This window comes from Sphingobacterium alkalisoli (genome assembly GCF_005049105.1).
In the GTDB taxonomy this organism is placed as follows: domain Bacteria; phylum Bacteroidota; class Bacteroidia; order Sphingobacteriales; family Sphingobacteriaceae; genus Sphingobacterium; species Sphingobacterium alkalisoli.
Window position 1 is genome coordinate 35,843 of record NZ_SUKA01000005.1, and the last position, 57,671, is coordinate 93,513.

Sequence of the window (57,671 nt, forward strand, 5' to 3'; positions counted from 1 at the left end):
GCGCCCCTCGATTCCCGCACGCTATTCCGCAACGAGCTTCGCTTAAGTTCGAACCCATCCCAACGCTTCGTTCTCATCCCATGGGATACAAAAAAGCCCAATCTTTCGATTGAGCTTTATTTAGTGATCCCGCTGGGATTAGTTGCGCCCCTCGATTCCCGCACGCTATTCCGCAACGAGCTTCGCTTAAGTTCGAACCCATCCCAACGCTTCGTTCTCATCCCATGGGATACAAAAAAGCCCAATCTTTCGATTGAGCTTTATTTAGTGAACCCTATGGGACTAACATCGAACCAATTGTTGGAAGATTTAATGAAGTTATTGAGTATGCGTAGGTAGGTATTACCAATACTATTCCTTAAAAATAAGTGAGACTCTTCGATCATCCATTTAATGCCCTGAAATAATTATTTTAAAATTTATACTATGCTATAAAAGTAACCAAAATATTTATATAAAATTAATTTTAATATTTCTCGATTTGCTTTTATGTTCTGTTTTCTCAATATCCTTCTGATGCTTCTCAACAATTGCAATCTGGATTTGGTTGAGGTTTCTATCATCCCCAATTAGAACGATAGAGGCAGTTATATCGTGTATTTCGAAATTGTGACCGCGCTGCGGTCGCAATTAAGTTGGATACAATAAATCCAGTGATACGGCATTTCAATTAATCTACAGCCCAACCGAAAGCTTGCCCTGATGGCAAGCTATTTTTTTGACCTGTAAAGTATCTTTAACTACCTCCAAAGCCTTAACCTTCGGAAAGCAGTAGGCTTTTTTATAAACTGATTTTCCTGGCAGAACAGGCTAAAAAGGGCAGCTAATGTAGTGTGGCGGCCGCCGCACAAGGCAGCCAAAAGACTACGGCATAAACCCAATGCCCATTTTTTAGTGATTTTATTTTCAGCGGAATTGGGCATTTCTCCCCACCGCACAGGCCCTTCTTTTATTCCGTTTCCTTTTGGCTCTCCGCTATCGCCACACTCTTTCATTGCTTTCTTTTTTGCCTTTTTCTTTTGGAAAATAGTTTTTGGCAGGGAAGGGAAACGAAACACATTACTCATAATAAGAAAATCAAGCTATGCAAATCATCGGCGTTTGATTACGAAAGATTACGGAGCGCTATTGAAGCAGTCCGAACAGCAGGACGATACACTGAGCTGTAGTCTAGCGGAGGCGTCGGAAAAACAGGATTTATTTATCAATTCATCCCTTACACAAATGAGCTGTTCGCTTTTATGGGGCTTCTTTCATAACCTGAAGAATTTCACCACCCACCCCATTAAAGTCGCCTGATAGCCAGGTGCGGGCGGCTCGCCAGCAACCCCTCATGGCTTCGGGGCCGCTGGCTCGCGGAAATGGTACAGCCACATTCGGCAACCCTTCCATTGCATTTCAGCATTGCCGAAAGAGGCTGCGGCATTGGTAAGGTTAGGAATTAGCTCAGGGTAAAACTTTAGCTTTTCGATAAGCCAAATGCAGGTGGCGATGCAGCAACCCCTCATGGCTTCGGGGCTGCTGCATCGCTAAAATGGTACAGCCACATTCGGCAACCCTTCCATTGCATTTCAGAACTGCCGAAAGAGGCTGCGAAATGGATAATGGTAAGAATTAGATTAGGGTAAACCTTTTTGTACATACCATAAATCAATAGCTATTTCTTAAGCTTTTTGCCTTAGCCCCAATCTCACTCAATCCCTTGCCGGTTTTGAATTTGGGAAGCCTCTTAGCTTTTATTTTTAAATGTTCTCCAATCTGCAGATCATTCTGAACAAATCAAGAGAAAAAGCAAGCAAATTTTAGATATTAAATTAATATTAATATATTTATAAGAAATTGTGACGGCCAAATAGCGTGACCCGAATGCCTCCATACAACGAGAAGGACTTGCTCATAAAATTGCGGGATGGCGACTATGTTGCGTTTGAAACCTTGTACCACACCTACAGTAAACGTATCTACTGGAAGTTCCGGCGAATGATTAAAATAGATGAAGAGGTGGAAGAACTCTTTCAGGAACTATTTGTCAGGATATGGGAGCGACGGGAAAAAGTGGATGTTAATCAACCTTTTTCTGCATACCTGTACCGTATTGCAGAAAATATGGTCTATGACTTTTACCGTAAAGCAGCCCGAGATCAAAAGCTTCATGATGCTATTCTATCTATAAGCAACGAGGCTTACGAACATATAGAAGAATCTATATTCAAGGACGAAACCAACGACCTTATAGACCGGGCTATTGCAACACTTCCTCCCCAACGCCGGCAGGCATTTATCCTGTGTAAGCTGGAAGAGAAAAGTTACGAGGAAGCCGCTACCATTATGGGAATATCGCCCAATACCATACACAACCATATAGTGAAAGCCACCCAATCACTAAAAGTGTACTTTGGCAGGCAGGGTAATCATGTACCTCCAATGCTACTTTTACTGGCATTGTCCCCGATGCCGTAATTTTTTTTACTTTTTTTCATATCCGGATAGTCCGTTTTCCTTTTACAAACGTACACGTAATAAAAAGGGATAAAAGTGGACAGTAATCAGCACATACTACAGCTCTATAAAAAGTTTCTTACCGGCAAGGCAACACGGGAAGAAACCGAAGATTTATTGTCCTATTTCGGGCAATCTTCCCCGGAAGCATTGCGCGGCCTTATACGTGCTGAACTGGAGCTTGAAGAAGATACACAGGATCACAACGATCCGGACGAAGTTACAGACAGGCTATTACTTAAGATCAAACATAAGATAACAGAGCGACAAGCTGTACCAATACTTACCGGTCGATTCAAGCGATGGCTTCCCTATGCGGCGGCAATGCTTTTCCTTTTGGGGGTATCGACAACCTATTTCTATTTTTACCTCAGGATACCGGAGCAACCGCAGCTTACCAGTAAATATGGTGATGATGTGCTGCCCGGTACCAACAAGGCTACACTTACCTTAGGGGACGGTATTAAATATGAACTCAATGATTCAAAAGAAGGCATCCTGATAGGCGAGGACGGTATCCGGTACGAAGATGGTACGATGTTGACCGGGGAAGCAGTTTTCCATGCCACGGTAATCACGCCAAACGGTGGACAGTACAGAGTAACCCTGCCGGACGGTACTAAGGTCATTCTGAATGCGGCCTCATCACTTTCCTATCCTTCCCGCTTTAGTGCCGCCGAACGTCTGGTAACATTAGATGGCGAAGGTTACTTTGAAGTCGCACATAACCCGTCACAGCCCTTTCGGGTGAAGAGTAATACGCAACAGATTGAGGTGTTGGGTACGGCCTTCAATGCCTCCACCTATAACGCTGACAAAGCCGTAACCACGCTGATAGAAGGTAGGGTAAATCTCCATGCAGCGAATACAAAAAATGTCGTACTAAATCCCGGTCAACAGTCTGTATTAGAGAACGGAAAATTTAAGGTGGAAGCTGTTTCTACTGATGATTACATATCCTGGGTACATAACCAGTTTGTGTTTAATGATACGCCACTGGAGGAAACATTTGCCCAATTGGAGCGCTGGTATGATGTAACCTTTGATTATCCTAAAGCGACTGTAAACGAGCGCATCTATGCCGAAATTGGACGAAACAGGAAGCTTTCTGAAGTGTTAAATACGCTGGAAGAAATTGTGGACCTTAAATTCACTATCGAAGGAAGGAGGGTAACTGTCAGAAAGTAATTGTTTCAATGTGTTTGCCGGACATCATTAAAAATGCCGGAGCTGTTAGAGCAGTTCCGGCGGGTGTCGGTCACAAAATAAATGTTTGACAACTATATAATCCATTAACCAACGATACAAACATAAGCATTATCGGATGTAATTCATAGCCGACATATGTTGTGGCAATTTAGTGCTTATGCCTTGTATCCCAAATCATGAATAAATGAAAGCCAGTTTTACCAATAGGCTTTATCCCGAACATCGGGGTAAAATACATCCTATAAAACTACTACTCCTTATGAAGCTCATTGTCCTTTTTATCTGTTTGTTCAGCTTCTCTTCGATAGCCAGCACCTTTTCCCAACAGATAGACCTTTCTGTTAGGAACGAGAAGCTTGTGAATGTAATCAAAGAACTGAGAAAACAAAGCAAAGGATATGATTTTGCATTTAATGCCGCCATTTTAGAGAAGGCAACTCCCGTCACTATCGAACTCCGGTCTATCGAACTGATCAGGGCATTGGAAATGATCTTTAAGGACCAACCCCTCGACTATGAAATCAAGAATAAAACCATCCTGATTAAGGAGAGGCCAGTTGCTAGAGGTATACAAAAGCAAACTGGTAATAGTACGGAACTGCAACAAGAGACTATTCGTGGACGCGTGGTAGACAGTTTGGGGAATCCGTTAGCAGGAGTTACCGTGAGGGTTCAAAACAAAAATATAGCGACCGCTACCGACAGCGAAGGGAAATTTGAGCTGAATGGCGTGTCCTCGGACGATGTCCTTTCATTGGAACTGATCGGTTATCAACCCCGAAGGATTGTTGCAGATAAAATAGATATGCCAATTGCGATGGCTATAGCTTTTGGCGAAATTAAAGAAGTAGATATTACGATAAGTACCGGTATTCAGTCAATCCCCAAGGAAAGAGCCACAGGTTCATTCTCCCAGATAAATAATGAATTGCTTAACCGAACGGTGAGCACAGGAGTTATGGATCGTATAGCCGATGTAGTGCCTGGACTAATCTTTAATAAAGGTATTGGTGCAGCACAAGGGTTAGTCATAAGGGGGCAAACATCCATATCAGAAAATACCAGTAGGCCATTGATAGTTATTGATAACTTCCCATATGAAGGGGACATCAATAACATCAATCCTAATGATGTGGAGAATATCACAATACTTAAAGATGCTGCTGCCTCCTCGATTTGGGGAGCCCTAGCAGGTAACGGTGTGATTGTTATTACCACCAAGCAAGGAAAGCTGAATCAAAAGCCACAAGTAAACTTTAATACGAATTATACCATAGGTGCAAAACCGGATATGTTTTACCAGCCAGTCATGAGTACTTCTGATTTCATAGATAATGAAATGCGCCTATTCGATTTAAATGTATATCGTCCCGGAGAGCTTAATCAATATGCGCTCAATTATCCATTGACACCATTGGTCGAGTTGCTTATTCGCAAGAGGGATAATCCAGAACTCGCATCGGAGATCGATGATAATATTGCTCAATTGAGGACGTATGATGTTCGCAATGATATTGAGAAATACCTTTACAGAAACCAACAAAACCAACAATATGCACTAAGCTTGCAGGGTGGTTCATCAAACCAAAGATATCTGTTGTCTGTCGGCTACGATAAAAATTTAAATAGTGAAGTTGGCAACGGACTTGATAGGATTACCATTAATGCAAACAATACTTATGGGTTCTTCAACAATAGCTTAGAACTGGGTACGTCTATTTTTTATACCGATAATAGTAGGGATAATAATGCGGTTGAATCACTGCGATATACCACCTTTTCGGGAGGTATATCCTCAACGATGTACCCTTATGCCAGGTTGGCGGACGAACACAGTAATCCGCTTGCGCTTACTAACAATATCCGCATTCCATTTGCCGAGATAGGGATGGAAAGAGGTCTGCTCGATTGGTACTATCGCCCCTTGGACGAACTTGACCATGCGGACAATACACGAAAAACAATTGATTATAGAATAAACACTTCACTGAAATACAACATCAACCAGATGTTCAATGCGCAAGTATTCTATCAGTATGGGAACACAACTAACGATCAAAGGCAACATTACAGTACAGACACCTATTTTACCCGCAATCTAATCAATTACTACACGAATATTGCGACTGGCACAAATTTAGCAACACGCAACATTCCTTTGGGCGGAATACTGGATACTGATATTTCCAGTATTTCATCACACAATTTTCGGGCGCAGCTAAACTTTGACCACAGTATCGCAAAATTACATGAAATGAATGCGATAGCTGGATATGAAATAAGGGATCAGCGTACGCAAGGCTCCGAAACAAGACTTTATGGATATGAGGATGAATATGCCACATCCAAACTTGTCAATTACGTAAACCTGTTTCCGACTTATGTACTGGCTGCCTATCAACTTCGTATACCAAATATGGATGTAAGTTCTGACCTAACTGATCGGTTTGTGTCTATCTATGGTAATGCGAGCTATCTGTACGATAAGCGATACCTTTTGTCTGGCTCTGTCCGGTTTGATCGAAGTAATATATTTGGTGTAGAAACCAATAAAAAAGGAGTACCGTTGTATTCATTAGGAGTGGCATGGAACCTCGAAAAAGAAGCTTTTCTTACACCTTTATGGATACAACAGCTAAAGCTTCGAGCTACCTATGGGACTTCAGGAAATGTGAACAGGGGCATATCTGCACTATCCACGATCGCATATAGTAGCTCGGTAGATCCTTTGACGGGACAACAATATGCAACCCTAAGAAATGCTCCGAATCCGAATTTGCGTTGGGAAAAAATAAACACCATGAATTTTGGTGTTGACTTTGGGGTTCTTGATAGCAGGATTAGTGGCTCTTTCGATATATATAAGAAATGGGGGTATGACATTATTTCCACGGTACCTTATGCAACGCAGTCGGGAGTACAACAGTTTACCGGAAACTACGCAAACACAGAGGCTAAAGGGATAGACATTAATCTTCAGACACGTAATATAGAAGGAAGATTTAACTGGACGACTGATTTGCAAATGTCGTTTACATCCGACAAGGTTACGAAATCAAAATTGCTGACGACAGCAAGTATAGTTAATGTTATTGTCAACTCGCCCGGTGAGGGTATATATCCATATGAGGGAAAGCCACTATTTGCTCTCTATGGATATAAATGGGCAGGTCTTAATTCGCAAACAGGCGACCCCCAAGGTTATCTGAATGGAGAAATCAGTATGGATTATACAGCAATGCAAAATGAGGTAAACAGTGATATAGATAAACTTACATACTTCGGTACTGCCCGTCCCAGGTACTTTGGCGCAATAAGGAACACATTTGCTTATCGCAATTTTTCGCTGTCTGCAAATATTTCTTACAGATTTGATTATTTCTTTAGAAAACCTTCTGTAAATTATGATCTTGTCAATGTTGGAACAATATCTCACGGGGATTACGAAAACAGGTGGCAAAATCCTGGAGACGATTTGCATACCCATATACCATCCTTACCGTCTTTGACGGCTCATTCTGGCAGAAGTGGATTTTATACTTTATCAGAGGTTTTGGTAGAGAAAGGAGACAATTTCCGTCTACAAGATATAGTATTGTCCTATGATATAAATAACCGATCTATTCGCTCGCTACCTGTCCGAAACATCAGGGTATATGCTTATGCGAATAATTTGGGAATACTTTGGAAAGCAACGGATACCTATGCTGACCCGGATTATTACAGGGCTTCTTTTGTTCCTGTTCGTACTTTTTCCATTGGTTTAAATGCAGACTTTTAATTGAACAATTATGAAAAGATTTATTTACATACTCTTACATTTAATATTAGTGGGATGCCATAAGGGTTTTTTAGACGAACGTACCTCCAAATCTTTGGTTATTCCAACTAAATATGAAGACTACAAGGCACTACTGAGTTTCACCAACGACATGAACACTGGAGCATTTTCAAGTGTAGTATCTGATGGAGAGTTTATTTATACAGACGCATACATTACCAGTACTTCCATAATAGTAAGAAATACTTATCTATGGAACGCAGATGTCTACGAGACTCAATTATTCTCTCCTGCCTGGAGACTTCCTTTTTTACAGGTCATGAATGCTAATATTGTATTGGAAGGTATTGAGCAATTAGATGAGAAGACAGTAGGACTGGAGAGACTGAACGCTTTAAAAGGTAGTGCATTATTCTTTAGGGCAATGGCTTACGTAGAACTAGTACTCAACTTTACAAAGCCGTACCAAGCATTAAATGCAGATGTCGATTTGGGATTGCCCATTCGGACGTCCTCGGACGTTTCGAGATTGGAGCAGCGATCTACGCTGAAGCAAACTATGGACTTTATTCTTTCGGACCTTATAGAGGCAACCGCGTTATTGCCTGATAGACAGCAGTTCATAACAGATCCAAATAGAGCTGGAGCTTATGCGCTAATGTCGAGGGTGTATTTGGGTATGCAGGACTATGAGAAGGCACTCTTCTACGCCAGGGAATGCCTAAAGATTCAATCAGAACTGATTGATTTCAATAACGTACCTATATCAACACCCCGTACTTTTCCAAATCCTTTTGTTGTCCCTAATCCGGAGATTATCTTCAATCAAAGAAGTAACCAGAGTGCTCAGGCAAACAGCACTGCTTTTCAGGTAAGACAGGATGTCTTGGATATGTACGCTTCAAACGATTTAAGGAAGACAAGGTACTTCAATGCGAATAGAAATTTTATTGGCAACTACAATGGTACTACGATTCTTTACAGCGGTTTGACGACCGATGAAGTTTGGTTGACTGTAGCAGAATGCGAAGTCCGTCTGAACAGGTCGAACGATGCATTGGAAGCGTTAAATATGCTCTGTAAAAACAGATATAACAATGCGTCATTTGTGCCGTACAGTTCTCAAGATAGCGAAGAGATACTTGTCTGGACTTTACAAGAAAGGCGCAAGGAACTGATAACACGAACGGGGTGGTTTGATCTCCGCAGGCTAAATATAGATAGCAGGTTTGCAAGAACACTTACCAGAACATATAACGGAGAAACGTATACACTCCAACCGAATAGTAGTAGATATGTTTTTGCTATCCCGGCGGAAGAAATTAATGAAACGGGCATGGAACAAAATATTAGAATTAACAATGACTAACAAGATGACCATGAAGCATACTATTATTTACAAAATTGGGCTTGTTCTTTTATCAATGTTTCCCATAACCAAGATAGCAGCTCAACAGATGAAGGTCTTTAGTAACCTAGAAGTTGGAGATACAATAGCGGATATAACGATTGAGAAAATATACAATTACAATAAAACGGCATCAAAAGTATCTGACTTCAGTGAGAAACTGTTGATAATAGACTTTTGGGCTACATGGTGTGCCCCTTGCATAGAAATGTTACCTAAAATGAATGCATTAATGCAAACGTTTACCAATGATCTGGTTTTTCTCTCTGTGACCAAAGAACTAAAAGAAAAAGCACATTCATTTTTAGAGAAATTGGAGCACAATAGAGGTGCTAGATTTAATATTCCTGTTATCTATGGTGACACCATATTATACAAATTATTCCCTCATTACTATCTGCCCCATTACGTTTGGATCAATACCAAAAGTCGGGAAGTAATTGCAATTACAAGGGCAGGTGAAATTAATAAACAAAATATAGATGCCGTACTAAATAATTTGTCTACTACAACGTGGGATACAAAAGTCGATAAATGGCTTGATCATAAATTTTCCGAACCATTACTACCATATTTGTCACAACTACCTAATTTTCTGGACAAAACAGTTAATCACTACTCCTTCTTTTCACCTCATGTGGAAAATTTAATGAGCGGGGCTTACTCACAATTAAATGATACAACGAAAAATTATAGAATAGTATTCAAGAACATGACGAGATTGAGTTTTTTTACATGGTCTTTTGGTGAAGGGCGACAGTTTTTTCAGGACGCATCAGTTAAAATAGAAGTTAAGGATAAGGAAAGACTAACCACGGCTCTTTCAGGAGGTCCGTTTCATAATTGGCAAAAAGAGAATAGCTTCTGTTACGAATTGAGTATATCACCCAGACCTGAAAAGGAGATTTTCGAGATCATGAAATCGGATGTGCAAAATTTCTTCCGAGAGTATGAAATAGATATTGAAAAACGAATAGAGCCTTGTCTTGTCCTTATAAGTACAGGCAATAATGAAATGCTGAAAGCAAAAGGCGAAAAATGGAGTGTAAAGCGAGACCGCTTTAGCTATAAATCTACCAATAGTTTAGTAAAAAGCTTTTTAACAGATCTTGCGTTTTACTATTATGTTACCGGGCCGATATTAATCGATCAGACAGGTATAGACTATTATATAGATTTGGATTTAGAGCTAAATAATTTTCGGGATGTGAAGGAAGTGAATGAACAATTGGATAAGTACAAATTAAAGCTAGTTGAGAAGCAAGCATTGGCTAATGTGTTGATAATAAGAGATAAGGAAGCGTATAATTAATAAAAATAGGACTACACTTGTAAAATTGCAATTGCAGTCCTATTTGTCATACTACCTATGTACTATTTACAACTTATCTCCAAAACTTATTGGGGTAACTGGTCCGTTTTCAAACGCCTGATAACCGGTGCATGGACGCATTGTTCCACCGTCACAACCGTTGTTGTCTTCTAATGGCACCCATTGTGGATTGTCTGCTGTTCCATTGTTCTGAACATTTGCAGTTTGAGTTGTATTACTGGCTATAACAGCACCACCGATGCCTATTGTGAATACGGCAGCCATTGCGAAAAATTTGATCTTTTTCATAATTAAAAAAATTAAAGAAAGTAAAAATGATTTTAAGATAAGCTTACCACTAACAGGGCTAATGATTTTGTGTGATGAAATATGGCCTACTCGTTTCTGCAGGTTTTCGGCGTCGCCTGGTTAATTTGCTTTTAGGTTTGAGTAAGGGTTATTCTCTTTTGTGCTCTGTTAAACGAGCCAATATTTGGTTCTATCACGCTATAAATACTCATCATTAAGAAAGCGAGATTAAAATAGACATGATTTTTCCAGCTCAATTTTGATATGATCCCACCGCAAATACATGGTGTATCTGCTTTGTAGAAGTTTAGAATGATAATGATGTACACTATAAATATTGTGAGTAATACGGCAGAACCAAATAAAGCAATCCGTCTTGTCCCTGGCAGAAGCAACAACACAAACAGGACAAATTCTATTACTGGCAGTGCGTACCCCAATAATACCGCATACGGTGCAATCAATGGACTATCCACTAATTGGTTGATACTGTTTTCGACTTGTAAAAATTTGTACACTGACGCATATAACCATAGTAAGGCAATCAGATAGATGAATATTTCGGATAATACTTTACGGGCTGTCATTACAAGATTGTTTATCGAGTGTAGAATAATATAGGCTACGCGTAGATATTGGTTTTGATCGCTTATCGGCTGTCTTAATAGTAGGAGTTTGGTAAAAGTGGATGTACATGCGTATCAGTCCAATTGGTAAATTATCGTTAATGCTGATTGTTTATTATAATTTAATAATTCAGAAAAGTAGTTTTATGAAAATGGAAGTAGATTATTTCTATACGTAAAGAAAAGAACAACATGATTTTTAGAAGTAGGCCGGATTGGTTACCGGCTCTGTTTTCAGTTACATAAGCCAAAAGCTAATAATATTAAGAAAAGTAGCTTATTGCAGACAAGTCGTAGTTGGGAATGTAAGTGCCGTGGTTGTTGTCGGATCTGAGGGCTTGTTCCCTTTCATTTTTCCTGTTCTACTACCGTCGAATGTTAATACTACTGAGTGGCTTAAAGCCTGACGTTTAATTTGTGCTTTCGCTTTCATAATTATAGAATTTATAGTGTTTATTTGATAACAACCTAAAGGTAATGAGCTGATTAATTCAATTAAAATTTTTTTCGTGAACCAACTCAAATTATTCGTAGACCAAGAAATTGATGAAACAAAAAGTATAAAGTGGCTTATAAATGGCCGTTCATTACTTTTTCATATACTAGGAATTTCTTTTGTAATTTCCCTTGAAATGTACGTCTCTGTTAAACTGGGAGGGTGGAAACCAATTGACCAATACATATTATTCTATATCTTGAATGTTGCTTTCTTTTTTCTTGAAGGCAAGCTTCTATTTGCCCAAATATTTAAATGTGATAAAAATTCACTTGTTTTTATTCTCTTAGTTTTAATATCATTATTAGTCCATTTTGAGTCAATATTGATATTACTTTCTTATACCAACGAACGATTCAAATTAGCTAGAGGATTGGAGAGGGAAATGATTTATATCAATGCCGGTTACCGCTCGGTAATAGTTTGCGGTTATGGTGCTGCCTACGCGCTAGCTTCACATAATATTAGCCGTGAACGCCTAAAACGGAAGCTAGAGAACGGCTATCTTCTCGCGCTTCTCAATCCGCACCACATTTATAACTCACTATATTTTGTAAAGGTAGAAATGAAAAGTAATCCTGAGCGAGCTGAGAAAATGCTGGATTTACTGTCGAGGTCATTAATGTTTTCCTGGGAAAATCTTTCCGCGGACGGAAAGATAACATTGGAGAAAGAGTTGGAGCATGTGACACGACTTATCGAAATGCACAGATTGCGATTTGAAGAAAATTTTTATTTGGATATTTTAACTGAAGTAGATGCAAATCAGGCTAAAACAATCAAGATTCTGCCCTTAATACTGTTCACCTTAGTTGAAAATATGTTGAAATATGCAGTGTTGGATAGTCCGGACAGTCCTGCGAACTTAACTATCAAATGCAAAAGGGGGGCATTGGAGATTCTGATTGCAAATGGGAAGTTACCTAAAACTAAGCTTCCAGCGTCAGGCCAAGGTATGCGTATTACTCGGGATAGACTGAAGAATACGTATGGTCGCCGGCACAAATTAATTGTGGAGGACAAGGATAAGATTTATATGTTGAAATTAACTATTAACCTATGACTTTGAATTGTATAATTGTCGATGATGAAGCTTTTGCACGCAGGCATCTTGAAAAACTATTAGGAGGGATAGAAGGGGTTAATCTCATAGACAGTTTTTCCTGTTCCGCAGACGTACTGACTTTTGCCCGGCAAAATGGTGACAATATCCATATCCTTTTCCTGGATATTGAAATGAAGGATATGGACGGAATGGAATTAGCAGGAAGATTGCGACAGGAAACTTCCATGGATCATATTCAAATTGTTTTTACCACAGGACACGCCCAATTCGCATTAAAATCATATCGTTTGGACGCAACTGATTTTCTGCTAAAACCTGTACTCGAAAATGAGTTCAATGAAGCTTTACTGAGATGCAGGAAGAGGGCACTGGCCCAAGAATTTATCCAAAAGCACCTGGATTCAACCATCCTGGTAAAGAACGTGAGAACCGGTAGGAAGACCAATGTCAGAAGAGATGATATCCTATATGTTGAAAGTATGGATCATTATACAAAAATCCATACAGCAGAAGTTTATTACCTTATCCTGCTTCCACTTAAGAAAACATTTTCATTGCTGGGAACACCCAATTTTGTGCAGATACACCGTGGGATAATCATTAACGTAGATAAAATAGCCAATTATGATTATAAAAAGATAGCGCTCCATAATGGTGTCGTGCTGGACATCGGTCAAACTTTCCAGAAAACCATACACAAATTATTAAACCGAAAGGATGGTGGATTGTTCCCCAAATAGATAACGACCGGTAGCTTTACGATAACGCAGGTATTTGGAAATAAAATAATAAACCTGCATTTCGTGGGTACGTTGGTTGAGTACAAAAAACCGGTTAAAATGCATATGCAGGATATCGGCCAATAGTGAAGTCTTTACCTCAAAATCCAATGGCTCCAGCAGGAGCTGCAGTTCATACTTCAGAACGGACCACTGATCCTTTAATTTGCTCTCGACTATATTGACCGATTTTAAAAAATCTCCAAATTGCTGGTTGAGCATCCGGTAACTATCCGCATTAATTCGATGTTCCTGGCAGAAGCTATGGCTTCTTTCATCAATAAATGCGGTCTGTGCATCCGTGTTCTTGTCATAGGCCGGCAGGATAAAAAGTATAAAGCCAACACACTTACCATAACGTTCCATTTGCAGTGCGCCAAAGTCAATATTATCCAGGACATAACTACTGTCAAACTGGAAGTAACGTTCTACCCGTTCCATGTTTGCCATACCATATCGCTCCATCTCCCTTCGGTATGTGGATACTTGCACATCTTGCAGTAACCCTTTACGCGTAGCCTTCTCCAGTACAGTGGTCATTGCACTGAATAAATGCGTATAATCTGCTGGCTGCTTTGAACGGATGCGCATACGGATGTGTTCGCCGTTTTCGTTGTAACGGATAAAGAACCAACAGCTTATTTTTTCAATATTCTTTTTAAGGTAGGGTTTGATGTGTTTGACCAGCAGTTGATTCGATAGGGATGGTGCCACGAACAATTGAAGGTAAAGCCAGTTATCTCCGGGCAAAAAGAAGTTCTGGGATGCCGGTACAGGCTTGCTCTTTCTTACCGGAAGCGCTTTGTAAAGAGGCTTATCATGTGCCAGGGTAATAAGAAGTTGAGAATGGTATGGTTTTCCGCTGATATCATAAACAACAGGTTCCTGTGGTATAAACCCCTCTTCCAAAGTAATCGACCTGAATTTCTTAAGGATGAAAAGCAAAGCCCCCATATCTTCATTGTTATCTGTATCAAAAGTCATGGTGCGATCAAACGTACGGCTAACGAGATAACGTGGAAGCTTTAAGCTTTCGAGGTTTTTTCTTGCATTGGTTATTTCGTTTTCTTCCGCATCAACGACGAAATGAGCGTAGTGAACTTTCCATTTGGCAGGAGAGAGGATTATGTTTTTATAATTTATCCTTGGATAATAGTCCCCCTGTGGTAATAAGGAAGATAGTGAAAAACTTAAGTCACTGGTGATACCCTGATACTGCAGGTCACATAAAAAGCGAAAAACAGACAGGTCGGATCTGCCGTAGTTATAGGCACTGGCTATCCGCGGCACCAGGCGTTTTTGAAGCCGTTTAGAAAATAAAATAAGATCATTACCCCGCAGGGAAAGCATAAAGTCTTCAAGATGCAGCGGCGCAGGACTTGTGTCATAAGAAAGGATGGATAGCTGCAGGTCATAGATACCCGCCCGTCTATTGACGTTATCGACGTCGGGTTCTCCGGCATACCCTACATCAAAAAACAGTATATCCGGATTGGCAGTCTGTTCAAGTTCGGCCATATTGCGGCAATATTCATGTAACGCTCCACCTATGAGGCTGAAGCGGCCAGCAAGCGAGTTTACCGTAGCCCCCCCAATGTGTTCTATCACAAGGTCATTATCATACAGACTGCACAACACACCCAATGTATTTGGTAGACTAACTGCCTCACTGCCTTCGAACTCAAGGGTAGAGAGGTCAATAGGCTGGTTGTTCAGGTCCTTCTTTCCAAATAAAAGTCCTTTAAGTTTATCTTCCAGACCAATAGGGTTTTCTTCCTTTTCAAGATAGGAGGTTACCATCGCTTCTTCGGGATCTTCTAAATGACCATAACCAATCCCAACCTCTATATCCAGAGCTTCCATTAGTGGTACTGCCTTCATATCGTAACGCTGCCTGAACTTTTCAATAAATTTGCCAAGATCAGTCGTTTTGTCTTTTTTTCTTAGTAACGAAAGTAGGTTGGCAAGTTCGGGCAGATGCTTGAGAGGTCTTGTAGGAAGCGTTCCGGATATATATGGCCGCTCTGAGATAATATAGCCGGGCTGTTTTTTTTGAACCGGTATTTGCCTCCTTAAAAAATAGTCCGTTCCGATTATATTGGGATGTTCGCTTGTCAATACAAGTTGATGCTGGATCATTTCTAATAAGAGGTCAAGGGTTTCCGGGATGTCCGGGCTTCCTTCAAGTAGTTTGGATAGGGGAGTTGCTTTTCGACACGTACGCAAAATATGGTTTACCTCCTTTTGTACCTTGATTTCGGAAAGATGGAATTTTCGATTCTCGTAAAGTAGATACCGGGTCTTTCCGAATGCTTTATAACGGCTGGTGTTTGTTAAGACGAACTCTCGGGCATCCAGCGGACCAAAACGTCCTAAATGTTCTGTCTGGGACCAATCCGGGAATGAATGCTCTTTTTGCCCTTCACTGATAATCATGGGCTTATTGGAGGAGTTTTTATTGTCCATTATTCCAACACCCGCAAAGGTGCCGTAAGGAGTTGCACGGTATTTGGAACGGTTAAAATACTTCCAGATCGTATGTTGGATTTCAGGTGTTGCTGAGGATATATCTTCGTACGCAAGATCTGCAACCAACTCATAAAAATTGGTCGATGATATTTTAATGGATTCCTTCAAAGCGTTCCAGGAACCTTCCAGGGTTGCTTCAGTTGAGCACTTCGGTACACGAAAAATGATGGTTGATTTAATCTCGGTTTTCATACAATACGTTAAACCGATTAATATCAGGTTCTGTAGCTAAACCTGCAATTTTATTTCGCGAACCGACATGTTTTATTCGTCAGCCAAGATCCCGGATGTTATACCCACAGCAAAAAGCCGTTGGGTGTTGTAGTCATATTTTAATGCACTTTCAGGTTGTACTTTGATTAAAAAGTATTAATCCATAAGGCATCCCTGATCAATAACGCAAAACTGTAGATGGTCTATCTGTCCTGATTGTAAAATCAGTTTCAATCAACAACTTGATTGGGTTGAAAAATGTATCCTTCAATCTCAGCAGCATCCATTTCCCCGAACGGGGACTCAAATAACGTCATCCCGTTGAGGAGGTACAGATAGGTATATTGATTTTCCATAAAGAGCATTATATTATCAATGCATTCCTGCAGATAAACTTTTTGTGGGGGTGATAATTTTTCCATGCCGAAACTGCTAAGCTTTACCAGGGCCAAAATGTATCCATCGTAATAGGTTACACCTTTCTTCCTATCCGATAGTAATTCGTAAAGACCTGCTTCCATATTGAAGCAGACCTGCTGTTTGGCCTTGATCAATCCGGAATGCCATTTATACAGTTTTTTATAATACCTTTTTTTGGAAGGGTCGCCTTTTAAGGGCTTCATCATCTTGCGTAGTGGTTTAAGTTCTACAAACATAGGAAGGGTATTGATGTCAGGAAAAGATACATAAAGTTAGTTCTTTAAAAATATACCATTAAATTATATTGCGTGACAACCGTTATTACAGAATTTCTAAAGATTGGGATGCGATTTATCGTTGTAAATTTCTTATTAGAGAGGTAACACCGTCACCATCTTACATTAGAAGAACGTAGCCAGGTAATACTTTCCCATCTCATATTAAGATCGAAAACAGGCGCGTCTTTCAGTTGTTTAACCTTTGAACAAGTGGGCAGTCCATCGAATAAATTAAGGGGTTAGTATACTGCAAATCTGATAGTTGAAAAAAGTAGTGTAGACAAAAAGTTAAAAAAATAATTTGGTGCTTTGTAAATAGTTTATATTTTTGTTCTCAGAATTTTGTGATTTCTATCATGAAATCTTTTGACGCAGTGGTTTTACCGCGTACTTATAAGTTGAAATGATAAGTACGTTATCCACTGGACCCCACGTCGCATTGCCTATACCAATTGAAAAAAGATTACCCTAACCCTATAATTGTTGCCCGTTGAGCAACCACCTGATACTCCTGTTAAGTTTAAGCCTTGCCGCGTGTTGTGGCAATACCCTCTGTGCGCAACCCCCAACGGAAACGGCCATGGCCGTCAAGCAAATATTCAGGCACGCCCATCGTGGTTATCTCTCGGAAGTAACGCCAAAAAATCCTCTTACAGCAAATAACGACAATATAGTACAACAAGCCTTTGGCAGACAGCAGCAACAGGGCTTGAAGTCACCCTTTATGCTAAGGTTGGGTTGGGCAAATAAAAAATAAAAAAAGAATAACCCGTATATACAGATCATCCTTTAAATCGATTTATGCAATACACATCAGCACGAAAAGCAATACTGGTATTGTTGGCCTGTGCAAGCAACATCATCGTATATGCCCAACAGTTAGGGGGCACCGAAACGGATTCCAAATTAAACCCCAACGGATCATCTGAGGGGGTGAGCCTGAGCAGCATCCATGTGCCCAATCTTTATGATGGCAGTACGGTAGTTAATATCCCCATTTATTCTTTCCGTGCTGCTACCGGGGGCAATTTTGGTGTATCCCTTAATTACAGTACCAAAGGCGTAAAAGCCGACCAGTTAGCATCTTCAGCAGGCTTGAATTGGGTGCTCCAAACGGGCGGCGGCAGCATCCAGCGCATCGTGAAGGATATCCCCGATGAGCTATTTTTTGGCCCCATCTCCATATACCCCGACATGGGGGATTGGTATGGCGGCTATGTGGATTATAACGAGATCAGGGGCAGGTATGCCACAACCTTTGAAACCAGTGCCGAAGCTGCCCGCACAACGGTGTACCGCGATAAGGAAAGTGATGAATTTATCGTGTCCGCCGGGGGCATGTCCTTTACCTTCTATATCGGCAAGTCGGGTGCCCTCCTTACCGTACCGGAAAACAGGGCTACAATAGAGCTGCTGAATGCCGGCAATGCGCTCAGCAGTTGGGCACAATACCTGGAAGACCCTTTGGATCTCGGGTTCCGGATTACAGATGTTCAGGGTACCCAATATTATTTTAAAGCAGGTACGGAAGAAAGCAAAACTTTAAGGAGTGCCTACAAATCCTTAAACCCCCAAATTGTAAATTATCGTTATATAGCCCATTGGGTAATCGACAAGATCATTTTACCCAATGGCTCTGCCATTCAATATAACTATATCAGCAGGCTTGATAATTCTTTTTACAGGAACGGTAATTATGTTTCTGAAGAAGGTGGTTCTTTTGCTCAGATCGGCTATCCGGGTATTTATGAAGGTTCCGGTGTAGCCATCAGCAGTATTGAGTACCCCAATGACGAGCGGGTGGATTTTGGATACGGCGGTACAGAACGCTGTGACGACAACAACCCGGCCTTGAAAAAAATAACCGTTACCTCCGGTGGTAATTGCATGGTCTATAAGCTGAACCATGCTTATTTTCTGGCATCCGTTCCGGGCTTTACCGATGAAGAAGCACCCTACGGTACCTTGCCCGGTAAAGGTTCCTGCAACACCATGACCTATATACCACCCAACAGCACCCAGCCCTCTAATTACAGGTTGGACCTTACCCACAGACTTAAATTACTGGGTATTGATCTGTTGGATTGTGCCGAAGAAAATGCAGAACCCTATTATACCTTTGAATACGATGCAATGCCTTTGGGCGTAAGGGGCAGCGGGCAGGATTATTTCGGTTATTATAACGGGAAAAAGGCTACATGGGGTGGAAGTTCGTTTATGCCGGCCGGGTTTTCTCCCGACCTCTCCATTCCGTTTCATTATGTATTCAATTTTGATGGCGTAGCCTATTATGGACTCGACCGTACCGAAAGCCTGGTCTTTAAGAAAGCCGGTTCGCTCAAAAAACTAAAAAACGCTACCGGCGGAGAACTGGAATTTATATACGAAGAACATTCCGGCCTTAGCAACCCGCTGGCCAATGTACTCACTTTACCTTCCGACCCCTATTTTCTGGGGCTGAACGCCAATGACGGCCTGCGGTTATCCCGTATAATGGAGCGGGAACGATTCCGCCCCGGCAACGAAAGGGTTACGGAATATACTTATGAACAGGGACAACGCTTTTTAACAGGCGGGTACTTCCATTCCGACCAGACAATGAACGAGCTGCCGGGGACCGGTGCAACTCATGTCAGTTTCAACGCCACTTACGTTAGCCCGCATCATTTGGTCAACGGTGCCAATCATGGCTATGGCAAAGTAACCGCCCATACTTTCGGCGCCAGTTTTGAGACCAGCACGCAGGTCACCACCTTTACCAACCTGCAGGATGCCAGCAACGGCAATGCCATACGCTATAAAATAAACGCCGGGGCACACCACTATTTCGAGGTTCCATTTTCCAATAAACAGTACCTTAAAGACTGGGAAATGGGCCTTCCCTTAACGGTAACCTATTACGATGGCAATGGCAAAATAACCAAAGCCGTAGAAAATGAATACACCTTCCATACCGATTCCCTGTCCGCTATTTCCAAACAAGTACTGAATACACGGCAATCGTTGGTACAGTATGACAATGCACCCTTTATAGCAACAAACTGGGGTGCTAATCTTGGTAATATCCGCGACGTAAGGGCTTTTCAGGATGAGTACCGGCCTTATTCCGGCACTGCCCTGCTCCGTAAATCCACCGTCCGCAGTTATTATAGTGATAACGGGTTCATCATCGATTCCACCCTGTTCGCCTACGATGCAAGGAACAACCTGGTAGAAGTGACCAACCGCGACAGTGATGGTTCCTTTACCCAAACAAAGACCATTTACAATTACGCCGTAGGGGGCCAGCTCCCGGGCACTACACTATTCAACCTGACCCAGGCCGGCCTGGAACTGGTATTGGGCACCGAACGCTGGAAGACCATCACGGCCAGCCAGCCATTGCTGCTGGATGCCTCCATCAGCACCTTTGCTTATGACAATGGTAAAATAGCACTGAAAAGCATGTATGAACTGAGCATTAATGAACCCCTCACTGCCGCTGCTTATACCGGATACCAGGGCGGGCCCAACGTGCCGGAGCCTTATCAGCAGGTGGCACAGGCATTCTCGGGTAGCCCCATTACCTATTTCGATAAGACCGCCGAGGTGATCATGGTAGATGAAAAAGGCAATCCTACGGAAAGCAGGATGGGCAAGCGGGGCATATACAAAGCCATGATATGGGACGGCCCTACCGGTAAGAAACTCGCCGAGGTAGCCGATTGCCGGTTGCAGGACATGGCATACAGCAGTTTTGAATCCGGCAACAAAGGCCGCTGGACTTATGACCAGGGCAATGTGCTGAGCGCCGGTACGGTGCCGGGGGCCGTGCAGATCAGCGGCAGCAAAGTACTTAAAATTGTAAATACGGAAACCAACCCCATAGGGGTAGCCGGGCTGGACGTGAGCAAGGAATACGAGATCGGCTTCTGGTGTACCGGCGGCACACCGGCACTTGCCGGTGCCGGCCTGGGCAATATCGCCCTGTACAATGCGTACGCGCCCGGCAATGGCTGGACGTATTATAAAGCCCGGTTCCAGCCGCAGAACAGCGACCCGGTAGGCCTGGTGAGCAGCGGTACGCCTTCCTCCCCCTTTATCTACTATATCGATGATATACGCTTACACCCGGTAGGCGCTTCGATGGTGTCCATGACCTACGGACCGCTCCTGGGCATCAGTTCAGAAACCGACAGCAGGGGCAGGATTTCCTATATCGAATACGACAACTTTGGCAGGGTACAACTCGTACGCGACCAGGAAGGCAATATACTATCGAAGAAGAAATATGTGGTAAACGGTGCGGATTAGCCCATAACAGTTTTCAATACTTCATACCCTACAATATTTTTTATGCATCGCTATCGCAAAGCACTTTTACTATCCCTTACCGCCCTGGTACTGCAACCGGTGCTGCAACCGGTACCCGGCAGTGCCCAGAACCTGCCCGTACTGTCCAATACCGTACCTGCCGGTGCGGCCACCACCACCATCAGCGGTAATGTATCCGGCTTCAACACTTCCGGGGGCCTTAATTACGAGCGCACCTTTGTACCCATGCTGCCCATAACGGATGCCGGCCTGGTAGGAGAAAACTCCGCGCCGGAAGCCGTTAAATCGGCCACCGTGTACCGCGATGGTTTTAACCGCAGCATCCTGGGGGTACAGCGCAATTTCATCAATGTATCGGGCACTATGAAACACCTGGTGCAGCCCATAGACCCTTCCTACAAGCAGCATGACATTTCTTTTTTACCCTATACCAGTACCACAGCCGGTTTTAATGCCCAGGCCTTTACCGAGCAGGCGGCCTATTACAACAGTATGTACCCGGGCGAGGCCGGAAGGGCCTATGCTGCGGTAGTCAATACTTCTACGGCGGCCGACCGTTCGGTGACCCGTTACGAACCGGGGCTGAGCCAGGTGGGCCAAGGCCGCGGCACCACCGTACGCACCCTTACCAATGCGGCCAATGAAGTGCGCATCTGGACGGTATCGGGAAACGATGCGGTAAGTAATGGTTACTATGCGGCAGCCGAGCTGTTTGGCACAGCGACCACCAATGCATCCGGTGCCGAGGAGCTGAGCTACAAAACAAAAGGCGGCCTTACGGTGTACACCCGCAAATACCTTAAAAACGTAGTTTCCGGCGGTAATGTGCTCAAAATATACGGCACTACCTATTATGTGTACGATGCCTTGAACCGCCTGCGCTTTATTATTCCGCCCAAAGCTACCGAAACGGCCAACGCCGGTGTGCTGGCCGCTGATGTAAGGGACAACCTCTGTTTCCAGTACCGGTACGAAGACGGAGCAGGTAGAATAACAGGCCAGCGGCAACCGGGCGAAGAGGGCTTTACCGATATTGTGTATGACCGCAAAGACCGCGTAGTGCTGCGGCAGACGCCCGCTGCACGCAATCCTATAAATGGCCCGCAATGGGAAGTTACCTTTTACGACCACCAGGACAGGGTGAAGGCCACTTCGCTGTTTACCGATGGCCAAAGCAGGGCCGTATGGCAGCAGTATATAGATAATGGCACACCCGGCACTACGCCCAATGTGCTCACCTACTTTTTAATGCATGAGGATGGCGAACAGGCTATCCCGGGCGAAAATGCCATTGCCAATAACGTAATGATGAGCTATACCTGGTACGATGATTACCAGCAAGCCGATCCGAACGGGGCAATGTGGGGCAGCTATGCCGCCACACTGGACTTCTCCGGCGAACTGCTGACCCATGAAGGAGCGGAGACACCGGTAAGAAGCCTGCGTACCGAAGGGATGGCCACCGGTGGCAAGGTAAGGTTATTGCCTTCCCCCACGGCAACGGCAGCATCGGTGGGCCAATGGCGCCATTCGGCCAATTATTACGATGACAAGGGAAGGGTGATCTACAGCGTATCCTACGATAAAAGGCCCGATGAGACCACCATACATGCCCATTATACCGGCAACCAGTTTGATTTTGCGGGTCGCGGTATTTTGACCAAGCACATCATAGAAAACCATAATGTAGCAACAGGCCCGGTGGAGCATACCGAACTGGTGCATAACCTCTACGATGCCGTAACCGGCAGGCCTACGCGTTCGCGCCACCGGGTAGATGGCCAGCCCTGGCAGGACCTTGCCTTTTACCATTACGATGGCATGGGCAGGGTACGGAAGAACGTTCTGGGCAATTACGGGGAAGAGCAGGACATGACCTACAATGTCCGGGGCCAGCTAACGGGTATTAATGAGGTGTATGCCGAAACGGGCGATAAGCAGGGTGCTTCCAAAACTTTTGGTGTATCGCTTAAATACGACCACGGCTTTTCCAGCCCCCGTTACGATGGCCGCACATCGGGCATCGTATGGCGCGGGGCTGCGGCGTCCAATGCCCATGCTTACGGTTATGGCTACGATATGGCGGGCAGGTTACTGGTGGCCGATTTCAGGACAAGAACGGCACAGGCCGCCTGGAACAACCAGGCGCTGGATTACAGTGTAAGCAAGCTGGATTATGACCTGAACGGCAATATCCTCAGCATGGACCAGATAGGCATGGGCATTACCGGCCCTGCGCCCATAGACCAGTTGAGCTATGCCTACGCAACCAACAGCAACCGCCTGGCCTCGGTAACCGATGCGCAACCCGAGGATTATAGCCGGAACGACTTCCAGGACGGTAACTCCGGCGTGGATTACAGCTATGATGCCAATGGCAACCTGACGGCAGATGCCAACAAAGGCATAACCGCCATTACCTACAACCATTTTAATAAGCCGGTACACATCGGCTTCAATACCGGTGCGTACATAGAATACAGTTATGATGCGGGGGGCAATAAGATCCAGGAGCTCCTCTCGGCACCGGACGGGGAAACGGATAAAACGGATTACCTGGGCAATTTTGTGTATGTAAATGACCAGTTGCGCTTTGCGCTTACGGGCAATGGCAGAACGGTGTTTGACGAAGACGGCGCCAACCCCAAGGAAGAGTTTTTTGTAAAAGACCACCTGGGCAATGTGCGCAGCGTGATAGATGTAAAGACCTATGTGGCGCAGGAATACCTGGCTACTTACGAGATAGCGAGCGCCAACCTGGAAAGCTACATTTTTGAGCACCATAATGAGGTGCGCGACAACCGGCTGGGTGCTACGGTGGCCAATGGCCATGCCGCCCGCCTTAATGGCAGCGAGCCCGAACGCCGGATAGGTACCGCCATGCTGATGCATGTAATGGCGGGCGATAAGCTGGAACTTAACGTGAACAGTTATTTTGAGGGCTATACCCAGGAGGAGGACGAACCGGTATCGGCCACGGAAATGCTGGAAGGCCTGGTGGGGGTGCTTACCGCAGGTGCCGGTGGCCTGCCACCCGGCGAAAGCAGCAACCCGGATATGGTGGGGCAGCTTTTTAACCCCGAGAACTTCCCGGCAATAGCCAATATCCAGGAGCAGAGTACCGATCCCAACCTGCCCAAAGCCTTTCTGAATTATATCCTTTTTGATGAGAACATGCAGGTAGTGCCCGAAGGCTCGGGCAGCTTCCAGGCTACGGGCAACGGGGTGTGGACCGGCATTGGTACGCCCCAGCCACTGGACATACCGCAAAACGGTTTTCTTTCCGTATTTTTGAGCAACAGTACGCAGATAGATGTAAACAGCAGTGGTTGCCTTAATTGCGGCGATGTGTTCTTTGACCAGTTGCGGGTTACCTTTACGCGGGGTAAGTTAAAGGAGGAGGCGCATTATTATCCCTTTGGCCTGCCTATTGCGGGTATGGGCAGTGCAGCGCCCGATATGGAACCCAACCGGTACAAGTACCAGGGCAACGAGCACAATACCCAACTGGGCCTGCACTGGATGAACTTTAATGCGCGGCAGTACGACCCGCAGATCGGCCGGTTTTTGGGTGTAGACCCACTGGCCGCCATGCAGGGGCAGGAACACTGGTCGCCGTATGCGGCCATGGGCAATAACCCGGCAATGCTGGTAGATCCATGGGGGCTTTCGCCGCAGTTGAGTAAGGGTAACACCCAGATAGATGATCATGTGGGCAGTGGGGCAGCACTGATGGCGAGGATATTGTCGTTGTATGGCGGTGGCTCCTTTGGTATGGGGTATCAGCATAGTGGAGCATTAGGAACAGCGTCATCCTGGGGTGGTATGAGCGCCCATTCGGCATCAGTTTACCATAGCCACATAATAGGAATGCAATGGGCGGCTATCATAGGAGAGGTGGGAAGTACTGGTAGTTATGTACGTGGGGGCACCAGTAATGATGGGGATATAAACGTTACCGGAGGGAATAGTCCAACGGATCAACAGCAAACATCATCGGGACAGGGAAAAGATGTCTATTATAAAAAAAATGCTACCCTTACAATGGCTCAGCAAGCTTTTGTCACTACATGTGTTCCCGCAATCTTAGAATATGCAGGGTCGGAATTAAAAGGGCAGGGAGAAACACAAATTATGATAACAACCCATGCCAGTTATACGACTGGAAAAGACGTTTTGATGGCCGGTGTTTCTGGAAGTGATATAGAGCCCCTTATTAAGTATTATTTCAAAACAGGAAATTTTACAAGCTATAGAGATGCAATTGATGCAGGACATCCGGTGTTTACTGTTATACCGATAAGTAACGGCGGTCATGGGGTATTAGTTATTGGCTATAACACGGGATCAGGACAAGTAATATATATGGATCCGATGCAAGGAACGACTGATAGAAACACACCATCTCTTTTCCTGCAACAGTACAATTTTGTTTTAATAAAAAACACCTATAGGCCATGAGAATAATATGCATATACATTTCGCTATTTTTTATTCCAAATTATATTTTAGCTCAAAAACAAAATCCACATCACGTAAGCGATTCTTTTTTATTGACTTCTGGACAAAAAAGTTCAGAGCCGTTATATTTTATAGACAATATAGTCTATAAAGGAAATTTAACAACTATCAATCCCGATTCTATAAAAGCTGGTTTTATGGAAGGAGATAGTTCCTATGTGGCCCGTGTCTATGGTAAATATGCTGATACCTCTTTAATACGCGACTATTATGGCACACAAAGGAACAATGGTATTGTATTTCTGTTTACTAAGGAGAAAGTTCATTATGTGACAAAGAAAAAGTTAGAGCGTTGCTTGAAAAATAGAAAATGTAAAATACTATTCAAGATAGATAACGATCCACTTACAGATAGTTACCGTAAACTTAATATTGATAAGATTAAAATGATAAAGGACTTTTATTTAACCCATTGGGACACGGGAGCAGTAGATACTTTCACATTATTTTTAATAAACAGTAAGAAGTAAATTTGTTTATTCCCTGCTGTTCATCAGGCTTCTTGGAGTGCGAGTTCATTTTTTAGAACATTTTTTTATGGTAGGAGATAGAAATGGCAATATTTGAATATAAAATCAGCAGAAAGAATGAGTGGAGTAATTTTAAGTCAATTTTGACTTATGTTTTTGTCTTTGTTTTCCTTACTCCATTGATGTTTCATTTTAGGTTTCCTGAAGAAAGCATTGTCGATGTAATTCCAATTTCGATGATAGGATTTTTAATTTTTTTAATCCCTGTAGTAATACTTCATTTAAAGTATTTTTCAATAAATGAAAATTTAGTTTTAATCTATGACGATTTCAATCGGAGTATAACTATTGTGTCAAAAAAGGAAAATACAAAAAGCAACTTTTCATTAGATGATATCAAATCCGTGTTTCATTATATGACAGGGCCGTTTGGAGAAAAGCGTATGCATTGGTGGCCGTGGGACAGCTATAACTATTCAATCATATACTTAAAAGACAATAGAAAGTTTACAATTACCAGTTTAATGAATGAAAGACTGGAACTTCCAATTGGGGATAAATACAATGTAATAACCAAATTTTATCCTTATCCAAACTAAGCTAGCCCTAATTCGCTTCTTGTGGTCGTAGACCACAAGAAGCGAAGGTATCTTAAATATTGTCTTTGTATGTGGTAGTCCCTTTAGCATGGGGTATCAGCAGGGCGGGCCGTTAGGCTCAGGGTCATCCTGGGGTGGTATGAGCGCCCATTCGGCATCAGTTTACCATAGACATATTGCAGGAGCACAATGGGCAACTATCATAGGAGAATTGGCGAGTACTGGTAGTTATGTACGTGGGGGCGGGCATGGAGATATTGCATTTATTGCACCTAGTGACGAGGGTAGCGGCGGATATGAGATAGGAGTTGTTGGAACTAGAGAAGAGCAGCAGTCAAGCGGGGGTAGCGATGTCGACCCATCTACCCTTGGCCATAATTTCTTTTGGTCTCATTATATTGGCCCATGGAATCCAAAAAGTTTTAATGGAAGATGGAATTATGATGTTGCTCCCAAAAGCCGCTTAGATAACTATGCAAAAAAACATGACCTTGCCTATGATGATGCAAAAGTTTCTGGTCTTGGAGGTGTCCTTTTTTCTACTAAAGCTATAAATGCAGATTATGATTTAGCTTATGGTGCATTTAATTTGACATTGAACAGAAATAGTGTTTCTCAATCGGAAAGGGCACAAGGACTTGTAATCGGGACATTAATAACTATTGGAGCCCTTCCAAAATCTTTCTATTACATGGGAGAAGCAAATCGGCGATATACCGAATCAAATATTCGCAGCGGAAACTGGATTTGGAATCTACCGCATTAGTTTACGAACTACTCCCCACCCATTTCAATTTAAAACTAACCTAATATTAAAGAGATGTCAATGTCAAAGTTTTTAAAACTAATAGCTTGTGTATTTTTCGTTCTTCAAAATATCAGTTGTGGAACCTTAGGTGGATTAGATGATAGAGTTTTTCTTGTATCTAAAGAAAAAATAGAAAATGCCATCGATAGTTTTTATACCATGAACCCTACGTATGTGATACCTGCCAAGTGGGAACAACACAATGATTGGTCTAAAAGAGGGTATGATTTTTTGGAAAGCAGGATATTTTATTTTAAATCTTCCCCGGAGGAAATGTACTATGTTTCATTTGTTGGAACATCTACTTCTCCTGCAGATACCTTTACTTGTACTCTTGCTATTAGAGCTGTTTTCAAAGAGGATGAAAAAGGGTGGTACTTAGAAAAGGATTTAGACAGGAAGGAGAAAAAAAGGATTGAAGCCCGTTTTGATAATGAAATTGTTTCTAAAATAGAAGTTTATGCAAACGCAAAAGCGAAAAGGGAATAAATTTAAGAAGTAGTAATTGCCCTGCTACCGCACGTAAAAAAACCTAGCTGGTTCACGCCCCCCGGCGTGAACCTTGCATGCCGCTGCCCCCTTCTGTAAAGTTCGAAAACTGCCACCACGCAGCTTATCGAGGTATCGCAAAACGGTTTTCTTTCCGTATTTTTGAGCAACAGTACGCAGATAGATGTAAACAGCAGTGGTTGCCTTAATTGCGGCGATGTGTTCTTTGACCAGTTGAGGGTTACTTTTACGCGGGGTAAGTTAAAGGAGGAGGCGCATTATTATCCCTTTGGCCTGCCTATTGCGGGTATGGGCAGTGCAGCGCCCGATATGGAACCCAACCGGTACAAGTACCAGGGCAACGAGCACAATACCCAACTGGGCCTGCACTGGATGAACTTTAATGCGCGGCAGTACGACCCGCAGATCGGCCGGTTTTTGGGTGTAGACCCACTGGCCGCCATGCAGGGGCAGGAACACTGGTCGCCGTATGCGGCCATGGGCAATAACCCGGCAATGCTGGTAGATCCATGGGGGCTTTCGCCGCAGTTGAGTAAGGGTAACACCCAGATAGATGATCATGTGGGCAGTGGGGCAGCACTGATGGCGAGGATATTGTCGTTGTATGGCGGTGGCTCCTTTGGTATGGGGTATCAGCATAGTGGAGCATTAGGAACAGCGTCATCCTGGGGTGGTATGAGCGCCCATTCGGCATCAGTTTACCACAGGCATATTGCAGGAATGCAATGGGCAACTATCATAGGAGAATTGGCAAGTACTGGTAGTTATAAACGTGGTGGCGGGGATGGGGGAAGCTTAACTCCTTCAAATGAAGCTGATATTCCTGAAGGATCAAAATTAGTATCATCTTCAGAGGATGGAGCAGTATTTGAAACTGTAAATGGGTATCTTGCTGTAGGCCCACCCAGTGGAGATGACAGTGGGGGGCCATGGGTTGCAGCTGGTGCAAGCATAGCTGTTTTGACAGCTGATGATATTACAGGAATTGGAGTTGTAGATGATATCGCTATTCCTGTAATCGCTGCAACTGCCGTAACTTACGATGTAACACAGAGATTTTATTTAACATATACATTAATAGGGCCAGGCGGACAAAGATATAGTGGTAGAACTTCAGGATTCGGTGACCCATATTCAATAATGATGTTTAGATATAATTCTCACCATATGAGAGCACTAGGATATGGAAGTCCTTCCGTAGATGTATATAAGCAAGGCTTGGACGGGTATCCTGCTATAAGAGGTAGAGAACAGCAATTAATTGATTTTAGTGGAGGGGTTGGCAATCCCAAGGTTGGAAATAGTATAAGAGGAGTTGGACGCTATAATCCATTAGGAAGAGGTTATCATAACCTTTCAAATAGCTATTTTGGACCGTTATCGCCTTATACAGGTTATTAAATTTATAAGAATGAAAAAGAAAAATAATAATACTAAGGAAATTGAGTTTCAGCAAACTTATGAATGGTGTAACACAATTGTAGAGTTTATGATTCAGAAACATGGGGAAACACCAGGTTTAAAGATGTTTAATGAAACAATTAATGATTGCCGTGAAAATTTAAATTTGAAAGGGCTAAAGTATATCATTAAAGATCTCAATGAATGGATACGTGATTTATCATCTAATCATTTAAATGAACTTAACGGATTGTTAATCAATAAATTCGGCTATGATCTCTCAAAAAAGTTAGACGAAGATTCTATTAAGGTGAATCAAATTGTCAGTAAAGGAGAAATTGAAAACGATAAGGAATATAACATTGTGCTTAAAAAAGTGGAGAGTATGATAATTGATGGTAAACATGAAGAAGTTTCTGAACTTAATAAATTATTAACCAAATATCATTCAAATAGTAATGAAGGATAATCCCGGTACTGCACAGCAGGCCTGCGGCCTCTTCTAAGTATGGCAGTCCATTTTATATAAATGGTTGCCATACTTTTAGGTAGGGTTGGTATATCAATATTTTGCTCCTATAATGAACAGGAAGTATAAGTTTCATACTTCGGAAGGATTTTAGTTCGTGAGTTTTGTTACAGTAAACTGGATGGATTCCCCTAGCTGGCGCAAGCGGGATATAATCACTAAAAGCTAGGAAATCCTGCGACTTGTTCTAAGTATGGCAGTCCATTTTATATAAGTAAACGTGGCGTTTTAGAAATGGATTTGCTGCAGTGATTTTTATAGTAGCGGACATGGAAGGTTACGGGCGAAACGCCCGACCAGCTGGGAAATGGTGTAAACTACGGCACTCACTTCTTAGTAGATGAAAACGGGAATATTATTCAAACTGCAAGCCTTAATAAATATACACTTCATGTTGGAAAGACCAGAAAATCAAGTTACCCTAAAAATGGTAACTCCATAGGTATTGAAGTTGTCGGCGCATATTAATGAAAAGACTGGGTGGCAGTCGCTCACAGAAAGTCAAATTAAATCGGTGACTTGGTTAACGGGAAGCTTATTGAAAACATATCACCTCTCTAAGCAAAACAATAATAAAGTTTAGCAGCTTTACTGGTGATGACTTATCAACCCACTTCCAAGATATCCCATCTAGATCAATTGATATATCGAATTATTATTTTTCCGCAGAAGTAAGTCTGGTAGGGCAACGAAATGGTAAATTCCAGAGTATTATCACATTTACATGGGGCTTTCTATCTCCTGCTCCTGGTGTTATTGTCACTTACCCAGTTAATGTAGTTACGCCATCTTCTTTTCAACAAAACCTCATTAATAATGCCAAAAAATAATATTATGAAATCCGTATTGTTTGCTAGCTTTTTTATGTGGTTGGCGTGTAATAACAAAGTTGAATCAAAACATTCCGATCCAATTGTAATCTCTTGGGTAATTGATGAAGGATTACACACTAGTCACTTATTAATTGGGACATCTAAATTAGCTCTGGATAGTCTATATAACAATATTGATTATTTGACTACCGACTCTGTTTACAAATCTTTTCTTATACATAAGCACCTGGTAAATAAAAAAACCGAAGATTATATAATAAGGTTCATTTCAGCTAATTGTGTTAGCTATTCCGATTCTAAATTCATTGCAAACAAAAATGTTTACTACTTGGGATCAAATCGTGATAGCGCTGAAATATCATGTGTTGTAGTAGGTAGGGAAAAGGGAAGAGCATACTTTGTCAAATTGAAGGAATGGTTAGAAAATTCCCCCTATAAACGAGACTGCAATTATCTTATAAAAGATATTCAAGCAAGATTTATTGATGGCGGTGAATTTCCTTATACTCCGGAACAAGAAAAACTGATGGAGGGTTTGAAAAAATAGCCAAGGGCCTAATTCCCCCAAAAAAGGCTAGGAATGCAGTATAGCCTATGTGCGGTTGCGTTCCTAGCCTTTTTTCTATAGGAATAAGCCAGTAGATACAAAAATAGCCGATTTTGGTATAAGGCATGGATTCGAATGGGGCGGAAGAATTGTTGATTAATTTAATTAATGTTTTATTTTACTATGGTAAATGATTTTAAATATCCTGTAATTGCTTTTGCAAAAGGTGGAATTCTCCATTTTGCAAGAAATGCTGATGACATGACAATATGTTCAAGAAGGGGTTGGAAAAATGGTTTTTATAACGGGTTGAATGTATTGGACTGTGAGGGGAGCAGTTATAAAGTTCGAGAAGCAGAAAAGGTAGAAAACGTTGGTTTTTTATGGGGATTCAGTTTTTTGTTAGGGCAAAAAATTAGAGTAAGATTAAATTACACAAAAGTGGAAAAAGAGATATCTGTTGATGATTTTAAAGAAAAAATTATTAAAGTATTAAAAAGAGATAGACATTTTTGGGACTCTGGAGGAACTCTTGAGGAGATTATAACAATTACCAAATCAGCAAAATCTCATGGGGACGTGATTAAATATCTAACAGGTATCTTCTACAAAGAAACTGAAAAAGGTTTATAAGTCAGGGATTCTTTCAGGAGGAGGACGTATTATAGATTAAAAGGAGATTTTATGCAAGTTGAATTGAGTTATCCCGTATTTGTGTTGCCAAGAAAAAGTAATATGGTCTATGTTTATTTCAAAGAGAAAGATTTGAAATCAACTAGTGAAGAGCTTTTGCAAAAATTAGATTATACTAATCTTGATTTGATAGACGTGTCAGGGTATATGTACAAAATCAAGAAAGTATTTAAGGTTAAATATCTCGGATTATGGGGGTTTAACCCTCTTTTAAAAGGCAGACAGATATTAGTTGATTTTGAGTATGCACCGGAAGTAGAAAAAGTCCTGTTAAGTGATTTTAAAAAGGACATTATTCATCGGATTGACAAAACAAAACAAATATGGCAGCCTGGATGGGATATGGGTGAGTTAAAGGAAGCTGTAACAAATAGTTCATCTTTTGAAGAAATTGCCGATTTGCTTAAATAATAAGGGTAAATTAATAGAAGTTAATGCGTCCACTAATTTTTATCTTAGCGTTATCAATAGCGAGTTGTGTAAGCGGAGCAGATGAACAAAATTCATCTGTTCCGCTTACTGTAGCCGAACACCTGGAAACCATAAAAGAAGCTGTATCAGATGAAGCAAAAGTTCCGTCTAAAGGTTATCGCACTGTTTCGCTTTACGGGAACAAGTTAGAGCTATCTATACCAGACTATTTTACGGAGATGTCACCGGAAATGAAGCACAGTAAATACCCAAGAGCCAACAGTCCCGACGTGGTTTATACCGATGAAGACGGGGCGGTAAATGTAGCTTTTAATTATACCGGAACGGTTGTAGCTAACAACAATATTTCTGAATTACAAAGGGAGCTCCTGAAGCAACTACAAGCTACGAATCCTATTGACCTAACAACTCGAATTGAAACTATCAACGGTTCAGAATTTGCCGTATTTGAGTTTATGAGCCAGGCAATAGATACGAGGGTTTACAACCTTATGTTTTTAACAGAATTAGACGGAAGAATGTTGTTAGGCACCTTCAACTGCACAGAAGTGCTAAAAGGAGAATGGCAGCCTAGGGCAAAAGAGATATTGTCATCATTACGTAAAGGGTAGGAGAATTATACAACAACTGCCTGACCATATTTTGTTCCTCTGCTAGTCAATAACTACAACAGCCCTTCTATATTAAAGCGGCTGTTGTAGTTTATAGCGCCATATTTTTTCGAAGAACCCCACCTGATCATATGATCTCCATACGACCACAAGCAGCTAAGGTGTCTTATAATTGCAGGACGGCTTCGCTTTTTAATTGACGTTTGTAATGGAAAGGTTTTAGCGCCGCATTTTTTTGAATAAGTCTATAAATTTCTTTTTGATAGAGATGTAGGGATCATTTAAAATACCAACCGGTGTATACCATTTCCTGAGTTTTGAATGATACCCGAATGGTGCAGCCGTGCACACCTGGACTCTTTCCAGTTGTTTAGAATCTGAACAACACGAGGATAGCTAGTGTGGGCATGGTATTTTTGTGACACATCCCAATGGTGGAATGGTAGAATTAGTGTGGAAGGGATATGGGAAGTGTAAAGATCAACTGTGCATATGCAAGGGAAATAGACTTAGTGGATTACCTAAGCAAATTAGGTATAGTTCCGGTAAAGGTTCGAGGACATAACTTTTGGTACCACTCACCGTTCCGGTCGGAAAAGACACCATCCTTCAAGGTCAACCGAAAGCTGAACCGATGGTACGACTTCGGGGAGGGGACCGGTGGTACTATTATTGACTTTGCCACCCGTTTCAAAGACTGTACCATTGGGGAGTTCCTGCGATCAATTCGTGATAATGATTTTTCATTTCCAGTGCCGGCCTGTCCGCAACCCATAAAGGAGCAATATACCACTGACCGGATCACCCTGATCAGCGACCATACATTGTCTTCGGACAGCCTTATCCACTACCTGAAGAAAAGACGCATACCCATCGCCATAGCAGATAACTATTGCCGTGAAGTGCGCTACAGCATTGCTAGCAGAACCTATTACGCTATCGGTTTCCAGAACCGTGCTGGAGGATGGGAGTTACGCAATGCCTATTTCAAGGGAAGCTCCAGTCCGAAGGATTTTACGATACTGTATCCGCACCGTTCCTGCCTCTGTGTGTTCGAGGGCTTCATCGACTTTTTATCCTTTATTACCTTGGTTCCAGAGGCTGAAAATACCTACAGCTTTCTTGTACTGAACAGCCTGAGTTTCTTTGAAAAAGCAAGACCGATAATGGAGGCTTACATCGAGGTGTGGCTCTTTCTGGATAACGATACAGCCGGACAAAATTGCAGCCGCTATGCAACGTCACTATCTGCGGTGTACAACGACCAAAGTTCGCTGTACCAAAACCACAAAGACCTCAATGACTGGCACTGCTTTCCGGGGAATCCCAATTGTGATTTACCAAAGCTACTGGACCCTCCCTGAGAAAACGGGAGTTCAGAAAATGGCATCTCATGTTTTCGATAAAGCGATAAGCTCAAAAGGGGTTTCCCTGCTTCATCCCGGAAACGGCAAGATGTACCGGTGTATCACACGCCGGAAGAAAAATGCGCCTAACTCCGGAGTCGTGGTGCCTGCAAATTATTAGAATCTGAATGTTGAACGTGAAAATGATAAGTGATGGAAGACAACAAAAACAACAAGAACAAGTGGCTGCACCTGCGTATGGACGAGCCTAGTTACCAGGCCGTGCAGCGTAACTTTAGCAAGTCCACAGAGCGCAATTTTAGTGAATACCTACGAAAAATTCTGCTGGACAAACCCCTCTTTGCGGGTACCAAAGATACAGGGCTGTCAGAGATTTTGGCAGAGTTGCACAGGCTTCAAAAGGACCTGAACAAGATCGGCAACAACTACAACCAGATGGTGCATAGGCTTCATTTATGCGATAAAGAGCCAGAGGTAAAGCTATGGGTAGCGCGCTACAATAAAGAGCGCGGCATTCTCCTCGAAGCCCTGCAGTCATTAGCGGAATACATCCACCAAACTGCGCAAAAATGGTTGCAATAATCAATACGGGCAGTTCTTTACGGCGGGCGTTTCTCTACAATGAGCATAAGCTTTCGGAAGGTGCTGCATCAATCCTGACGGTGCAGAATTATCCCTATAATGCCGATGAAATGAATACCGACAGAAGGCTCAACCTGCTACTGAAGCTGGCCGGATTAAGGGAGGATGTAAAGGTAAACAGCGTCCATATCTCTTTGAATTTTTCGCCCGACGAACAACTTTCTGATGGGATAATGGCTGGCATAGCAAAGGAGTATATGGATAAAATAGGCTTCGGCACACAGCCGTTCCTGGTATACCGGCATAACGATAGTGGGCATCCGCATTGCCACATTGTGACCACCAATATAGAGCTGGACGGTTCGCGGATATCCCTCCATAATATTGGCAGGGAAAGGTCGGAACCGGCAAGGAAAGAACTCGAAATAAAGTACGGGTTGGTAAAGGCCGAAGACCACAGGAAGACACTTTATGCCCTGAAGCCTATAGATGCCAGCAAGGTACAGTACGGCAGGACAGAGACGAAAAGAGCAATAGGAAATGTCCTGGCAAACGTTATCGACCAGTATAAATATACCTCTTTGGCGGAGCTGAATGCCGTACTTAAACTCTACAATGTGACGGCAGAAAGGGGAGGAGACAACTCCCGTATATATGCCCACCGTGGACTCAATTACCGTGTGCTGGACACCGAAGGCAACCCTGTGGGTGTACCCATTAAAGCCAGCCTTTTTCACAACAGACCAACGCTGGACTATATAGAAAATAAGTTCCTGAAGAACGATGTGGCAAGGCAGGCGCATAAGGCAAAGATAAAATCAACCATTGATTTTGCTATAGCTTCCAAGCGGCCCAAGACCCTTTCAGAGCTGGAAGAACACCTCCGAAGGAGCGGTTTAAAGATGATGCTGAGGCAGAACGGACAAGGACTGGTTTACGGTATTACCTATATCGATTTCAAAACAAAATGTGTATTCAACGGCAGCGCTTTAGGTAAGACCTACAGTGCAACAGGCTTGTTGGAACGCATGGGATTAGGGCAGGTACGCACAGATAAGTCTATCACATTGCACAGAGAAATGGAGCGGAATAAGGTTTCAGATGAAGGCTTTACTGCGGAAAAAAATGACCCAAAAATTAACAAGACAGTACCCGATACGAGCGTCGAAAAGACCTTGCTCGACCTATTACTGCAGCAGGAATATGCCTCCAACGCGGTACCGTTTGAGTGGAAGAAAAAGAAGAAAAGAAAGAAAAAATGGTAGTTTGTCAGTTTAAGTTTGCAAGTTGATCACAAGAACCTCATTCCCGTTCAAAACAAAGGCACTTATTAAAAGATTTAGCGAGGCCTGAATCTATTATTATCCAACCGTGCATGAAGAAGACGCACCCTATATAAGTAACCTCAATTACCTGCTCAAGCTACCTATGCCCAACTTCGATAATGAAGGAATGTTCTTTGTTTAATTTTTAGACTCTTAGGATGTTAGAGAATGTCATTAATGGCAAACAGTTATTTCAAAATAATCTCGGGATTAACCCCCATTGCAGAACAGATTTTTTCAATCAGATCCGCGCTAAGGTTTAGCTTGCCACTTTCATACCGGCTAATGGTATTGGTTCCTTTAACGCCTATTTTGTCCGCCAATTCCTGCATTGTCAGCCCTTTTTTTATCCGCGCCGCTTTCAGGGCGGCTGCAATTTGAATTTTAAAACTCATGTCCAAAAATAGTTTTTAAAAAGGATAAAAAAATATTTTAAATAATTGGTTAGTACATTATAATGTACTATATTTACATATCGGGTTACCTGGAACCTTTGCGTTCTACATGATTAGAATTTGTACAACTTAATATATAGATTGGCAAGTTTCTAACTTTGTAAAAGGGAACCGACAGGCCGTTCCCATATTTGTAATGCTTTTGGTGAAAAGGGAACAGTGATGGAAGAAGAGAAAAGTAGCGGGGCCCTGACCCCGCGTCAGGCTATGGCCATATTACAGAAACACGGCACTATTGTGACAGAAGAAGAGGCAGAGGTTATGCTAACTACCATCAGGTATATGGTAAAGTTGATTATAGAGCAGCAACTTCGAGAAAATAAATAAGGATTTCTACCGTTCAGTTGGTATCCGAATCCTTCTAAAATTATATAGCAAGATTAAACTTTTCGTTATGAAGAAAGCATATCTATACATACGTGTAAGCACGGACGAACAGGCCGAGACAGGATATTCGCAAAGAAACCAGGAAGAAGCATTAAGAAGATACTGTATAGTAAATTCGATTACGATCCTTGATGTAATCTACGAAGATCATTCTGCCAAGTCATTTCAGCGGCCTGAATGGAAGAAACTACTGGTGATGATAAAAAAGAATAAGGGCAAGAGTACACTGGTTCTCTTTACTAAATGGGACAGGTTCAGTAGGAATGCCGGGGACTCGTATCAAATGATAAACTTACTGGCCAGGATGGGAGCCGAACCCCAGGCAATTGAGCAGCCATTGGACTTGTCTGTTCCGGAAAATAAAATGATGCTTGCTTTTTACCTCGCTTCCCCCGAAGTGGAGAATGACCGAAGGGCATTGAACGTATTCCACGGCATGAGACGCGCCAAAAAGGAGGGACGATGGATGGGAATTGCGCCAATTGGATTTAGGAATTGTATAGATGAAGATAACCGTCGGAAATATATAGCACCGGATAAGACCACCGGTCCCATTATGGTCTGGGCTTTTGGGGAACTGGCTGCAAACCGTTTCAATACGCAGGAAATTCTTAGGATGGTCAGGGATAAGGGGCTTAGATGTTCCAAGAACAATTTTTGGGTAGCTATCAGGAACCCCGTTTACTGCGGAAAGATATTTGTTCCGCCGTTGAAAGATGAACCAGGTCAATTTGTTACCGGGCAGCACATGCCACTGATCTCAGAAACCCTTTTTTACCAATGTCAGGATGTATTGGACGGGCGGAAGCGTAATCCCAACAATAAGCCTAAGGTTGTATGTGATGATATGCTGCCCTTACGTGGTTTCCTTGAATGTCCTCAATGCAGCAAGCTGCTTACCGGTAGTGCATCAAAGGGAAGGAATCAATATTATTACTACTACCATTGTTCAAGCCAGTGCGGAATACGGTTCAAGGCGGAACTGGCCAACAATGAATTTATTGATTACCTAAAGACCTTTGTTCCAAAGCCAGGAATATTGGATGTCTGTACCAAAGAAATTGTTGCCCAATTTAAAACGGAAAACCACATGGTACAAAAAGAACGCAGGAGATTGATAGAAGAGATGGATGTGTGTAATAAGCGCTTGTCCAACGCTAGGATACTTAGGGTTGAGGGAGAACTTGATGAGGGGGATTTCAATGCCCTTAAGGAAGATATCAATGCTAAGATGAATTCAATCGAGGCGACATTGGGGAGGCTTTCGGGAAAAAGCAGGGAGATAAATGAAATTATAGAGGAATCGCTGAACCAGATTGCAGAGATTAATAAGTTCTACGAAACCAGCACTTTAGAGCGTAAGCGCAATATAATTGGTTCGATGTTTCCTGAAAAACTGGTATTTGACGGAACACGACATCGAACCGCCCGGATCAACCGTGGAGTCGAGCTTATCTATCTGAAATCCAATAAATTAGAAGGTAAAAAAAATGGGACAAATCAGTGTTTTTCTGACTTGTCCCATGAGGTGATCCCGCTGGGATTCGAACCCAGGACCCATACATTAAAAGTGTATTGCTCTACCAGCTGAGCTACGGAATCCTAATCCGGTGATGGATTATCCTTCATTGTTTGAAGTGATGCAAAGGTAGATATTTTCCTTTTAAGTGCAAATAATAATTCACTTTTTTTGATGTTTCTGACTGAACTTTCTCATTTTAAAAAGGTTAGTTTTTTTCTTTTTATGAGACTCCATTCAATAAAAAGCTAGCTTGTACAAAATATTAATAAAATGATAAAATTGATTTGGAAAATAAATTTTAATATGATACTTTAGTGATATCAAAATAATATCAAAATTAAAAAACATACAAATAATTTAAATTTTATGGAAAAGATTATTAAACCGACTTCAGGATATTCCGCACTAGGAATTGGAGTATTTGCGGCGATCGTTGCTATCTATTCGATCGTACAGCTGGTAAATGGAACTGGTTGGTTTGGGATAATACTCGTATTGATGCTTATAGTTGTTATTGTAATCCTTAAGGGCATCATTATCGTGCATCCCAATCATTCAAGGGTGTTGAATTTTTTTGGAAAATATGTGGGAACCGTAAAGGATAACGGGCTATTTTTTGTCAACCCTCTCTTTTCTGCAACACGAATAAGTTTGCGATCTGAAAATTTGCAAGGGCAGACATTGAAAGTGAATGACAAAATCGGAAATCCGATTGAAATTGGTGCAGTGATTGTATGGAAGGTAGGAGATACCTATAAGGCGGCCTATGACGTTGAACGGTATGGGGATTATGTACGTGTGCAAAGCGAGGCTGCAGTGCGGCATTTGGCGGGAAGCTTTGCATATGATAATTTTGAAGACGACCAAGCGGAGATTACGCTGCGTGGTGGTGGAGTAGATGTAAATCGTATTTTAGAAAATGAACTAACGGAGCGCTTATCGAAAGCTGGTATTGTGGTAGAAGAAGCTCGAATTAGTCATTTAGCTTATGCTTCTGAAATAGCTGGAGCAATGCTCCAACGGCAGCAGGCGTCTGCTATTGTGGCTGCGCGGGCGAAAATCGTAGAGGGAGCTGTAGGGATGGTAGACATGGCGCTTAAAAAATTGTCGGAAGAGAATATCGTTGAATTGGATGATGAGCGCAAAGCTGCTATGGTGAGTAATCTGATGGTGGTGCTGTGCGGGGAGAAGGCCGTTCAACCTATTGTAAATACAGGAACACTGTATAATTAGTAATTTTAGTTTTCAATGAAATGAAAAAAAGTTTTGTGATAAGGATTGATGAGGAAACGTATAAACTTTTGGAAAAGTGGGCACAGGATGAATTCAGGAGTGTGAATGGACAGATTGAATATTTGATAAATCAAAGTCTACAACAGGCGGGGCGTAAAAAACGTGGGATAGAGGGGAAGAAATTGTTTTAATCCCTCCTTATGTATTCTCTATCTTCGTCTGATAGATTGGACGGAGAATAGGGATGCTCGTCTAACGCGGTAGGCGTAAACGGCGCGTTGGGGTTTGTTATCCCATATTCCTTTGGATGGACTTTTTTACGGCGAAAGAGTACGCCTCCTGTAATTACACCTATGAGAAAAAAAACACCAAGTATTAATAATTTGGACGTGCGAATGTCTCCAAAAAACCAAAATGAACTTTCTTCTTTGTTATTGAATAAAACAATTACTACAATTGCCAACAATACAGCGATTATAATGGTTTTTGGTTTCATATGTATATAATTTTTTGATACTGCTCGTTTTCCCATATCTAGTTGCAAAAATTCATGGGCTCACCAGTTTTTATTATGTGTACAAACTTAGACAACTTACGTTTTTTTTGCAAATATTAGTTAGAATGGTATGCAAAAAAAGGAGACAGCTTACGTTGTCTCCTTTTAATATGGTGAGGCTGAATGTAATTATTCGCCTACTACTTCGAAAGGAACTTGAACTTTTACTTCTTTGTGTAAGTTTAAGTTTGCTAGGTATTCACCAAGAGTTTTAGGCTCTTCTTCGAATGTAATACGGCGGCGATCTACCTCGTAACCTTGTGCTTTCAATGCATCTGCAATTTGGATGCTGTTTACTTTACCAAAGATTTTTCCAGATTCACCTGCTTTAGCACCGATTGAAAGTTTAACACTTTCTAATTTGGCAGCTAATTCTGTAGCATCTTTCTTGATTTTATCTTGTTTGAACTGAGCTTGTTTGATGTTCTCAGCCAACACCTTTTTTGCTGATGATGTTGCTAATGTAGCAAATCCTTGAGGAATAAGGTAGTTGCGACCGAATCCCGGTTTTACTACTACGATATCGTCTTTCTCACCAAGGTGTTTAACATCTTGTTTTAATATAACTTCCATTATCGTATCCTCCTTATTTTAATGAATCAGTTACGTAAGGCATAAGTCCAATGATACGTGAACGTTTCACGGCTTGAGCTACTTTACGTTGAAATTTCAATGATGTTCCAGTTAAACGACGTGGTAAAATTTTACCTTGGTCATTTACAAACTTTAATAAGAAGTTTGCGTCTTTGTAATCGATATACTTGATACCGTTCTTTTTGAAACGACAATATTTTTTACGGTTGTCCTCTACTTTAGGGGCAGTTACGTATTGGATGTTTTCGTTAGCCATTAGTTTGCTACCTCCTCAGTTTTAGTTTCTGCTTTTTTGTTGAATGCACCGCTGCGTTTTTTCTCACTATAAGCAATTGCATGCTTGTCTAGAGAGATCGTTAAGAAGCGCATTACGCGTTCATCACGCTTGTATTCAAGCTCTAATTTTTTGATTAATTCACCTGGAGCCTTGAATTCAGTTAAGTGATAAAATCCAGTGGATTTCTTCTGGATTGGATACGCTAATTTTCTCAAACCCCAATTATCTTCTGCGATAATTTCGGCTCCGCCTTCTGTGAGGATACTTTTGAATTTTGCGATTGTTTCTTTCGCAGCATCCTCTGAAAGCAACGGGGTAAGAATGATGACAGATTCGTACTGTTGCATTGTTTAAATAATTATTTTAATTTAAAATTGTTCCGTACATATTATACGGAAGTGCAAAGGTAAGAAAATATTTTACAAACCAATAATTTAACGATGAAACTTTTTAGGGTTAGCGCTTCATTCTTTTGCAAGCAATCTAAAATGGAAGTAAAAAAGAAAGGTTTTCAAACGGGGAGAATGAAAACCTTTACTAACCAATTATAAACCTAAATTATGATGGTGCAAATGTACGTGTATTTTTTACACTAAGCAAGTTTTTTTTAGAAAAAGTTTTTTGATGATAAATAGCATGCATTCATCAATGTTTGATTGACCAAACGACGAGATCGCTAAATCCTAAATTGTTAAAATAAAAGCGTCATTGTAAACAAAGTTTTTCACTGGCTGTTCTTAGCGTATGGCGACGCTTGACAAATATAATATGAAAAGAGATTTCAGTAGAACGTCTGAACCGAAGGGTACGGCAAAGAAATCGACGACCAAATTGCGCTTTGTGGTGCAGCGACATCACGCCTCGCGGCTTCACTATGATTTTAGACTGGAAATGGATGGAGTGCTTAAAAGCTGGGCAGTACCAAAAGGACCTTCTTTAAATCCGGATGACAAACGGTTAGCTGTGCTAGTGGAAGACCATCCTGTAAGCTACGGTAGCTTTGAAGGCGACATACCCAAGGGAAATTACGGATATGGGAGCGTCGCCATTTTTGATGAAGGTTATTATGAACCTCTCAACAAAAAAGAGGGTGAAAATGGACTACGTCAAGATTTGGAGAAAGGGAGTATAAAAGTAATATTAAAAGGTAAGATCCTGAGGGGTGAATTTGCCTTAGTGAAAATAAAAAGTTCGGAAGACAATGCCTGGCTCCTTATCAAACACCGGGATAAATATGCTGTAGAGGACGACTTTAATGCAGAAGACCTGGTGGATGAAAAGATCAAAAGATATGGTATTGATTATAAGAAAAACAACAAACGGAGCGAAGCGGAAACGGTAACTAAGACTAAAATTACGTCCCCCATGCTGGCTACTTTGTCTGAAACTATTCCCGATGAAGGGGAATGGATATTCGAACGTAAATTGGATGGTTTTCGGGCCGTGGCTGAAATAAACAAGAAAAAAGTCAGCCTGATATCGCGTAATGGTGTTAGCTTCAATAAGCAGTATCCATCAATTGTAACGGCTTTAAAAAATATTGATCGACATGTTATTCTCGATGGTGAATTGGTTATAGAAGATCATAAGAAAAAAAGTGCTTTTCAACTGCTGCAGCACGGCGAACCTCTGCCTGCTAAATATAAGTTGTATTATTATGTATTTGATGTGCTCGCTCTGGACGGAAATGATTTGCGGGATTTTGAATTGGCGGAACGTAGGGAGCTGGTAAAAATGTTGCTAAATAAGTATGAACATCCACAATTATGTGCTGTGGAAAGCATGGAATCTACTTTTGAAAATGCGATAAAAAAGGCTAACGAGGAGGGATGGGAAGGGGTGTTGGCGAAAGAAACCGGTAGTAGGTATCTCTCCGGGAAGCGCACCTCCTTTTGGCGGAAAATTAAATTTCAGCAATCGCAGGAGGCTATTATCGTAGGGTATACGAAACCTCAAGGCTCCCGGTCAGCATTTGGCGCCCTCGTGCTTGCAGTGCAAGGGGACGGAGAGCTGATATATGTCGGGAATGTAGGGACGGGCTTTAAAGAGCAGGGGCTACAGGAGATATTTGATAAAATTAAGCAAATACCGGAAACGGATAAACCTTTTGATAAAAAGGTAACTGTGGCAAACGAGCGCAAAGTAACTTGGATAGAGCCGAAATTAGTCGCGGAAATATCTTTTGCAGAATGGACGAGAGATGAACATATGCGTCATCCGGTATTTAAGTCGTTGCGTTACGACAAAAGTATCGAAGAAATAAAGCGGGTGATGCCTGTTAAGGATATGCTGAATGAACGTGAAGTGTCATATGGCCGCATAAAACTGCAATTGACCAATCAGAAAAAATTGTATTGGCCAGAGGAGGGCATTACGAAAGGAGACTTGCTGTATTATTATGAAGCTATGGCCCCGCTAATTTTACCATACCTTAAGAATAAGCCGATCTCCTTAAACCGGTTTCCGAATGGTATTTTGGAGTCTAGTTTCTTTCAAAAGGATATGGATACAGATTCCATTCCATCTTGGCTTAAAACGGTACCGCTCACCTCCGAAAACACCGGCGATACCGTTAATTATTTATTGTGCAATAATGAAGCTACTTTATTGTGGATCGCTAATATGGGGTCTATTGAAATTAATCCATGGTTATCGCCCCACCAGCATAAGCAAAGACCCGATTTTGCGGTATTAGACATTGATCCAAATGGTGTTGACTTTGAAGAGGTGGTGTCCGTGGCATTAACAGCGCATGAAATTCTGGAATATGTAGGCGTAAATAGCTATATTAAAACTTCTGGCTCAACAGGACTCCATATTTATATTTACTTGGGCGGACAGTATGACTATGAACTCGCCCGGGGGTTTATTCAAATGGTGGCTGAGCTTGTTCACGAACAGCAAGATGAAACAACAAGTCTGGAGCGGTCTCCTTCTAAACGAAAAGAGAAGATCTACCTGGATTATATGCAAAATAAGAAAGGGCAAACCATCGTAGCGCCATATTCGGTTAGACCCAAGCCCGGTGCTACGGTATCGACCCCGCTATCGTGGAGCGAAGTTGATGCTACACTTGAAATCCAGCAGTTTACAATGGAGACTGTATTACAACGTTTGTCTAAAATTCAAGATCCCTGGTCAGATATCTTCGGCAAAAAGGTGGACCTGAAGAAGGCACTTGAAAGGTTTTAAGCTAAGCTTGCTTTTAATTTAGCCAGTAATTCGGAAGCTTTTGTGTTTTCTTTGTCGACGTTCATCTTGCGGATGGTCGCGCGCTTGCCCTGAGCTTTTTGTTTTATAATTTTCAATAAGGCTTTACTGTATTCGTTTTTATATCCTGAAATATCAAAGTCTGAACTGTTCTGCTTGATGAGCTGTAAGGCCATGTCCATTTCTTGTTTCACAATACGCTGATGGGTAACTTTTAAGTCTTGCACAGGTCTAATCTCTTCTTCAAAGCGAAGCTTATTTAATAGCAAGATGCCCTCGTGGGGGCGTACGATGGCGAGGTTTTCCAGTGTACGCATAACAAAGGTACTTAAGCCTACCGTCTTGCTTTTCTCCAACGCTTTATACAGTAACGAATAAGCTTTTTCACCTCCTTTCTGAGGCTCCATATAATAAGGTGTATCGAAGTAGATGCTGTCAATATCTGCTTCTTTGACAAAGGTCTGAAGGTTGATCATCTTGTTTTTGTCGGGCATGGCGTCTTCGAAATCGGCCTCCTCAAGGACAATATATTTTTCTTTAAGCATATAACCCTTGACAATATTTTCCCATTCAACCTCTTTTCCCGTTTTTTCATTAACTCTTTTGTAACGAATATTGGATTGGTCTTTCCGATCTAACATGTCAAAATCAAGCTGACTGTTTTGAATCGCACTGTATATTTTTATCGGAATATTTACCAAGCCAAATCCTATAGCTCCTGTCCAAATAGCTCTCATCGTAATATCTGCATTTTTATAAGATAACCACCGATATACTGAAAAGTTTGAAACCATATATTTTTTGATCATAAGCTTTCTTAAAATAACTACTGATGCTACTAATAATATTAGTATTTTTGTTAAAATAATTAGTATTACATGGGAAGTCGTATTCAGGAAAAATTATCAATATTGGCAGATGCTGCTAAATATGATGTAAGCTGTAGCTCCAGTGGCAGTGATCGAAAAAATAAGGATAAAGGGTTGGGAAATACCGGTGCCGGGATATGTCATACGTACACAGAAGATGGTCGCTGTGTCTCGCTACTTAAGATTTTATTAACAAATCACTGTATATTTGACTGTGCTTATTGCGTATCGCGTCGATCCAATGATGTAAAACGGGCTGCTTTTACGGTACAGGAGGTGGTGGATCTCACTATTAACTTTTATCGTAGGAACTATATTGAAGGTTTATTTTTGAGTTCCGGGATCTTCCAAAATGCAGATTATACAATGGAACGTCTCGTTAGGATTGCGAAAAAACTCCGGAATGAACATAACTTCAACGGCTATATACATCTGAAAACTATTCCAGGTGCATCCGATGAATTGATATTTGAGGCTGGACTATACGCAGATCGATTAAGTATTAACTTAGAGATACCAACTGAAGCAGGGTTGAAATTGCTGGCACCCGAGAAGAATCATCGAGAGATGATTCAACCAATAAAATTTATTAGTAATACTATACTACAAACAAAAGAAGACAAAAAAATAATCAAAAGTACACCCAAATTTGTACCCGCTGGTCAGAGTACGCAAATGATTATTGGAGCTGCTAAAGAAAGTGATTTGCAAATCATTCATGCTGCGCAGCATTTTTATAAACAGTATAAAATGAAACGGGTATACTACTCGGGTTACGTGCCGATTTCCAATGATCTCAGACTGCCTACTATTGGTACTGAAGTTCCCTTGGTACGGGAGAACCGTTTGTACCAGACGGATTGGTTGCTGCGATTTTATGGATTTGAAGCGAATGAAATTTTAAATGAAACAAATCCGTTGTTGGATTTGGATATTGATCCCAAATTAAGCTGGGCGCTGCGAAATATGGATAAATTTCCGGTGGATGTGAATAGGGCTTCCTATGAAATGATATTGCGGATACCGGGGGTAGGGGTGCGATCCGCCAAAAAGATTCTAGCAGCACGTAAATTTGAAAAACTACGGCTGGAGCATTTACAGAAACTGGGAATAGCGATGAATAAGGCGAAGTATTTTATTTCCTGCCATGGTTATATACAGCGCTATGCAGATCAACAGGCTGAAAAAATCAAGCATTTTATTCTGAGTAACTCATCAAGTAAATACGTCAAAGCGGCCAGTTCGCAATTGAATCTTTTTTAACAATGGAAGAGCATGTATTGCGATATGATGGAACCTGGAAAGGGGTCTTATCGCTGATATTTGATGTATATGCTTATAAGTATAACGTAAGCACTATTGAAATTGAAGATGAAGCAAGTCAACCGCTTTTATTCACCTCTGCCGTAATGTATGTCACGACGGATGATGTAAAATCTGCCCGGGTTACAAAGGGGATCATTGCTAGTGTAGGACAAAAGGGCTATTTGGAGCTGTATCATGTTTTTCTTTCCGAAAAATGGGGCAGGGAGTTGTTGATTTTGCGAACCACGCAGTATTATCTGCGGACCAAAGTACCTGCTTCGAGAAACTACGCACATGGGGATGTATTGGAGGTCAAAAAGATTGTGAAATCTGTTTCGAGGGAACGGCATCGTATGAAGGCTTTTGTCCGCTTTCAACTGCTGGACGATGGTATTTATTTCGCTATTGTCGAACCTGATTTTAATGTCTTGCCATTAGTAAGTAAACATTTTAAAGATCGCTATGCCGATCAGAAGTGGATAATATATGACGTAAAGCGTAAGTATGGAATATATTATGATGGCGATCTGGTACAAGAAGTTGAGTTTGGATCGGGTAGGAGAATAGATCAAAAGTCGATTACGCTAGCAGGGCATGAATCGGAATTGCTATACAGTAAATTGTGGAATCAATATTTTAATTCGGTCAATATTAAGGAACGTAAAAATCTAAAATTGCATATACAGCATGTGCCCAAACGATACTGGAAGTATCTTAATGAAAAGTAGGTAAGGGAGTGAAACAACAAAACCCAACTTTGCAGTTGGGCTTTATTTTGTCTTGGCGGAGAGGGCGGGATTATTTCATGATCCCGTAGATGGGGAGGCTTCAACCCAAAATAACGCCCTTCACTTCGTTCAGGTTTGTTGTTAAGTCCTTTTGTTCAAGCAAGCTTGCAAAAGTCCATAAACAACAAAACCCAACTTTGCAGTTGGGCTTTATTTTGTCTTGGCGGAGAGGGCGGGATTCGAACCCGCGGTACCGTTTCCAGTACGACAGTTTAGCAAACTGTTCCTTTCGGCCACTCAGGCACCTCTCCGGGTTTCGACAGTGCAAACATAAATCAAAATTTTCATTCTGCAAAGTCAAAATGCCGTTTTTTTAAGAAAAAACTAGGTATTTAAATTAACCTTCTGACAATCAATTTATTTTAATCTGATTCTTCATTTTTGCTCAAATCATAGTCAATGCGGACATGATGTATGCTCATTAACATGGATTTAAAAATCTCAGATACATCACTGATATCTTTCATCGTAATGTTTGATTCCGTAAATTGTTTTTGCATGAGTTTGTGCTCAACGATCTTGTCAACTAGTTTGCTGATAGACTGTTGGGTAGGCTCTTTTAGCGTCCTAGAAGCAGCTTCTACTGAGTCTGCCATCATCAATACCGCGGTTTCCTTTGAAAAAGGAATCGGACCGGGATAATGAAATATTGTCTCGTCGACCAGTTTCTCCGGATTTTTTTTGATAAAGACGTTGTAGAAGTAATCTACCCGGGTCGTGCCGTGATGTGTTCTTATAAAATCGATGACAACTTCGGGCAACTGATTGCGACGGGCAATTTCTGTTCCTTTTAGGACGTGTGATATAATGATTTGAGCGCTCTGCTCAGGGGTTAGCTCTTCGTGCGGACTGGTTCCTGTCTTTTGATTTTCGATAAAATAGAGGGGATTGGTCATTTTACCTATATCGTGGTACAGGGCTCCGGCGCGTACAAGGAGTGGATTACCGCCGATCTTATAAATGGCTGCTTCGGCCAGGTTTGCTACCTGTAAGGAATGCTGGAAGGTGCCAGGTGCTTTAAGTGATAGCTCTCTTAGCAGCTTGGAGTTACTGTTGGTCAATTCCATTAGGGTAAGATCGGAAACGATTCCGAAAAGTTTCTCGAAGGCATAAATAAGAGGGTAGGCTAATAGAGTTAGACCTACACTCACAATAAAGGGTATTAACTCGCTCCAATAGATGTTGTGAAACGACCCGTTGCGTGTGAGCACCAACCCAATATAAGCAATGATATAGGTGGTAAGTATTAATCCGCTGGAAATCAAGAACTGCTCCCGTTTTACCATAGTCTTTATACTGTAAATGGCTACGAGCCCCGCCATGATTTGTAAAAAAACGAAATCGTAACTATTCGGTACAAAAAGAGCTGCAACCAATACCATCAGTAGATGTATATTTAGCGCTACCCTTGTGTCAAACAGTATACGGAATATAATGGGTACGCCGCAATAGGGGATATAATAAAGGCTGGGGATTTGTATTGCTATTGCCCAAGAAAGCACAGCCAGCATGGATATAATTACGATGTAAATGATTAACAACAAGCGATTGTTGTTGTAGATATGTCGGCGGAAAAAAAATAAAAAAACCATTAGCAGACTCATTGCCAATCCCACAATTAAAAATTGGCCGAGTATAACATAATTCTGATTTCCACTTATTTTGGCTTCGTCTTCGTATACTTTCTTAAGCGACTCCAGTTTTTGATAAGTATCACTGTTAATGATCTTATCTTTTTCGGCAATTAATTCCCCTTTTTGAACCATCCCTCTTGTTGTCGAGATGTTTGTTAAGGCCGTTTGTTCAATTTTATTGGTAAGGGGTTCGTTGTAAATCAGGTTTACCGTGACATAATTTCTAAGTACATCCACAAGCCAAGTTTTATGGGTGATCTTTTTACTCTTGGCCAATGTTTGGCTTACGTAATTGTTGGCCATTTCAATAGTGAAACAATCAGCAGTGTTTTTTTGCTGGGCCAGATTATCGTTCATCAATGTGAAGTTGTAATTCGATGCGGTAGGATCTACTTTTTCAGCGTCCTCACCTTTGATTTGGTACCGGTTATTAAGGGACATTATACCCCTATTGTAAATGTAGGTAAGCAGCGCTACGCCAGATGTTTTATAATCTTCAATATTAAGTGCTTCAACTGTATCTAATTGAGATGCCTGCCATTTTTCCGCAATATCGGTGAGGAATTGATCGATCTGTTCTTTACCAATTGATGCCTGTAAATTGTATATCGGTTGAACGGTTTTTAAAATTTGCTGCCTGTCTTTGTCGAGTTCATCCTTTGTTTTTAGTATAGCAAAATTATAGGGAGACACCAGGTTTTCGTGATTCCACACTTTTCCTTTCTGAAATTCATAGCGGAAGCGAGGTTGCTTCGGTAAGAATATACAAATAAGAAAAATGGTAAGAATAACCATACCGTATTTTAAAACGGCAGAATTGTTCTGAAGTTTCGAATTGACGTAATTTATTTTGAGTTTAGCCACTATAAAAAAACAAGGTAAATAGTTCTTAAACAAATGTAAATAATATTGTGCGATTTCGGAGAGCCTGAAGGAAGAATACAAAAAAACATATCAAAATTCACCCATAGATTTTAACTATATGTGTAATTTTTCATTATTTAACTATTTATAAGTCAAAATATAATGATATTTATATGTACTGTTTATTTATATAAAAAGTGACGCTATATGATATATTGGTGCATTCTACTGAGAGCGGATAAGGATACCGTTTTGAGAATACGTAGCGGTTAAAGGGTGTTTAGCGCCTTTTTACAATAGTGGCTAATAGACGTTTGGCATTTTCTATAGATCAAAAGTTCTTTTAACCTATAGTTTCAACACTTTGATATTGAATGATTAATGAGCTTTATATGAAGTGCTGCTATTTCAATGTTAGTGTAGAACAGGGATAACCTACGACGCGGTCGTCTCGAAATAATTAAAAAGTTGTCCGCAAAAAAAAGTGGAAATATACTTACCTTTGCACGAAAACATAAACTTATGTCAACAACAAAACACCTGATTGCACCTTCTGTATTGGCGGCAGATTTTGCAGACTTGCGCAAGGATATTGAAATGGTTAATGAAAGTGAAGCAGACTGGTTTCACATTGATATAATGGATGGTGTTTTCGTCCCTAATATTTCCTTTGGATTTCCAGTGATGCTAGCTATTTCAAAGCATGCTAAAAAACCATTGGATGTGCATTTGATGATTGTGGATCCGGATCGTTACCTAAAAACATGCAAAGATAGTGGTGCAGCAGTGATTACGGTACACTATGAGGCGTGTACGCATCTGCATCGTACGCTTGCGGGAATTAAGGAGTTGGGTTGCAAAGCTGGGGTGGCCCTAAATCCACATACTTCCGTGCAACTTTTGAAAGATGTGATCCGCGACATTGACCTGGTATGTCTGATGTCGGTTAACCCGGGTTTTGGAGGACAGAAGTTTATCGAACAGACATATACGAAAATTCGAGAATTACGCGCGTTAGCTGCCGGAGTTAACGATAATCTGCATATAGAAATAGACGGTGGGGTGACTATAGCGAATGCAGCAAAATTGATTCGAGCTGGTGCAGATGTATTGGTTGCCGGATCCTTTGTGTTCAATTCGGACACGCCACTGGAAACTATAAAGGAATTAAAGGCAATTGACACGAGTCTGCAAGCCGTTTAGACAGCTTATATCGTATGCTTTAATGAGAATATAAAATAAGTTTTTTCTGATTTTAAATATCTGATTATCATTTTTTTATAAATTCCTTGTTAGCTTGTTTAGAATTTTTCCAAATTGAACCAATGCCGTATTTAATTGCGTTAAAAGGTTGATTTTTCGTAGTTTTGTGTCCAACATTAAATCAATGACTTATTCAAGTAAGTTGTTAAACTTAGTAAATTAAAAATTTTATATAAATGGCTTTTGATATAGACATGATCAAAAAGGTTTATTCTCAATATGATGAGCGTATTACTGCGGCTCGTCAGGTTGAAAATAAACCATTGACACTTTCGGAGAAAATTTTGTATGCCCACCTTTGGAACGGTAATGCTGCTGAAGCTTATGAGCGTGGTAAATCTTATGTAGATTTTGCACCAGATCGCGTAGCGATGCAGGATGCAACGGCTCAAATGGCTTTGTTACAGTTTATGCAAGCGGGACGCCCGCAAGCGGCTGTTCCCTCTACTGTTCACTGTGATCACTTGATTCAAGCCCGAGATGGAGCGGAGCAGGATTTAACACGGGCAAAACAAGAGAGTTCGGAAGTATTTAACTTTTTAAGTTCGGTATCAAATAAATACGGTATTGGTTTTTGGAAACCGGGAGCAGGTATTATCCATCAAGTTGTTTTGGAGAATTACGCTTTTCCAGGTGGATTGATGATCGGTACCGACTCGCATACGGTCAATGCAGGTGGTCTTGGGATGCTAGCTATCGGAGTGGGTGGTGCAGATGCATGTGATGTGATGGCTGGATTACCTTGGGAGCTTAAATTTCCTAAATTAATCGGGGTAAAACTAACCGGTAGATTAAGTGGCTGGGCTTCTCCTAAAGATGTAATCTTAAGAGTAGCTGGTCTGCTTACGGTAAAGGGTGGTACGGGATGTATTGTAGAATATTTTGGCGATGGCGCTGAATCGTTATCATGTACTGGTAAGGGGACAATTTGTAATATGGGTGCGGAGATAGGTGCGACAACTTCAACATTTGGTTACGATGAATCGATGGAACGCTATCTACGCTCTACCGATCGTGCAGATGTAGCTGATGCAGCTAATGCGATTAAACAACATCTGACTGCTGATGCCGAAGTATATGCTGATCCAGAAACATATTTTGATCAGGTAATCGAAATTAATTTATCGGATTTAGAGCCGTCTTTGAACGGTCCCTTCACCCCAGATTTATATACGCCAATTTCACGGATGCGTGAAGAGGCTTCAAAAAATGGATGGCCTACAAAAGTGGAATGGGGTCTTATTGGTTCATGTACCAATTCTTCTTACGAAGATTTGTCCCGTGCCGCTTCAATTGCTAAACAGGCTATCGAAAAAGGTCTGGTAACACAAGCTGAATTCGGTATTAATCCCGGTTCTGAGCAGGTACGTTATACAGCAGATCGTGATGGCTTATTGAAAACGTTTGTAGACTTGAATGCAACGATATTTACAAATGCATGTGGCCCATGTATTGGTATGTGGGATCGTGCAGGAGCAGATAAACAAGAGAAGAATACCATTGTTCACTCGTTCAATCGTAATTTTGCAAAACGTGCCGACGGTAACCCAAATACATATGCTTTCGTAACTTCGCCTGAAATGGTTGCTGCTATTGCAATTTCGGGTGATTTAGGATTTAATCCTGTAACCGATACGCTGACGAATAGAAATGGTGAACAGGTTAAACTAGATCCGCCTACTGGTGATGAATTACCAGCAAAAGGATTTGCAGTGGAAGATGCGGGATATCAAGCTCCGGCGACTGATGGTTCATCCGTTAGCGTGGAAGTATCTCCTACGTCCGATCGTCTTCAGTTGTTGGAGCCGTTTGCTGCCTGGGAAGGTACTGATCTAAAAGGGTTGAAACTATTGATCAAAGCTAAAGGTAAGTGTACTACAGATCATATCTCTATGGCTGGTCCATGGTTAAAATACCGTGGTCACTTAGATAATATCTCAAACAACATGTTGATCGGTGCAGTAAACTTCTACAACGATAAAACAGACTTTGTTAAAAACCAGCTAACAGGTGAGTACGGACCGGTACCTGCTACTCAACGTGCCTACAAAGCCTCGGATATTGGTACAATTGTAGTAGGCGACGAAAACTACGGTGAAGGTTCTTCACGTGAGCATGCTGCGATGGAACCACGTCATTTGGGTGTTCGTGCTGTACTGGTAAAATCTTTTGCACGTATCCATGAAACAAACTTGAAAAAACAAGGTATGTTGGGACTCACTTTCGTGAATAAGGATGATTACGATAAAATTCTGGAAAACGATACAATTGATATATTAGGTTTAACGGAGTTTGCGCCAAATAAACCGTTGACGGTCGTATTGCATCATACTGATGGATCATCAGAGGAAATTTTGGTAAATCATACGTATAATGCGCAACAAATTGAATGGTTCAAAGCTGGTGGTGCGTTAAACATCATCCGTAGAAATCAGGCTAACTAAAACTTAGCTTTATAAAATGATAGCGAATCCCTAAACGTTGCAGTTTAGGGATTTTTTTCTTGTTTTTTTATAGTAAAAAAGTGCTGCTGACAAAAGGGTGTCAATACGGGCAGTAACTTTGATCTATCAATTAAATATAAAAGAATATGAACACAGCGATTATTTCTAAAGAGGAGTTATTAAGTCATTGGCAAGGCCATCGTACATTAACCCGTAAGACTATTGAGAAGTTTCCAGAACAGGAATTGTTTTCGTTTTCCGTAGGAGGGATGCGAACATTTGCTGACTTGGTAAAGGAGCTATTGTCTATAGCTGGCCCCGGACTGGAGGGGATCGTAAACAATTCGACCAACGGATACAATCATAATCTTCCTTTAAATACGAAAGAGGAATTATTAGCAAAATGGGATGCGGAGACACCTAAGATTAATGAACTGTACGGTCAGATATCTGACGAGCGGTTTCATGAAAAATTCAATTTATTTGGCGAATACGAATTTCCAATAATTCATAATATCTTGTATTTTATCGATAACGAAATCCATCATCGGGCGCAAGGATATGTGTATTTGAGGGCGCTAAATATTGAACCACCGTTTTTCTGGGATAGATAGTAATTTGCAAACACCGCTAAGTAAATTAGTGGTGTTTTTAATTTTTAGTTTTATCCCAATCTTCCTTCAATACAGCATAAACGACCAGATCATGTAGTTTGTCATTCACTTTTTCAACCTGTCGTAAAATCCCTTCTTTAGTGAAACCAAGTTTTTGAGGGACGGCTTGACTTTTTACATTTTCTTTTGCGGCTAATATTTCTATTCGATTCAAGTTAAGTGTATCAAATGCATAACTGATTAACTGCCTACAGGCCCGAACGACTATTCCTCGACCTTGCGCTTGTTCTGTAAGCCAATAACCTATAGAAGCGCATTGATTATGTCTGTCGATATGATGGATGCCTATTCTTCCAACAATTCGGTTGCTCACGATGATTTCATAGCTGATTTCGGTGCCGACTTCAATAAGCGTACTGCATTTTGCTAGGTAGCTTGAAAAATCGTCTACTTCCTGTATGTTCTGTACCCAAGGTAGAAATTTGGATAAGTGTTCCCGGTTCTGCTCTACGACCTCAAACAATGCTTCGGCATGTGATACGCTACTTTGTACTAAATGGATGTTTTCATCGATAATGATCATATGCGAAAATAAAATAGGGAGGTGCTATGAATTAATTTTTTTTAGACTCTTATCGACGAGAGCACGTACGGATTTTTTTAAAATGTCTGGCTCTATAATGATGGCTTTATCTGCAAACATCATATACCACCTCGCAAACTCTTCAATACTGCGGGTCTCAAACGTCATTTCAGTATGCTTTGTTTTTTCTTCCTGTGATATAAACCCATAAAAATTACGTTCCCATTGGAGGTATCTGGCAATGTCTTTATCTACGGCGATCCGAACATAGGTTCGTTGAACGTTTACCGTGCGACCTGTTAAAAAATCTCCAATGGAAATGTGATCTTTGGAAAAACTTACCGAAGTCAACGATATAGAATGTATGCGATCAGCTCTGAATTGGCGATAGGCTTCTCGTTTTAAACAATAGGCTGCGATATACCAAAAACCGCTTTCATGAAATAAGCCAATGGGTTCGATAATGCGGGTCTGTGGTGAATCATCTGAAGCACCCCGGTAGCATAATTTGATTTGTTGCTGATTTGAAATACTTTCGAAAAAGGTGGTAAACGCATGGGGAACTTCGTGATTGAAAATATCGTAGTTGCTTTTATTCATTACAATCTGGTTTTCTATGGCCGCGACTACGTCTTTGTCGTTCATTTTTAATACAGCTTTTACTTTGTACATGGCTGTTGTAAAATGACCACCAATGGATTTGTCTAAAAATTTTTGTGTCAGCTTTTCGGCAACTACGAAACTCATTGCTTCTTCTTTGGTAAATATTACGGGAGGGAGTTTGTATCCTTCCACCAGACTGTAACCTGTTCCCGCTTCGCCGATAATTGGAACCCCAGCTTGCTCGAGACTCTTTATATCACGGTATATCGTGCGGAGACTTACTTCAAAACGGTCTGAAAGCTCCTTAGCTTTAATGACTCGCTTAGATTGTAATTGCACGAGGATTTCTACTATACGGTCAAATCTTTTTTTTAAGTCTTTAGACACGTTTATCTTGTTTTATATATTCCATTCCTATTATTTGATTCGTCGGTCAGACGTAGTTGCGTATGAAAGCAAAGTTTATGCATAAGCTCACTACGTTCGGTTCGTTAATGCAAAGCATTTTAGCTAAATTTAAAGATAATACTTAATTGTTACAGTCTAGAAAAGTTTTTTATAAAAATAGTTTCTATGAAGTGGATCGAGATACCTAGTCATTATCTTTCTGAGAAATCTATAATTCAACTTGTTGAATTGTCTGAAAAATCATTTTGCTTAGTCTGGAATGACGATAAATGGATTGCATTTTCTAAAAAATGTCCGCATGCGGGGGCAAATCTGTCTCATGGCTGGTGTGAAGGGAAAGATATCGTTTGTCCTTATCATCGACACCGGTTTAATTTGATAGATGGAAGAGGGGCCCCGGGGCAGGGTAACTATATAGATATCTATCCACTTAAAGAATCGAATGGTATGCTTTATATTGGCGTTACAGAAAATATCTGGTCTAGAATTTTTTGAATTTTCATAATGTACGTTGTTATCATCCTACTATTTTGATGGGTTTACGTATAAATAAATATATATGTTGTAATATAAGGGCGCATTTGCTTAAGAGTGGTAGAGCTGTTTTGGGTTTCAGTGTTTGTTTTTGAGTTATTTTGGTGTTTTTTTAAAATTTTTAAAAAAAATAATGTATTATATTTGAATTTATTAATAAAAATGTATTTTTGCTTCAAATAATTATAATATGTTATGAGTTTATCAGGGAAAAAATCATTTTTACCAATTTTATTGATGTTTTTGGTTGTGGTCTTGGCATTTTTCAACCCTTCTTTACCGGGCAATGGGGGAGAGTATGAGTATAATGGTGCCGATGTCGCTTGGATGTTGGCGTCAACTGCTTTAGTTTTGATTATGACACCGGGTTTAGCCTACTTTTATGGAGGTATGGTTAAAAAGAAAAACGTTATTTCAACGATGCTGCAAAGTTTTATCTGTATGGCGGTTGTCGCAGTGATTTGGGTTGTATTCGGATTTTCACTTGTCTTCGGTAATTCTGTTGGAGGTATTATAGGCGATCCGACTACGTATTTTATGTTCAACGGAGTTGTTGATGGGGCACCTTGGGGTGGAGCGCCTACTATTCCTTTTACGTTATTTGCAATGTATCAATTAAAGTTTGCGATTATCACGCCTGCTTTGATTACGGGGGCATTTGCTGAGCGCATCAAGTTTACTTCATATGTTTTATTTATTGCGCTGTTTTTTATATTTATTTATGCTCCCTTAGCGCATGCTACTTGGCATCCTGATGGCGTTCTATTTAAAATGGGTGTGCTGGATTTTGCAGGTGGTACGGTGGTGCACATGTCAGCCGGTCTCACTGCATTGGCCTCAGCAATCTACCTTAAACAGGGTAAGCATTTCAAAGAACATACACCTGCACGTATAACATATGTACTGTTAGGAACCGGTATGTTGTGGTTTGGTTGGGTCGGTTTTAATGCGGGGTCCGCATTTGGGGCTTCTCAATTGGCAGCTACTGCATTGGCAACTACTTCTACAGCTTCTGGAGCAGCTGCCTTGACCTACATCTTTTTTGATGCAGCACGAGGTAT

The 57,671-nt window shown here is 41.3% G+C and carries 51 protein-coding genes, 2 tRNA genes and 2 pseudogenes (1 of these 55 cut by a window edge); 38 read left to right on the plus strand and 17 right to left on the minus strand.

Going from position 1 to position 57,671, the window contains the following annotated elements; genetic code table 11:
• Positions 1-339: hypothetical protein (locus tag FAZ19_RS24125; protein ID WP_211245521.1), on the plus strand; the 339-nt coding region annotated here is incomplete at its 5' end.
• A gap of 401 nt (positions 340-740) precedes the next feature.
• Here FAZ19_RS24125 and FAZ19_RS15735 read toward each other — a convergent pair.
• Positions 741-1,067 carry a hypothetical protein gene (locus tag FAZ19_RS15735; protein WP_136821711.1) on the minus strand — a complete coding sequence of 109 codons (327 nt, stop codon included), beginning with the start codon at positions 1,065-1,067 and terminating at the stop codon, positions 741-743.
• Positions 1,068-1,101: 34 nt separating this feature from the next.
• Here FAZ19_RS15735 and FAZ19_RS15740 point away from each other — a divergent pair, with 34 nt between their 5' ends.
• From FAZ19_RS15740 to FAZ19_RS15765, 6 genes are all read left to right on the plus strand, one after another.
• A complete protein-coding gene (locus tag FAZ19_RS15740; RefSeq protein ID WP_229707627.1) occupies positions 1,102-1,299 on the plus strand; it encodes a ubiquitin-activating E1 family protein in 198 nt (65 codons plus the stop codon).
• 567 nt (positions 1,300-1,866) lie between these two features.
• The gene (locus FAZ19_RS15745) at positions 1,867-2,460 is read left to right on the plus strand and encodes an RNA polymerase sigma factor (RefSeq protein ID WP_136821712.1); all 594 of its coding nucleotides are present in this window, start codon (positions 1,867-1,869) and stop codon (positions 2,458-2,460) included.
• 75 nt (positions 2,461-2,535) lie between these two features.
• On the plus strand, positions 2,536-3,687 hold the full coding sequence (locus tag FAZ19_RS15750; RefSeq protein WP_136821713.1) for a FecR family protein: 1,152 nt from the start codon (positions 2,536-2,538) through the stop codon (positions 3,685-3,687).
• A gap of 205 nt (positions 3,688-3,892) precedes the next feature.
• Positions 3,893-7,489, plus strand: a complete 3,597-nt coding sequence (locus FAZ19_RS15755) for a SusC/RagA family TonB-linked outer membrane protein (protein WP_136821714.1) — start codon at positions 3,893-3,895, stop codon at positions 7,487-7,489.
• A gap of 10 nt (positions 7,490-7,499) precedes the next feature.
• Positions 7,500-8,858 (plus strand): RagB/SusD family nutrient uptake outer membrane protein, encoded by a 1,359-nt coding sequence (locus FAZ19_RS15760; protein WP_136821715.1) that lies wholly within the window; start codon positions 7,500-7,502, stop codon positions 8,856-8,858.
• Between the two features lie 88 nt (positions 8,859-8,946).
• Positions 8,947-10,209: a TlpA family protein disulfide reductase gene (locus FAZ19_RS15765; RefSeq protein WP_169305674.1), complete on the plus strand. Its 1,263-nt coding sequence runs from the start codon at positions 8,947-8,949 to the stop codon at positions 10,207-10,209.
• Between the two features lie 66 nt (positions 10,210-10,275).
• Here FAZ19_RS15765 and FAZ19_RS15770 read toward each other — a convergent pair whose 3' ends face one another.
• A complete protein-coding gene (locus FAZ19_RS15770) occupies positions 10,276-10,518 on the minus strand; it encodes a hypothetical protein (protein ID WP_136821717.1) in 243 nt (80 codons plus the stop codon).
• A 131-nt stretch (positions 10,519-10,649) separates the two neighbouring features.
• On the minus strand, positions 10,650-11,105 hold the full coding sequence (locus tag FAZ19_RS15775) for a MauE/DoxX family redox-associated membrane protein (RefSeq protein ID WP_136821718.1): 456 nt from the start codon (positions 11,103-11,105) through the stop codon (positions 10,650-10,652).
• A 548-nt stretch (positions 11,106-11,653) separates the two neighbouring features.
• Between FAZ19_RS15775 and FAZ19_RS15780 the strand changes: the two genes are divergently transcribed.
• The gene (locus FAZ19_RS15780; RefSeq protein WP_136821719.1) at positions 11,654-12,703 is read left to right on the plus strand and encodes a sensor histidine kinase; all 1,050 of its coding nucleotides are present in this window, start codon (positions 11,654-11,656) and stop codon (positions 12,701-12,703) included.
• Entirely contained in the window at positions 12,700-13,446 is a 747-nt protein-coding gene (locus tag FAZ19_RS15785; protein ID WP_136821720.1) for a LytR/AlgR family response regulator transcription factor, read from the plus strand. Before FAZ19_RS15780 ends, FAZ19_RS15785 begins: the two co-directional genes overlap by 4 nt.
• Here the strand turns inward: FAZ19_RS15785 and FAZ19_RS15790 are convergent.
• Positions 13,411-16,206: a lantibiotic dehydratase gene (locus tag FAZ19_RS15790; protein ID WP_136821721.1), complete on the minus strand. Its 2,796-nt coding sequence runs from the start codon at positions 16,204-16,206 to the stop codon at positions 13,411-13,413. The two genes, FAZ19_RS15785 and FAZ19_RS15790, sit on opposite strands and share 36 nt — an antisense overlap.
• A 251-nt stretch (positions 16,207-16,457) precedes the next feature.
• Positions 16,458-16,853, minus strand: coding sequence for a hypothetical protein (locus FAZ19_RS15795; RefSeq protein WP_136821722.1), 396 nt, complete (start codon positions 16,851-16,853; stop codon positions 16,458-16,460).
• An 873-nt stretch (positions 16,854-17,726) separates the two neighbouring features.
• On the opposite strand from FAZ19_RS15795, the gene FAZ19_RS15800 reads away from it, so the two are divergent.
• Positions 17,727-21,218 (plus strand): hypothetical protein, encoded by a 3,492-nt coding sequence (locus tag FAZ19_RS15800; protein WP_136821723.1) that lies wholly within the window; start codon positions 17,727-17,729, stop codon positions 21,216-21,218.
• 50 nt (positions 21,219-21,268) lie between these two features.
• Here FAZ19_RS15800 and FAZ19_RS23905 read toward each other — a convergent pair whose 3' ends face one another.
• Complete coding sequence (locus FAZ19_RS23905; RefSeq protein WP_169305675.1) at positions 21,269-21,427, minus strand: hypothetical protein; 159 nt, start codon at positions 21,425-21,427, stop codon at positions 21,269-21,271.
• Between the two features lie 37 nt (positions 21,428-21,464).
• Between FAZ19_RS23905 and FAZ19_RS24565 the strand changes: the two are divergent.
• The 16 genes and pseudogenes from FAZ19_RS24565 to FAZ19_RS15875 form a co-directional block, all read left to right on the plus strand.
• A pseudogene (locus FAZ19_RS24565) lies at positions 21,465-21,842 on the plus strand (DUF6443 domain-containing protein); the annotation flags it as partial.
• A gap of 879 nt (positions 21,843-22,721) precedes the next feature.
• Complete coding sequence (locus tag FAZ19_RS15805) at positions 22,722-25,700, plus strand: RHS repeat-associated core domain-containing protein (protein WP_169305676.1); 2,979 nt, start codon at positions 22,722-22,724, stop codon at positions 25,698-25,700.
• Positions 25,697-26,230, plus strand: a complete 534-nt coding sequence (locus FAZ19_RS15810; protein WP_136821725.1) for a hypothetical protein — start codon at positions 25,697-25,699, stop codon at positions 26,228-26,230. The genes FAZ19_RS15805 and FAZ19_RS15810 overlap by 4 nt, the downstream gene beginning before the upstream one ends.
• An 83-nt stretch (positions 26,231-26,313) precedes the next feature.
• Entirely contained in the window at positions 26,314-26,829 is a 516-nt protein-coding gene (locus FAZ19_RS15815; protein ID WP_136821726.1) for a hypothetical protein, read from the plus strand.
• Between the two features lie 88 nt (positions 26,830-26,917).
• A complete protein-coding gene (locus FAZ19_RS15820) occupies positions 26,918-27,595 on the plus strand; it encodes a hypothetical protein (protein ID WP_136821727.1) in 678 nt (225 codons plus the stop codon).
• A gap of 60 nt (positions 27,596-27,655) precedes the next feature.
• Positions 27,656-28,126, plus strand: coding sequence for a hypothetical protein (locus FAZ19_RS15825; RefSeq protein ID WP_136821728.1), 471 nt, complete (start codon positions 27,656-27,658; stop codon positions 28,124-28,126).
• Between the two features lie 162 nt (positions 28,127-28,288).
• On the plus strand, positions 28,289-29,548 hold the full coding sequence (locus FAZ19_RS15830; RefSeq protein ID WP_136821729.1) for an RHS repeat domain-containing protein: 1,260 nt from the start codon (positions 28,289-28,291) through the stop codon (positions 29,546-29,548).
• A 10-nt stretch (positions 29,549-29,558) separates the two neighbouring features.
• Entirely contained in the window at positions 29,559-30,017 is a 459-nt protein-coding gene (locus tag FAZ19_RS15835) for a hypothetical protein (protein ID WP_136821730.1), read from the plus strand.
• Between the two features lie 360 nt (positions 30,018-30,377).
• Positions 30,378-30,545: a peptidoglycan recognition protein family protein gene (locus tag FAZ19_RS24520; protein WP_136822016.1), complete on the plus strand. Its 168-nt coding sequence runs from the start codon at positions 30,378-30,380 to the stop codon at positions 30,543-30,545.
• 366 nt (positions 30,546-30,911) lie between these two features.
• On the plus strand, positions 30,912-31,457 hold the full coding sequence (locus FAZ19_RS15845; protein ID WP_136821731.1) for a hypothetical protein: 546 nt from the start codon (positions 30,912-30,914) through the stop codon (positions 31,455-31,457).
• A 168-nt stretch (positions 31,458-31,625) separates the two neighbouring features.
• Complete coding sequence (locus tag FAZ19_RS15850; protein WP_169305677.1) at positions 31,626-32,090, plus strand: hypothetical protein; 465 nt, start codon at positions 31,626-31,628, stop codon at positions 32,088-32,090.
• Between the two features lie 51 nt (positions 32,091-32,141).
• On the plus strand, positions 32,142-32,561 hold the full coding sequence (locus FAZ19_RS15855) for a hypothetical protein (protein WP_136821733.1): 420 nt from the start codon (positions 32,142-32,144) through the stop codon (positions 32,559-32,561).
• A gap of 23 nt (positions 32,562-32,584) precedes the next feature.
• Positions 32,585-33,193, plus strand: a complete 609-nt coding sequence (locus tag FAZ19_RS15860) for a hypothetical protein (protein WP_136821734.1) — start codon at positions 32,585-32,587, stop codon at positions 33,191-33,193.
• Between the two features lie 464 nt (positions 33,194-33,657).
• Entirely contained in the window at positions 33,658-34,557 is a 900-nt protein-coding gene (locus FAZ19_RS15865) for a toprim domain-containing protein (protein ID WP_136821735.1), read from the plus strand.
• Between the two features lie 195 nt (positions 34,558-34,752).
• On the plus strand, positions 34,753-35,142 hold the full coding sequence (locus tag FAZ19_RS15870) for a plasmid mobilization protein (protein WP_136821736.1): 390 nt from the start codon (positions 34,753-34,755) through the stop codon (positions 35,140-35,142).
• On the plus strand, positions 35,130-36,407 hold the full coding sequence (locus FAZ19_RS15875) for a relaxase/mobilization nuclease domain-containing protein (protein WP_136821737.1): 1,278 nt from the start codon (positions 35,130-35,132) through the stop codon (positions 36,405-36,407). The genes FAZ19_RS15870 and FAZ19_RS15875 overlap by 13 nt, the downstream gene beginning before the upstream one ends.
• Before the next feature lie 248 nt (positions 36,408-36,655).
• Here FAZ19_RS15875 and FAZ19_RS15880 read toward each other — a convergent pair whose 3' ends face one another.
• Positions 36,656-36,862, minus strand: a complete 207-nt coding sequence (locus FAZ19_RS15880) for a helix-turn-helix domain-containing protein (RefSeq protein ID WP_136821738.1) — start codon at positions 36,860-36,862, stop codon at positions 36,656-36,658.
• 222 nt (positions 36,863-37,084) lie between these two features.
• On the opposite strand from FAZ19_RS15880, the gene FAZ19_RS23910 reads away from it, so the two are divergent.
• The gene (locus tag FAZ19_RS23910) at positions 37,085-37,249 is read left to right on the plus strand and encodes a hypothetical protein (protein WP_169305678.1); all 165 of its coding nucleotides are present in this window, start codon (positions 37,085-37,087) and stop codon (positions 37,247-37,249) included.
• 67 nt (positions 37,250-37,316) lie between these two features.
• A pseudogene (locus FAZ19_RS24265) lies at positions 37,317-38,102 on the plus strand (recombinase family protein); the annotation flags it as partial.
• Positions 38,103-38,838: 736 nt separating this feature from the next.
• Here FAZ19_RS24265 and FAZ19_RS15890 read toward each other — a convergent pair.
• Positions 38,839-38,911 (minus strand) — tRNA-Lys (locus FAZ19_RS15890).
• 286 nt (positions 38,912-39,197) lie between these two features.
• Between FAZ19_RS15890 and FAZ19_RS15895 the strand changes: the two genes are divergently transcribed.
• Together FAZ19_RS15895 and FAZ19_RS15900 are read left to right on the plus strand one after the other, a co-directional pair.
• A complete protein-coding gene (locus tag FAZ19_RS15895; RefSeq protein ID WP_136821739.1) occupies positions 39,198-40,064 on the plus strand; it encodes an SPFH domain-containing protein in 867 nt (288 codons plus the stop codon).
• A gap of 20 nt (positions 40,065-40,084) precedes the next feature.
• Entirely contained in the window at positions 40,085-40,255 is a 171-nt protein-coding gene (locus FAZ19_RS15900; RefSeq protein WP_136821740.1) for an Arc family DNA-binding protein, read from the plus strand.
• Here FAZ19_RS15900 and FAZ19_RS15905 read toward each other — a convergent pair.
• The 4 genes from FAZ19_RS15905 to rpsF form a co-directional block, all read right to left on the minus strand.
• Positions 40,252-40,560 carry a hypothetical protein gene (locus FAZ19_RS15905; RefSeq protein ID WP_136821741.1) on the minus strand — a complete coding sequence of 103 codons (309 nt, stop codon included), beginning with the start codon at positions 40,558-40,560 and terminating at the stop codon, positions 40,252-40,254. The two genes, FAZ19_RS15900 and FAZ19_RS15905, sit on opposite strands and share 4 nt — an antisense overlap.
• 189 nt (positions 40,561-40,749) lie before the next feature.
• Positions 40,750-41,193, minus strand: a complete 444-nt coding sequence (rplI, locus tag FAZ19_RS15910; RefSeq protein WP_136821742.1) for a 50S ribosomal protein L9 — start codon at positions 41,191-41,193, stop codon at positions 40,750-40,752.
• A 13-nt stretch (positions 41,194-41,206) separates the two neighbouring features.
• A complete protein-coding gene (gene rpsR / locus FAZ19_RS15915; RefSeq protein ID WP_099369826.1) occupies positions 41,207-41,470 on the minus strand; it encodes a 30S ribosomal protein S18 in 264 nt (87 codons plus the stop codon).
• Entirely contained in the window at positions 41,470-41,838 is a 369-nt protein-coding gene (rpsF, locus tag FAZ19_RS15920) for a 30S ribosomal protein S6 (protein WP_136821743.1), read from the minus strand. The genes rpsR and rpsF overlap by 1 nt, the downstream gene beginning before the upstream one ends.
• Positions 41,839-42,235: 397 nt before the next feature.
• Here rpsF and ligD point away from each other — a divergent pair, with 397 nt between their 5' ends.
• Positions 42,236-44,683 (plus strand): DNA ligase D, encoded by a 2,448-nt coding sequence (ligD, locus tag FAZ19_RS15925; protein ID WP_136821744.1) that lies wholly within the window; start codon positions 42,236-42,238, stop codon positions 44,681-44,683.
• Here the strand turns inward: ligD and ku are convergent.
• Positions 44,680-45,438, minus strand: coding sequence for a non-homologous end joining protein Ku (gene ku, locus FAZ19_RS15930; protein WP_136821745.1), 759 nt, complete (start codon positions 45,436-45,438; stop codon positions 44,680-44,682). The two genes, ligD and ku, sit on opposite strands and share 4 nt — an antisense overlap.
• A 141-nt stretch (positions 45,439-45,579) precedes the next feature.
• On the opposite strand from ku, the gene FAZ19_RS15935 reads away from it, so the two are divergent.
• Entirely contained in the window at positions 45,580-46,833 is a 1,254-nt protein-coding gene (locus FAZ19_RS15935) for a putative DNA modification/repair radical SAM protein (protein ID WP_136821746.1), read from the plus strand.
• Between the two features lie 2 nt (positions 46,834-46,835).
• The gene (locus FAZ19_RS15940) at positions 46,836-47,603 is read left to right on the plus strand and encodes a TIGR03915 family putative DNA repair protein (protein WP_136821747.1); all 768 of its coding nucleotides are present in this window, start codon (positions 46,836-46,838) and stop codon (positions 47,601-47,603) included.
• Positions 47,604-47,824: 221 nt separating this feature from the next.
• Here FAZ19_RS15940 and FAZ19_RS15945 read toward each other — a convergent pair.
• Both FAZ19_RS15945 and FAZ19_RS15950 read right to left on the minus strand, forming a co-directional pair.
• Positions 47,825-47,914: transfer RNA gene (locus FAZ19_RS15945), tRNA-Ser, on the minus strand.
• Positions 47,915-48,025: 111 nt separating this feature from the next.
• Positions 48,026-50,161 carry an HD family phosphohydrolase gene (locus FAZ19_RS15950; RefSeq protein WP_136821748.1) on the minus strand — a complete coding sequence of 712 codons (2,136 nt, stop codon included), beginning with the start codon at positions 50,159-50,161 and terminating at the stop codon, positions 48,026-48,028.
• A gap of 522 nt (positions 50,162-50,683) precedes the next feature.
• Between FAZ19_RS15950 and rpe the strand changes: the two genes are divergently transcribed.
• The 3 genes from rpe (at position 50,684) to FAZ19_RS15965 (ending at position 54,482) form a co-directional block, all read left to right on the plus strand.
• Complete coding sequence (rpe, locus tag FAZ19_RS15955) at positions 50,684-51,364, plus strand: ribulose-phosphate 3-epimerase (protein ID WP_136821749.1); 681 nt, start codon at positions 50,684-50,686, stop codon at positions 51,362-51,364.
• 236 nt (positions 51,365-51,600) lie between these two features.
• Positions 51,601-53,868: an aconitate hydratase gene (locus FAZ19_RS15960; RefSeq protein WP_136821750.1), complete on the plus strand. Its 2,268-nt coding sequence runs from the start codon at positions 51,601-51,603 to the stop codon at positions 53,866-53,868.
• Between the two features lie 146 nt (positions 53,869-54,014).
• The gene (locus tag FAZ19_RS15965; RefSeq protein WP_136821751.1) at positions 54,015-54,482 is read left to right on the plus strand and encodes a DinB family protein; all 468 of its coding nucleotides are present in this window, start codon (positions 54,015-54,017) and stop codon (positions 54,480-54,482) included.
• Between the two features lie 37 nt (positions 54,483-54,519).
• Here the strand turns inward: FAZ19_RS15965 and FAZ19_RS15970 are convergent, their stop codons facing one another.
• Positions 54,520-55,065 (minus strand): GNAT family N-acetyltransferase, encoded by a 546-nt coding sequence (locus tag FAZ19_RS15970; RefSeq protein ID WP_136821752.1) that lies wholly within the window; start codon positions 55,063-55,065, stop codon positions 54,520-54,522.
• A gap of 24 nt (positions 55,066-55,089) precedes the next feature.
• A complete protein-coding gene (locus FAZ19_RS15975) occupies positions 55,090-56,055 on the minus strand; it encodes a helix-turn-helix transcriptional regulator (protein WP_136821753.1) in 966 nt (321 codons plus the stop codon).
• Between the two features lie 186 nt (positions 56,056-56,241).
• Here FAZ19_RS15975 and FAZ19_RS15980 point away from each other — a divergent pair, with 186 nt between their 5' ends.
• Positions 56,242-56,571 carry a Rieske (2Fe-2S) protein gene (locus tag FAZ19_RS15980; RefSeq protein ID WP_136821754.1) on the plus strand — a complete coding sequence of 110 codons (330 nt, stop codon included), beginning with the start codon at positions 56,242-56,244 and terminating at the stop codon, positions 56,569-56,571.
• 234 nt (positions 56,572-56,805) lie between these two features.
• Positions 56,806-57,671, plus strand: partial view of an ammonium transporter gene (locus FAZ19_RS15985; RefSeq protein WP_136821755.1) — the 5' portion only. It continues 454 nt past the right edge of the window; the window shows 866 of its 1,320 coding nt (coding positions 1-866); the start codon lies at positions 56,806-56,808; its stop codon lies beyond the right edge, outside the window.

What these genes read in the sequence shown, in the direction of transcription:
- FAZ19_RS15735 (WP_136821711.1), bottom strand. Translation starts at nt 1,067, where the DNA reads ATGAGTAATGTGTTTCGTTTCCCTTCCCTGCCAAAAACTATTTTCCAA.
- FAZ19_RS15745 (WP_136821712.1), top strand. Translation starts at nt 1,867, where the DNA reads ATGCCTCCATACAACGAGAAGGACTTGCTCATAAAATTGCGGGATGGC.
- FAZ19_RS15755 (WP_136821714.1), top strand. Translation starts at nt 3,893, where the DNA reads ATGAAAGCCAGTTTTACCAATAGGCTTTATCCCGAACATCGGGGTAAA.
- FAZ19_RS15760 (WP_136821715.1), top strand. Translation starts at nt 7,500, where the DNA reads ATGAAAAGATTTATTTACATACTCTTACATTTAATATTAGTGGGATGC.
- FAZ19_RS15765 (WP_169305674.1), top strand. Translation starts at nt 8,947, where the DNA reads ATGAAGGTCTTTAGTAACCTAGAAGTTGGAGATACAATAGCGGATATA.
- FAZ19_RS15770 (WP_136821717.1), bottom strand. Translation starts at nt 10,518, where the DNA reads ATGAAAAAGATCAAATTTTTCGCAATGGCTGCCGTATTCACAATAGGC.
- FAZ19_RS15775 (WP_136821718.1), bottom strand. Translation starts at nt 11,105, where the DNA reads ATGACAGCCCGTAAAGTATTATCCGAAATATTCATCTATCTGATTGCC.
- FAZ19_RS15785 (WP_136821720.1), top strand. Translation starts at nt 12,700, where the DNA reads ATGACTTTGAATTGTATAATTGTCGATGATGAAGCTTTTGCACGCAGG.
- FAZ19_RS15790 (WP_136821721.1), bottom strand. Translation starts at nt 16,206, where the DNA reads ATGAAAACCGAGATTAAATCAACCATCATTTTTCGTGTACCGAAGTGC.
- FAZ19_RS15795 (WP_136821722.1), bottom strand. Translation starts at nt 16,853, where the DNA reads ATGATGAAGCCCTTAAAAGGCGACCCTTCCAAAAAAAGGTATTATAAA.
- FAZ19_RS15800 (WP_136821723.1), top strand. Translation starts at nt 17,727, where the DNA reads ATGCAATACACATCAGCACGAAAAGCAATACTGGTATTGTTGGCCTGT.
- FAZ19_RS15810 (WP_136821725.1), top strand. Translation starts at nt 25,697, where the DNA reads ATGAGAATAATATGCATATACATTTCGCTATTTTTTATTCCAAATTAT.
- FAZ19_RS15815 (WP_136821726.1), top strand. Translation starts at nt 26,314, where the DNA reads ATGGCAATATTTGAATATAAAATCAGCAGAAAGAATGAGTGGAGTAAT.
- FAZ19_RS15820 (WP_136821727.1), top strand. Translation starts at nt 26,918, where the DNA reads ATGGGGTATCAGCAGGGCGGGCCGTTAGGCTCAGGGTCATCCTGGGGT.
- FAZ19_RS15825 (WP_136821728.1), top strand. Translation starts at nt 27,656, where the DNA reads ATGTCAAAGTTTTTAAAACTAATAGCTTGTGTATTTTTCGTTCTTCAA.
- FAZ19_RS15835 (WP_136821730.1), top strand. Translation starts at nt 29,559, where the DNA reads ATGAAAAAGAAAAATAATAATACTAAGGAAATTGAGTTTCAGCAAACT.
- FAZ19_RS15845 (WP_136821731.1), top strand. Translation starts at nt 30,912, where the DNA reads ATGAAATCCGTATTGTTTGCTAGCTTTTTTATGTGGTTGGCGTGTAAT.
- FAZ19_RS15850 (WP_169305677.1), top strand. Translation starts at nt 31,626, where the DNA reads ATGTTTTATTTTACTATGGTAAATGATTTTAAATATCCTGTAATTGCT.
- FAZ19_RS15855 (WP_136821733.1), top strand. Translation starts at nt 32,142, where the DNA reads ATGCAAGTTGAATTGAGTTATCCCGTATTTGTGTTGCCAAGAAAAAGT.
- FAZ19_RS15860 (WP_136821734.1), top strand. Translation starts at nt 32,585, where the DNA reads ATGCGTCCACTAATTTTTATCTTAGCGTTATCAATAGCGAGTTGTGTA.
- FAZ19_RS15865 (WP_136821735.1), top strand. Translation starts at nt 33,658, where the DNA reads ATGGGAAGTGTAAAGATCAACTGTGCATATGCAAGGGAAATAGACTTA.
- FAZ19_RS15870 (WP_136821736.1), top strand. Translation starts at nt 34,753, where the DNA reads ATGGAAGACAACAAAAACAACAAGAACAAGTGGCTGCACCTGCGTATG.
- FAZ19_RS15875 (WP_136821737.1), top strand. Translation starts at nt 35,130, where the DNA reads ATGGTTGCAATAATCAATACGGGCAGTTCTTTACGGCGGGCGTTTCTC.
- FAZ19_RS15880 (WP_136821738.1), bottom strand. Translation starts at nt 36,862, where the DNA reads ATGAGTTTTAAAATTCAAATTGCAGCCGCCCTGAAAGCGGCGCGGATA.
- FAZ19_RS23910 (WP_169305678.1), top strand. Translation starts at nt 37,085, where the DNA reads ATGGAAGAAGAGAAAAGTAGCGGGGCCCTGACCCCGCGTCAGGCTATG.
- FAZ19_RS15895 (WP_136821739.1), top strand. Translation starts at nt 39,198, where the DNA reads ATGGAAAAGATTATTAAACCGACTTCAGGATATTCCGCACTAGGAATT.
- FAZ19_RS15900 (WP_136821740.1), top strand. Translation starts at nt 40,085, where the DNA reads ATGAAAAAAAGTTTTGTGATAAGGATTGATGAGGAAACGTATAAACTT.
- FAZ19_RS15905 (WP_136821741.1), bottom strand. Translation starts at nt 40,560, where the DNA reads ATGAAACCAAAAACCATTATAATCGCTGTATTGTTGGCAATTGTAGTA.
- rplI (WP_136821742.1), bottom strand. Translation starts at nt 41,193, where the DNA reads ATGGAAGTTATATTAAAACAAGATGTTAAACACCTTGGTGAGAAAGAC.
- rpsR (WP_099369826.1), bottom strand. Translation starts at nt 41,470, where the DNA reads ATGGCTAACGAAAACATCCAATACGTAACTGCCCCTAAAGTAGAGGAC.
- rpsF (WP_136821743.1), bottom strand. Translation starts at nt 41,838, where the DNA reads ATGCAACAGTACGAATCTGTCATCATTCTTACCCCGTTGCTTTCAGAG.
- ligD (WP_136821744.1), top strand. Translation starts at nt 42,236, where the DNA reads ATGGCGACGCTTGACAAATATAATATGAAAAGAGATTTCAGTAGAACG.
- ku (WP_136821745.1), bottom strand. Translation starts at nt 45,438, where the DNA reads ATGAGAGCTATTTGGACAGGAGCTATAGGATTTGGCTTGGTAAATATT.
- FAZ19_RS15935 (WP_136821746.1), top strand. Translation starts at nt 45,580, where the DNA reads ATGGGAAGTCGTATTCAGGAAAAATTATCAATATTGGCAGATGCTGCT.
- FAZ19_RS15940 (WP_136821747.1), top strand. Translation starts at nt 46,836, where the DNA reads ATGGAAGAGCATGTATTGCGATATGATGGAACCTGGAAAGGGGTCTTA.
- rpe (WP_136821749.1), top strand. Translation starts at nt 50,684, where the DNA reads ATGTCAACAACAAAACACCTGATTGCACCTTCTGTATTGGCGGCAGAT.
- FAZ19_RS15960 (WP_136821750.1), top strand. Translation starts at nt 51,601, where the DNA reads ATGGCTTTTGATATAGACATGATCAAAAAGGTTTATTCTCAATATGAT.
- FAZ19_RS15965 (WP_136821751.1), top strand. Translation starts at nt 54,015, where the DNA reads ATGAACACAGCGATTATTTCTAAAGAGGAGTTATTAAGTCATTGGCAA.
- FAZ19_RS15970 (WP_136821752.1), bottom strand. Translation starts at nt 55,065, where the DNA reads ATGATCATTATCGATGAAAACATCCATTTAGTACAAAGTAGCGTATCA.
- FAZ19_RS15980 (WP_136821754.1), top strand. Translation starts at nt 56,242, where the DNA reads ATGAAGTGGATCGAGATACCTAGTCATTATCTTTCTGAGAAATCTATA.